This is a genomic window from Micromonospora sp. ATLC16, assembly GCF_057196645.1.
This window is the reverse complement of the sequence record NZ_JBXUOW010000043.1, coordinates 1-43895: the sequence shown is the minus strand read 5'-3', so window position 1 is coordinate 43895 and position 43895 is coordinate 1. Positions and strand designations below refer to the sequence as shown.

Annotated in this window: 40 protein-coding genes, 2 pseudogenes and 1 riboswitch; of the genes and pseudogenes, 16 read left to right on the top strand and 26 right to left on the bottom strand. The window is 72.6% G+C overall.

Annotated elements, in window-relative coordinates; all coding sequences use genetic code 11:
• Nucleotides 1-139: 139 nt before the first annotated feature.
• Together AC2CHE_RS18415 and AC2CHE_RS18410 are read right to left on the bottom strand one after the other, a co-directional pair.
• Nucleotides 140-1387, bottom strand: coding sequence for a hypothetical protein (locus tag AC2CHE_RS18415; RefSeq protein ID WP_484506131.1), 1248 nt, complete (start codon nucleotides 1385-1387; stop codon nucleotides 140-142).
• A gap of 297 nt (nucleotides 1388-1684) precedes the next feature.
• Nucleotides 1685-2557, bottom strand: coding sequence for a PDDEXK family nuclease (locus AC2CHE_RS18410; protein WP_484506130.1), 873 nt, complete (start codon nucleotides 2555-2557; stop codon nucleotides 1685-1687).
• Nucleotides 2558-2761: 204 nt separating this feature from the next.
• Between AC2CHE_RS18410 and AC2CHE_RS18405 the strand changes: the two genes are divergently transcribed.
• The 3 genes from AC2CHE_RS18405 (at nucleotide 2762) to AC2CHE_RS18395 (ending at nucleotide 4768) form a co-directional block, all read left to right on the top strand.
• A complete protein-coding gene (locus AC2CHE_RS18405) occupies nucleotides 2762-3487 on the top strand; it encodes a helical backbone metal receptor (protein ID WP_484506129.1) in 726 nt (241 codons plus the stop codon).
• Between the two features lie 175 nt (nucleotides 3488-3662).
• Nucleotides 3663-4223 carry a hypothetical protein gene (locus AC2CHE_RS18400; RefSeq protein ID WP_484506132.1) on the top strand — a complete coding sequence of 187 codons (561 nt, stop codon included), beginning with the start codon at nucleotides 3663-3665 and terminating at the stop codon, nucleotides 4221-4223.
• A gap of 164 nt (nucleotides 4224-4387) precedes the next feature.
• Nucleotides 4388-4768: an FKBP-type peptidyl-prolyl cis-trans isomerase gene (locus AC2CHE_RS18395; RefSeq protein WP_484506128.1), complete on the top strand. Its 381-nt coding sequence runs from the start codon at nucleotides 4388-4390 to the stop codon at nucleotides 4766-4768.
• A 96-nt stretch (nucleotides 4769-4864) separates the two neighbouring features.
• Here AC2CHE_RS18395 and AC2CHE_RS18390 read toward each other — a convergent pair whose 3' ends face one another.
• From AC2CHE_RS18390 to pdhA, 5 genes are all read right to left on the bottom strand, one after another.
• Nucleotides 4865-5215 carry an anti-sigma factor antagonist gene (locus AC2CHE_RS18390; protein ID WP_281562448.1) on the bottom strand — a complete coding sequence of 117 codons (351 nt, stop codon included), beginning with the start codon at nucleotides 5213-5215 and terminating at the stop codon, nucleotides 4865-4867.
• Between the two features lie 194 nt (nucleotides 5216-5409).
• Nucleotides 5410-6669 (bottom strand): L,D-transpeptidase, encoded by a 1260-nt coding sequence (locus AC2CHE_RS18385; RefSeq protein WP_484506127.1) that lies wholly within the window; start codon nucleotides 6667-6669, stop codon nucleotides 5410-5412.
• Nucleotides 6670-6964: 295 nt separating this feature from the next.
• Nucleotides 6965-8392: a dihydrolipoamide acetyltransferase family protein gene (locus tag AC2CHE_RS18380; protein WP_484506126.1), complete on the bottom strand. Its 1428-nt coding sequence runs from the start codon at nucleotides 8390-8392 to the stop codon at nucleotides 6965-6967.
• Nucleotides 8389-9405 (bottom strand): alpha-ketoacid dehydrogenase subunit beta, encoded by a 1017-nt coding sequence (locus AC2CHE_RS18375; protein WP_484506125.1) that lies wholly within the window; start codon nucleotides 9403-9405, stop codon nucleotides 8389-8391. Before AC2CHE_RS18375 ends, AC2CHE_RS18380 begins: the two co-directional genes overlap by 4 nt.
• The gene (pdhA, locus tag AC2CHE_RS18370) at nucleotides 9405-10571 is read right to left on the bottom strand and encodes a pyruvate dehydrogenase (acetyl-transferring) E1 component subunit alpha (protein WP_484506124.1); all 1167 of its coding nucleotides are present in this window, start codon (nucleotides 10569-10571) and stop codon (nucleotides 9405-9407) included. The genes AC2CHE_RS18375 and pdhA overlap by 1 nt, the downstream gene beginning before the upstream one ends.
• A 103-nt stretch (nucleotides 10572-10674) precedes the next feature.
• On the opposite strand from pdhA, the gene AC2CHE_RS18365 reads away from it, so the two are divergent.
• Nucleotides 10675-11181 (top strand): Lrp/AsnC family transcriptional regulator, encoded by a 507-nt coding sequence (locus AC2CHE_RS18365; protein ID WP_484506123.1) that lies wholly within the window; start codon nucleotides 10675-10677, stop codon nucleotides 11179-11181.
• Nucleotides 11182-11186: 5 nt separating this feature from the next.
• Here the strand turns inward: AC2CHE_RS18365 and AC2CHE_RS18360 are convergent, their stop codons facing one another.
• A complete protein-coding gene (locus AC2CHE_RS18360) occupies nucleotides 11187-12158 on the bottom strand; it encodes a DNA polymerase domain-containing protein (protein WP_484506122.1) in 972 nt (323 codons plus the stop codon).
• An 84-nt stretch (nucleotides 12159-12242) separates the two neighbouring features.
• A complete protein-coding gene (locus AC2CHE_RS18355) occupies nucleotides 12243-13112 on the bottom strand; it encodes a metallophosphoesterase family protein (RefSeq protein ID WP_484506121.1) in 870 nt (289 codons plus the stop codon).
• A 90-nt stretch (nucleotides 13113-13202) separates the two neighbouring features.
• Nucleotides 13203-13292: riboswitch (ZMP/ZTP riboswitch) on the top strand.
• Nucleotides 13293-13310: 18 nt separating this feature from the next.
• On the opposite strand from AC2CHE_RS18355, the gene AC2CHE_RS18350 reads away from it, so the two are divergent.
• Nucleotides 13311-14747 carry a glycine hydroxymethyltransferase gene (locus AC2CHE_RS18350; RefSeq protein ID WP_484506120.1) on the top strand — a complete coding sequence of 479 codons (1437 nt, stop codon included), beginning with the start codon at nucleotides 13311-13313 and terminating at the stop codon, nucleotides 14745-14747.
• A 49-nt stretch (nucleotides 14748-14796) separates the two neighbouring features.
• Here AC2CHE_RS18350 and AC2CHE_RS18345 read toward each other — a convergent pair whose 3' ends face one another.
• Together AC2CHE_RS18345 and AC2CHE_RS18340 are read right to left on the bottom strand one after the other, a co-directional pair.
• Nucleotides 14797-15057, bottom strand: a complete 261-nt coding sequence (locus tag AC2CHE_RS18345) for a hypothetical protein (protein WP_484506119.1) — start codon at nucleotides 15055-15057, stop codon at nucleotides 14797-14799.
• 86 nt (nucleotides 15058-15143) lie between these two features.
• Nucleotides 15144-15983: an alpha-hydroxy acid oxidase gene (locus AC2CHE_RS18340; RefSeq protein WP_484506118.1), complete on the bottom strand. Its 840-nt coding sequence runs from the start codon at nucleotides 15981-15983 to the stop codon at nucleotides 15144-15146.
• A gap of 283 nt (nucleotides 15984-16266) precedes the next feature.
• Here AC2CHE_RS18340 and AC2CHE_RS18335 point away from each other — a divergent pair, with 283 nt between their 5' ends.
• A complete protein-coding gene (locus AC2CHE_RS18335) occupies nucleotides 16267-17196 on the top strand; it encodes a sialidase family protein (RefSeq protein WP_484506117.1) in 930 nt (309 codons plus the stop codon).
• A gap of 61 nt (nucleotides 17197-17257) precedes the next feature.
• On the opposite strand, the gene AC2CHE_RS18330 is transcribed toward AC2CHE_RS18335, so the two are convergent.
• From AC2CHE_RS18330 to AC2CHE_RS18290, 9 genes are read right to left on the bottom strand one after another with little or no spacing between them, the layout of a single operon-like run.
• On the bottom strand, nucleotides 17258-17581 hold the full coding sequence (locus AC2CHE_RS18330; RefSeq protein WP_484506116.1) for an antibiotic biosynthesis monooxygenase family protein: 324 nt from the start codon (nucleotides 17579-17581) through the stop codon (nucleotides 17258-17260).
• Entirely contained in the window at nucleotides 17581-18828 is a 1248-nt protein-coding gene (locus tag AC2CHE_RS18325) for a beta-ketoacyl synthase N-terminal-like domain-containing protein (protein WP_484506115.1), read from the bottom strand. Before AC2CHE_RS18325 ends, AC2CHE_RS18330 begins: the two co-directional genes overlap by 1 nt.
• Before the next feature lie 37 nt (nucleotides 18829-18865).
• A complete protein-coding gene (locus AC2CHE_RS18320; RefSeq protein ID WP_484506114.1) occupies nucleotides 18866-20140 on the bottom strand; it encodes a beta-ketoacyl-[acyl-carrier-protein] synthase family protein in 1275 nt (424 codons plus the stop codon).
• Complete coding sequence (locus tag AC2CHE_RS18315) at nucleotides 20137-20535, bottom strand: cupin domain-containing protein (RefSeq protein WP_093402661.1); 399 nt, start codon at nucleotides 20533-20535, stop codon at nucleotides 20137-20139. The genes AC2CHE_RS18320 and AC2CHE_RS18315 overlap by 4 nt, the downstream gene beginning before the upstream one ends.
• Nucleotides 20528-21304 carry an SRPBCC family protein gene (locus tag AC2CHE_RS18310; RefSeq protein ID WP_484506113.1) on the bottom strand — a complete coding sequence of 259 codons (777 nt, stop codon included), beginning with the start codon at nucleotides 21302-21304 and terminating at the stop codon, nucleotides 20528-20530. Before AC2CHE_RS18310 ends, AC2CHE_RS18315 begins: the two co-directional genes overlap by 8 nt.
• A 23-nt stretch (nucleotides 21305-21327) precedes the next feature.
• Nucleotides 21328-22680 (bottom strand): acetyl-CoA carboxylase biotin carboxylase subunit, encoded by a 1353-nt coding sequence (locus AC2CHE_RS18305; protein ID WP_484506112.1) that lies wholly within the window; start codon nucleotides 22678-22680, stop codon nucleotides 21328-21330.
• Nucleotides 22681-22693: 13 nt separating this feature from the next.
• A complete protein-coding gene (accB, locus tag AC2CHE_RS18300) occupies nucleotides 22694-23365 on the bottom strand; it encodes an acetyl-CoA carboxylase biotin carboxyl carrier protein (protein WP_484506111.1) in 672 nt (223 codons plus the stop codon).
• Nucleotides 23362-25056 carry an acetyl-CoA carboxylase carboxyltransferase subunit alpha gene (locus AC2CHE_RS18295; protein ID WP_484506110.1) on the bottom strand — a complete coding sequence of 565 codons (1695 nt, stop codon included), beginning with the start codon at nucleotides 25054-25056 and terminating at the stop codon, nucleotides 23362-23364. The genes accB and AC2CHE_RS18295 overlap by 4 nt, the downstream gene beginning before the upstream one ends.
• On the bottom strand, nucleotides 25053-25379 hold the full coding sequence (locus AC2CHE_RS18290; RefSeq protein ID WP_484506109.1) for a TcmI family type II polyketide cyclase: 327 nt from the start codon (nucleotides 25377-25379) through the stop codon (nucleotides 25053-25055). The genes AC2CHE_RS18295 and AC2CHE_RS18290 overlap by 4 nt, the downstream gene beginning before the upstream one ends.
• A 398-nt stretch (nucleotides 25380-25777) precedes the next feature.
• On the opposite strand from AC2CHE_RS18290, the gene AC2CHE_RS18285 reads away from it, so the two are divergent.
• The 6 genes from AC2CHE_RS18285 to AC2CHE_RS18260 all read left to right on the top strand — a co-directional run bounded on the left by AC2CHE_RS18285 (nucleotide 25778) and on the right by AC2CHE_RS18260 (nucleotide 31112).
• Nucleotides 25778-26620 (top strand): AfsR/SARP family transcriptional regulator, encoded by an 843-nt coding sequence (locus tag AC2CHE_RS18285; RefSeq protein WP_484506108.1) that lies wholly within the window; start codon nucleotides 25778-25780, stop codon nucleotides 26618-26620.
• Nucleotides 26621-26711: 91 nt separating this feature from the next.
• Entirely contained in the window at nucleotides 26712-27059 is a 348-nt protein-coding gene (locus tag AC2CHE_RS18280) for a TcmI family type II polyketide cyclase (RefSeq protein ID WP_484506107.1), read from the top strand.
• Nucleotides 27060-27071: 12 nt separating this feature from the next.
• Nucleotides 27072-28421: an FAD-dependent oxidoreductase gene (locus AC2CHE_RS18275; protein ID WP_484506106.1), complete on the top strand. Its 1350-nt coding sequence runs from the start codon at nucleotides 27072-27074 to the stop codon at nucleotides 28419-28421.
• A 220-nt stretch (nucleotides 28422-28641) separates the two neighbouring features.
• Complete coding sequence (locus tag AC2CHE_RS18270; RefSeq protein WP_484506105.1) at nucleotides 28642-29436, top strand: helix-hairpin-helix domain-containing protein; 795 nt, start codon at nucleotides 28642-28644, stop codon at nucleotides 29434-29436.
• A 178-nt stretch (nucleotides 29437-29614) separates the two neighbouring features.
• Nucleotides 29615-30820: a low temperature requirement protein A gene (locus AC2CHE_RS18265; RefSeq protein WP_484506104.1), complete on the top strand. Its 1206-nt coding sequence runs from the start codon at nucleotides 29615-29617 to the stop codon at nucleotides 30818-30820.
• An 85-nt stretch (nucleotides 30821-30905) separates the two neighbouring features.
• Nucleotides 30906-31112: a hypothetical protein gene (locus tag AC2CHE_RS18260; RefSeq protein ID WP_484506103.1), complete on the top strand. Its 207-nt coding sequence runs from the start codon at nucleotides 30906-30908 to the stop codon at nucleotides 31110-31112.
• Nucleotides 31113-31191: 79 nt separating this feature from the next.
• Here AC2CHE_RS18260 and AC2CHE_RS18255 read toward each other — a convergent pair whose 3' ends face one another.
• The 5 genes from AC2CHE_RS18255 to AC2CHE_RS18235 form a co-directional block, all read right to left on the bottom strand.
• Nucleotides 31192-32763, bottom strand: coding sequence for a right-handed parallel beta-helix repeat-containing protein (locus AC2CHE_RS18255; protein WP_484506102.1), 1572 nt, complete (start codon nucleotides 32761-32763; stop codon nucleotides 31192-31194).
• 193 nt (nucleotides 32764-32956) lie between these two features.
• Nucleotides 32957-35047: an APC family permease gene (locus tag AC2CHE_RS18250; RefSeq protein ID WP_484506101.1), complete on the bottom strand. Its 2091-nt coding sequence runs from the start codon at nucleotides 35045-35047 to the stop codon at nucleotides 32957-32959.
• Between the two features lie 57 nt (nucleotides 35048-35104).
• Nucleotides 35105-35500, bottom strand: a complete 396-nt coding sequence (locus tag AC2CHE_RS18245) for a hypothetical protein (RefSeq protein ID WP_484506100.1) — start codon at nucleotides 35498-35500, stop codon at nucleotides 35105-35107.
• A 346-nt stretch (nucleotides 35501-35846) separates the two neighbouring features.
• Entirely contained in the window at nucleotides 35847-36635 is a 789-nt protein-coding gene (locus AC2CHE_RS18240) for a DUF5995 family protein (protein WP_484506099.1), read from the bottom strand.
• 108 nt (nucleotides 36636-36743) lie between these two features.
• On the bottom strand, nucleotides 36744-39617 hold the full coding sequence (locus AC2CHE_RS18235; RefSeq protein WP_484506098.1) for a helix-turn-helix transcriptional regulator: 2874 nt from the start codon (nucleotides 39615-39617) through the stop codon (nucleotides 36744-36746).
• Between the two features lie 191 nt (nucleotides 39618-39808).
• Here AC2CHE_RS18235 and AC2CHE_RS18230 point away from each other — a divergent pair.
• A pseudogene (locus tag AC2CHE_RS18230) lies at nucleotides 39809-40942 on the top strand (adenylate/guanylate cyclase domain-containing protein); the annotation flags it as partial.
• Between the two features lie 1053 nt (nucleotides 40943-41995).
• Here the strand turns inward: AC2CHE_RS18230 and paaI are convergent.
• A pseudogene (gene paaI, locus AC2CHE_RS18225) lies at nucleotides 41996-42358 on the bottom strand (hydroxyphenylacetyl-CoA thioesterase PaaI); the annotation flags it as partial.
• A 221-nt stretch (nucleotides 42359-42579) separates the two neighbouring features.
• Between paaI and AC2CHE_RS18220 the strand changes: the two are divergent.
• The 3 genes from AC2CHE_RS18220 (at nucleotide 42580) to AC2CHE_RS18210 (ending at nucleotide 43735) form a co-directional block, all read left to right on the top strand.
• Nucleotides 42580-42897, top strand: a complete 318-nt coding sequence (locus tag AC2CHE_RS18220; protein ID WP_484506097.1) for a hypothetical protein — start codon at nucleotides 42580-42582, stop codon at nucleotides 42895-42897.
• 130 nt (nucleotides 42898-43027) lie between these two features.
• Nucleotides 43028-43183: a hypothetical protein gene (locus AC2CHE_RS18215; protein WP_484506096.1), complete on the top strand. Its 156-nt coding sequence runs from the start codon at nucleotides 43028-43030 to the stop codon at nucleotides 43181-43183.
• Nucleotides 43184-43189: 6 nt separating this feature from the next.
• Nucleotides 43190-43735: an MBL fold metallo-hydrolase gene (locus tag AC2CHE_RS18210; protein WP_484506095.1), complete on the top strand. Its 546-nt coding sequence runs from the start codon at nucleotides 43190-43192 to the stop codon at nucleotides 43733-43735.
• The last annotated feature ends 160 nt before the right edge of the window (nucleotides 43736-43895 follow it).

The window sequence follows — 43895 nt, the reverse complement described above, 5'->3', positions numbered from 1 at the left end:
CCCGGCGACCCCCCGCGCCCCCCCCCCCCCCCCCCCCCCCCCCCCCCCCCCCCCCCCCCCCCCCCCCCCCCCCCCCCCCCCCCCCCCCCCCCCCCCCGCTGTTCGGGCTCGGCTCAGCCCACGACCGCAGCCATCGGCGTCAGTTGACCTCGATGCGCACGGCGTCGAAGGCGGGGGTCTGGTTGGCCCGCTCCGACATCGGGATGCGGTGCGAACCGTCGCCGGCCCAGACGGCGCACTGCGCGGTACCGGAGTCCGGCAGGCCCGGGATCTGGATGGTCACCTGGTCCGGCTGGCCGCCGCCGCCGCCGTCCTCGGTGGCGACGAAGAAGGCCGGCACCGGCTCGGGCGCGGGCGCCTCGTCCGTGTTGTTCAGCATCCGGCAGGCGGTGTGGAAGTGACCGCGGGTCAGGCCCTCATTGTTGAGCAGCGAGCTCTCCAGGTAGTAGCCGCCCTGGCCGGCCGGGAGGAACCGGTCCCGGATCAGGTTGCGGGTGCTGACCCGGATCGAGAAGCCCTCGTTGCGGTTGATCTGCTGCGGGAAGTCGGTGATCAGCAGCGACGGGTTGTTGGCCGCGGCACCAACCTCACCGAAGGCGGTGCTGATGCAGCGGTTGCCGTTCTGGAAACCGTCGTGCGCCTGGAGCTGGCTGTTGTCACAGTTGTTCGCCAGCACGTCGAGGCCGTTGTTGTTGCCGCCGTCGCTACCGCCGTTGTTGTCACCGCCGTTGTTGTCACCGCCGTCGGTGCCGCCGTTGTTGTTGTCGACCGGCTGCACCTGGCAGGTGGCGAGGTTGCCGAGGCGGCGCGGCCGGGGGCCGAAGCGGTCGATGGCGATCGTGATCCGGCCGAGAGTCGCTCGACGCTTGCTGGCCAGCGGATTGAGGATGGCGTTACGAATGAACGCCTGACCGCGGTCACCCTCCGCGGCGAGCCGCTCGTCCGCCTCGGTGATCTGGGTCTGCAAGGCGTTCAGGTTGCGGTCCACCTCGTCCCGGGCTCGGTCGGGCACCTGTGGGAGTCGGCTGACCACGTCCGGACAGGCCACCGCGAGAGCGCCGGTGGTCGCGCCGTCGGTGCCGTCCCTGGTCTCCTGACACTCCTCGACGGTCTGCTGCCCGTCGCCCCAGTGATTGACCACCCAGCGGCCGTTCTGCCAGGTGCGGGTCGTGGTGGCGCCCCGAGCGGCCGGCGCGGTGGCGCCGGGGCTGGGTGCGACACACTCGGCCGCCACCGGTCGCTTCTGCTGTGACCGTCGGTCACCGGCCGACGAGATCTGGGTCACGGCGACGACGCCGCCGAAGACAGCGAGCGTGGCGCCAACGGCCAGAAGTCGCTTGGTCCGCGCGTTACCGGTTGGTCGGCGCGACCGGGTTGACCTGCGCATCGAATTGCTCTCCTTCTCGATCCGGTTCCTGATTCGTGACTCGACGGACCGAACGGAATCTTGGTGGCGCGCCAGACGGGGACCGCCTGAACGCACCGGTGGCACGTCGACGAACGACGATGCCCTTTCCGCATCGTCTGCCGCACCTGCCGGTGCGGGTTGGGGAGATCCTGTCCATTCGCGGTGAGGTACGGGTGCGCTCCGACGGCGGTTCAAAGGCCGCCAACTTTTTTCCGACGTTTCTTTCCGCGCCCGGCCGATCACCGTCCGCCCGGTCGACGAACGCTCAGGATGCGGTCACCGCTGGCAGAGATGGTCGTAGGCGAAACCGCCGACGAGTTCGTCGCGTCGGTCCCGCAGCCGCCGAATGTCGGCCAGCAGATCCCCGAACGGCACCAGTGTCGGCGCGCCGGCCTCGATGGTCCGCAGTCGCTCGCCTATCGCGAGGACGGCCAGGTCCTCGGCGAGCCGGGCGGGTTCGACGCCACAGGAGAGGCCGTACGCCTGCACGGTCACCCGCTCCACCAGCACCTCGCCCGAACGCACCTCGGCCCAACTCCAACCCTCGGCCGGCCCCCGCGTCCAGCGCACGTGCAACCCGCGCAGGATCGGATCGGTCAGCCGACCTGCCACGTACGCCTGCACCGCTTCGGCGCGGGCGAGCACGCCGAGGTCGTTGACCGCACCCTCACGTCCGCCGGGTAACCGGCCGACGATGTCCCGGAACCCCACGTCCGCCACGTCAGAACCGGCGGCGCCGGCGGCGTACCGGCGGGCGTCGACGAGGTACCCGACGATCCGCGCACCCTGTCCGGCGCCAGGCAGGGTGGCGGAGACGACCCGTAGCAACGGCAGCCCGATCGCGGCGGCGACAGCCTCAGTGCTCCGCTCGGCCCGCCGGGCGGTGGCGTCGGTCGACGGCGACCGGAACTCGACGGCGAACTCGGGCCGTCCGGTCGCCGCCGTGCAGACCACATGGTCGAACAGCGTCCGGCTGGCCGTGTTCCACTGGCTTGCGGTCAGACCCGGCGGCCGACGCCGGACGATCTCGCCCAGGCGTAGCCCGACGTGTACCCGCTGCTCCGCCCGGATCAGCACGGCGCCCCGCCCGGCGTCCTCCGGCACCTGCGACAACGCGCGATCGTGGTCACCGGTCATCGTCGTACCCATGAGTCCTCGTCAACCTCTCCCTGCCGGCCGGCAGTGGCCCGCACGGCCAGCCAACGGAGCGTGAGCAGCTCGACAACGCTCCCCTGCCGTCGGCCGACCGAGTCTAGGATGACGATCATGCCGGCGGCTCCTCCGACGGGCTGGCGGTGAACGGACGGTGGTCCACGCCGGACCACTCGGCAGCCGGGTCGAGGAGGTAGACGGGTGCGGGTGGTGTCCCTGGTGCCGTCGCTGACCGAGGCGGTGGCGGCGACCCTGCCCGGTCTGCTGGTCGGGGCCACCGACTGGTGCACCCACCCGGCGGACCTGGACGTGCCACGGGTGGGTGGCACCAAGTACCCGGACCTGGACCGGATCCGCGCGCTCCGTCCCGATCTGGTGCTGCTCAACGTCGAGGAGAACCGACGGGCGGACGCCACCGCCCTGGCCGCGGCGGGGATACCGACCCGGGTGACCTATCCCCGCACAGTGGATGGTGCGCTGACCGAGCTGGCCGACCTGCTTCGTGAGCTGGGATCGGCGGCGGAACCGCGCTGGCTGACGGAGGCCCGTCGAGCCTGGGCCGCGCTACCGAGCACGCCGGTCCCCCGACGCGCGGTGGTGCCGGTCTGGCGGCGGCCCTGGGTGGTGCTCGGCGCCGACACCTTCGCCGGGGATCTGCTGCGCCGGCTCGGCATCGACAACCCGTACGGCGAGCAGCCGGAGCGCTATCCGCGACCGACCCTGCGGCAGCTGCGGGACCAGACGCCGGAGCTCGTCGTGCTGCCGGACGAGCCGTACCGTTTCACCCGCGACGACGGGCCGGAGGCGTTTCCCGGCATTCCCTGCGCCCTGGTGTCCGGTCGGCACCTGACCTGGTACGGCCCGTCGTTGGCGGAGGCTCCCGCACTGCTGTCCGCCCAGCTCGCCGATCCGTACGTCGCCCGCTGACCGCTGCGACGGTCGGATCGTCGCCGGCCGGCACCGGGCACGGGTCCCGGTGATGACGGGTCGAAGGTCCCGGCCGGCATCGGCCCGCCGGCCCTGATCGCCGCCCGTTTCCCGGGCGTCCAATGGAGATGCCACCGGAACACGCGGTGCGAAGCAGCGAAGGGACGTGGACATGATGGCCGCGATGATCGAGCGGAACACCGCCGCCAACACCCCGGTGGCCGAGACCAACCAGGAGCAGAACCTCCGCACCCGGGCCACCCGCTACCTGCTCGCCGGGCTCCGCCTGGCGCTCGGTTGGGTCTTCCTCTGGGCCTTCCTGGACAAGGTGTTCGGCCTGGGGTTCGCCACCGAGGCGAAGAACGCCTGGATCAACGGGGGCAGCCCGACCAAGGGCTTCCTCAGCTTCGGTGCCGCCGGGCCGTTCCAGGGCTTCTACAACGGCATCGCCGGCGCCGTCTGGGCCGACTGGCTCTTCATGATCGGCTTGGCCGCCATCGGTACCGCACTGCTGCTCGGCATCGGGGTGCGCGTCGCCGCCGCGACCGGCGGTCTGCTGCTGGTGCTGATGTGGACGGCCGTGCTGCCTCCGGAGAACAACCCCTTCATGGACGACCACCTCGTCTACGCCGGCGTGCTGGCCCTGCTCGCGGTGACCAACGCCGGTGACACCTGGGGCCTCGGCCGCACCTGGGCCCGGCTGCCGATCGTCAAGCGGTTCGGCTGGCTCCGCTGACTCTGATCACCTCCCCCACGGCGGGCGTCACCTGACGGTGGCGTCCGCCGCACCGTGTCCCGCCCGGCTCGGCCGCAGGTGGCCCGCATCGGTCCACGGGGCGTCGGGCCGTAGCATCCGGCAGGATTGTGCTGAGACGGAACCGACGCACCAGGAGAAGCCGCATGAACCAGGCAGCGAGCAAGCCCGAGATCGGCCCGATCGAGGGCGCCCCGCCGGCCGACCTCGTGATCGAGGACATCACCGTGGGCGAGGGCCCGGAGGCCCAGGCCGGGCAGGTGGCCCGCGTGCACTACGTCGGGGTGTCCCACTCCACCGGCGCGGAGTTCGACGCCTCCTGGAACCGGGGCGAGCCGTTCGACTTCCCGCTCGGCGGTGGACGGGTCATCGCCGGCTGGGACCAGGGCGTGGTGGGGATGCGCGTCGGCGGCCGACGCCGGCTGACCATCCCGCCGCACCTCGGGTACGGCAGCCGGGGCGCCGGTGGCGTCATCAAGCCCAACGAGACCCTGGTCTTCGTGGTCGACCTGCTCGGCGTCCGCTGACCGCACGCGTCCGGCGCCGGCCCCCGTGCCCGGCGCCGGACGCGCCGTCCGGACCGCGCACCGGTTGCGCCGCCTGACGGGTGGCACGCCGACCGGTCACGCCGCGGCGAGCACCCGCTCCGGTGTCGTGCCGACCACCGGGATGACCCGACCCAGACCGGTGGCCCGCAGCACCCGCTCCACCAGCGGCGGCGGGTCGAGCAGCACCAGGTTGCCGCCCTGCGACCGCACCCAGAGCCGAGCCGCGACCAGGGTGCGGACCCCGGCAGCGGAGAGCAGCCGGACCCCGGACAGATCCACCCGCAACTCGGTGCGGGTGGGGGCCGCCCAGAGCGCGGCGCGGAACGCCGCGACCGTGGCGATGTCGATCACACCGACCACGCGAACGCACACCGCGTCGTCGGACACGACGGTCTCGACGTGGAACCGTTCCTCGCGCTCTCGCATACGACGAACCTATCCCCCGCCACCGACACTTCCGCCCTGCTCGAAGGCGGTTCCGGGTAAGCCCAGGGCATGACGCGCAGGCCAGCCGGGTCCACCCTAGGGACGATCCCCGGCCCCTCGGTGACCATCCTTCGGAAAACCACCACGACGCGCCGGGCCGACCCGCGAGCGGGTGGCCCGGCGCTTACCTTCGGTCAGCCGCCGCTCGCCGACGGCTGCGGTTCGGGCGAGCCTCCGGCGACCGCCCCCGGGTCCGGGGCCTGGGTCGGCGAGGGCCGCAGGCCGGCCGGCACCGGCAGTGCGCTGCCCCTGGCGAACTGCTCCCAGCTGACGTTCCACGCCGTCCAGCCGTTGCCCTCGTTGAGCTCGACCTCGGTGCCCTTGACGGTCACCAGGTCACCGACCTGGGTGATGCCCATCAGCCAGTCCGCGTTGGCCGCCGACAGGTTGGTGCACCCGTGGGACACGTTGGCGTACCCCTGGTCCCCCTCCGACCAGGGTGCGCCGTGGATGAACTCACCGCCCCAGGTGAGTCGCTGCGCATCCTCGACGTCGACCACGTACGGATCGGCCGAGCCCCGCGTGTCGAACGTGGTGAACTCGTGCTTCTCCATGATCACCATCTTGCCGCTGGAGGTGGGCGTGCTCGGCTTGCCGAGACTGACCGGCAGCCTGCGCAGCAACTTGCCGTCCCGGATCACCGACATCTGCTTGCTCGCGTTGTCGATCTCCAACTCGACCTGCCGGCCGATCTTCGAGGTGGCCCGCCGGTCGGCGTCACCGACGTGCTCCTTGCCGATCGGCAGGCCCTCCAGCGCGGAGCGAATCTTGATCGACGTACCCGGTCGCCAGAAATCGGGCGATCGGTAATATGCCTGACTACCGTCGGACACCCAGGACCAGGTGCCCGGTTGCGGCGGATCCGTTTTCACGAACAATCGGCGTTGCACATCCGCCCGCGCCTCTTTGGGAATAGGCGGGTCGAAGGCGACGGTTACCGGCATGGCCGTTCCGTACGTCCGATCACCGGCGAAATACAATGTACTCACAACGGCTGGTTTGGATGATTTGGGCTGCGTGGTGAAGGTCGTCCTGCGAGTGACCGTTTTCCCGGAGTCGCCGGTCGCGGTGACCTCCGCGGTGTACGTCCGCTTCGGCGCCAGTGTCCGGCTCGGTACCCACCCGGTGCCGTCCTCACGCGGCTCGGCCGCGACCGTCGTGCCCTTGTCGTCGGTGATCCGCACGGCGGTGACCCGCCCGTGCTTGACCACGGTGCCGATCTCCCCGCTGACCGGCACGTCGCGGGTTCCCTCGACCGGTGTCACGGACAGTTCCGGATTGGCTCGCGCCTCGGCGGGCTGCCCGGAGCTGCGGTCGCCGGTGCACGCGCCCAGCGCCAGCGGTGTCGCTGCGACACCCACCGCCAACAGCGTCAGTCGCCGCCTCAACATCATGATGCGTCCCCCCGTTTATCGCCGCTTCCTCCGCCACATTCTCCCCAGCTCGGCGTCGACGTTTTCGCGGTTTCGAGCAAGAGCACGGGCAATGCACGGAGAACCTTTTTCGTAATCGCACCGGGCGAACGGAAAATGCCGGCGACGACGATTCGGGCGATCCTCGGTCGACTGTCGCGCTATGTCCGGCGCCGTACCACTGATCCGGTCCGCGGCACCGGCGGGCGCTCGCTCGCGGGTTCGCCGTCCCGGCTGCGGACGGAACGGCGAACCCGCCCCTGATTCACCTGGGCCGTCAGACCGTGGCGATCAGCAACGCGGGCTGCTCGACACAGTCCGCCACATGCCGCAGGAACCCGCCGGCCACACCGCCGTCACAGACCCGGTGGTCAAAGGTGAGACTCAACTGCGTCACCTTCCGGACCGCGAGCTGGCCGTCGACGGCCCACGGCTTGTCCACGATGCGGCCGATGCCGAGCAACGCCGCCTCCGGGTGATTGATGATCGGGGTCGAGCCGTCGACGCCGAACACCCCGTAGTTGTTCAGCGTGAAGGTCCCCCCGGTCAGCCGCGCCGGGGGCAGTTCGCCGGCCCGGGCCGCGGTGGTGGTGGCCGCGAGTTCGGCCGCGAGTTCGGTGGTGGTGAGCCGCTCGGCGTCCCGCAGCACCGGCACCACCAGCCCCCGGTCGGTCTGGGCGGCGATGCCCAGGTGCACCCCGGCCGACTGGACGATCCGCTGGCCCTCGGTGTCGACCCGCGCATTGAGCTGCGGGTAACGGCGCAGCCCGGACAGGCAGATCCGCGCGAGCAGGGCCAGGATGCTCACCGGGCGGTCCGGGCGGGCGGAGTTGATCGCGGCCCGGGTCGCCAGCAGGGCGGTGGCGTCGGCGTCCACCCAGATGGTCACCTCGGGGATCTCCCGTCGGCTGCGGGACAGCTTGTCCGCGATGGTCCGGCGGATACCGGTCAACGGGATGACCAGATCCTGGACACCGGCCGTGCCCGGGTCTCCCTGCGCCGGGTGTTGTCCCTTTCTCGCCGGCCGGTCGGGAACTGCCGCGAGCCGGGCACCCACGTCGGCCGACGCCCCGCTGACGTCGCGGGCCGCCGCCTCCACATCGGCCCGGCGGACCACACCGCCGGGACCGCTGCCGCGCACCGTCGTCAGGTCCACCCCACGCTCCCGCGCCAACCGCCGCACGATGGGCGAGATGACCAGCGGCTGGGCCGGTTCGGGCGGGCCGGGCTCCCGCTCGGCCACCGGCCGGCCGGCGCCGGACGGAGTCACTGCCACACCCGAGGCCGTCGGTGCGCCGCTGGCACCCGACGCGTCCCCGGCTGCGGCGAGCCGCGGTCGCCTACGGCGGCGGGAACCGCCGTGCCCGGTGCCGTACCCGATCAGGACGTTGCCGGAGCCGGCCCGCTCCTCCTCGCGGTATACCGCGTGCCCGGTCGGCTCGCTGCCGGCGGCCTGCCCACCGACCGGCTCGGCGACGGTGATCAGGGGTTGGCCCACCGGACGCACCTCGCCCTCGACGCCGTGCAGGGCGACGACCCGGCCGGCGTACGGGCAGGGCACGTCGACGACCGCCTTGGCGGTCTCGACCTCGACCACGGTCTGGTCCACGGCGACCGTGTCGCCGACCGCGACCCGCCACTGCACGATCTCCGCCTCGGCGAGGCCCTCACCGAGGTCGGGCAGGAGGAAAACCTTCTCGGTCATGCCGCACTGCTCTCGGTCAGCCAACGCCGGTCGGGCTGGTCGTCCCACTGCAACCGGGCCACCGCGTCCAGTACCCGGTCGACCGACGGCAGGTGGGTGTGCTCCAGCATCGGCGCCGGGTACGGGATGTCCAGCCCGGAGACCCGCAGCACCGGGGCGTGCAGCGCGTGGAAGCACCGCTCCTGCACCCGGGCGGCGATTTCCGCGCCGACCCCGGCGAAACCCTGCGCCTCCTGCACCACCACGCACCGCCCGGTACGGCGCACCGAGGCGGCGATGGTGGCGTCGTCGAACGGCACGATGGTGCGTACGTCGATCACCTCCAGGTCCCACCCCTCGTCCCGGGCGGCCTCGGCGGCCTCCAGCGCGACCGGAACCGCCGGCCCGTACGCGACAAGCGTGGCGTCGTGTCCGGGCCGGCGCACGACCGCCCGGCCGAACGGCTCGGTCCGGGTCGGCAGCGCGGTCTCGGCGCCGGCGAAGTAGAGCTTCTTCGGCTCCATGAACACCACCGGGTCGGGGTCGTCGATCGCCTCCCGCAGCAGCGAGTACGCGTCGTCGACGGTCGACGGGGTGACCACCTTCAGGCCCGGGGTGTGCGCGTAGTACGCCTCCGAGGAGTCGCAGTGGTGTTCCACGCCGCCGATCCCGCCGGCGTAGGGCACCCGGATCACCATCGGCACGCTCAACGCGCCCCGGGTGCGGTTGCGCAGCTTCGCCACGTGCGAGGCGATCTGTTCGAACGCCGGGTACGCGAACGCGTCGAACTGCATCTCGACCACCGGCCGCAGCCCGGACATGGCCAGCCCGACCGCGAACCCGACGATGCCGGCCTCGGCCAGCGGGGTGTCGAAACAGCGCTTGTCGCCGAAGCGGGCCTGGAGCCCGTCGGTGATCCGGAAGACCCCGCCGAGTTGACCGACGTCCTCGCCGAAGACGAGCACCCGCTCGTCGTCGAGCATCGCGTCGGCGAGCGCGGCGTTGAGCGCCTTCGCCATAGTCATGGTGGCCATCAGGCGTCCTCCTCCGCTGCCGCGGCCAGTTCGGCGCGCACCTGCTCCCGCTGCTCCACCAGTTGCGCGGTGGGTTCGGCGTAGACGTGGTCGAAGAGGCTCAGCGGGTCGACCGTGGGTTGGCTGTTCATCCGGCCCCGCAGGTCAGCCGCGTACGTCTCGGCCTGCTCGGCGATCTCGGCGACGGCCGCGTCGTCGAGCACGTCCCGACCGCGCAGGTAGGTCTCCAGCCGGACCAGCGGATCGCGGTCACGCCACGCCTCGACCTCGTCGGCGTCGCGGTAGCGCGAGGCGTCGTCGGCGTTGGTGTGCGGCTCCATCCGATAGGTGTGCGCCTCGACCAGGAACGGTCCCTTGCCGGCGCGGGCGTGCGCGACCGCGCGGGTGAGCACGGCGAGCACGGCCACCGGGTCGTTGCCGTCGACCTGCTCGCTGGGGACGCCGTACCCGACACCCTTGTGGGCCAGCGTCGGGGCGGCGGTCTGCCGGGACAGTGGGACGCTGATGGCGTACCTGTTGTTCTGCACGAAGTACACGACCGGGGCCTTGAACACGGCGGCGAAGTTGACTCCCTCGTGGAAGTCGCCCTCGCTGGTGGCGCCGTCGCCGATATACACCAGGGCCACCGTGTCGCGCCCCTGGTACGACTCCCCGTAGGCCAGACCCGCGGCGTGCACGCACTGGGTGGCCAGCGGCGTGCACTGCGGTGCGGTCCGCCGCTGCGCCGGGTCGTAGCCGCAGTGCCAGTCGCCGCGCAGCAGCGTCAGCACCTCGACCGGGTCGATGCCGCGGGCGGTCAGCGCCATCGACTCCCGGTAGGTGGGGAAGACCCAGTCGTCGTCGCGCAACGCCAGGACACCGCCGACCTGGCAGGCCTCCTGGCCCCGGGAGGACGGGTAGACGGCCAGCCGGCCCTGCTTGGTCAGCGCGGTGGCCTGCACGTCGAAGCGCCGGCCGACGACCATCCGCCGGTACATCTCGCGCAGCGCCCCGACGGGCGGTTCGGGGTAGTCCGCGCGGGTCGGCAGCAGGGTGCCGTCCGGGTCGAGCAGCCGGACCGGTTCGGTCTGGGGCAGCAGGCCGACGGCGGGGTCGGGCGCGGTCGGGGTGGCCGGCCGCCGCTTGCGCGGAGATGCCCTGCGGGCCGCCTGGGGGATGGTGGTCACGGCGAACCTCCTGGACGTGTGGTGGCCCTATGCTCCTGCTGTCGGATGATTGACTCAAGATGGCCGGTGAACGCGGGATGGATGGCACCCGGAGGAGGGTTCGATGAGCCAGGAGACCGCCGACGAGGCGGACCGGCAGGGCAGAACGGGACGTTCGGCCGTCGCCCTCGACGAGGTCGACCGGCGCATCCTCGACGAGCTGACCCGGGACGGTCGGCTCTCCATCCGGACGCTCGGCGAGCGGGTGCACGTCTCGCGCACCAACGCGTACGCCCGGGTGGAGCGGCTGCTGCGCGACGGGGTGATCACCGGGTTCGCCGCCCGGGTCGCCCCGGAACCGGCCGGCCTGGGCACCTCGGCGTACATCGCGCTGACGATCAGGCAGAACACCTGGCGGGAGGTGTCGGCGGAACTGGCCCGGGTGCGCTACGTCGAACACGTGGCGCTGCTCAGCGGTGAACACGACGTGCTCGCCCTGGTCCGGGCACCGGACAACGCCACGCTGCGGGACGTGGTGCTGGACCGGGTGCAGCGCATCGCCGGGGTACTCGCCACCCGCAGCTGGCTGGTCTTCGAGGAGTACGACGGGACGCTCAGCCCCTGGGAGTGACCCGCTCAGCGTTCGGGCGGGGACTCCAGGCCCTCCCGGTCGGCCAACTCCAGCAGGGGTTCCAGCGAGAAGCACCGCTCGTCCAGGCCCGCGTGCGGGTCGCCGCGATCGGCGAACCGACCCGGCATCGTGGTCACGTCGAAGTCCTCCGGCCGAGCGTCGTCCAGCTCCGCCCAGTCCAGTGGCGCGGACACCAGCGCGGCCGGCGTGGGCCGGATCGAGTACGCCGAGGTCATGGTGTGGTCCCGGGCCATCTGGTTGTAGTCGACGAAGACCGGCCGGTCCCGCTGCTCCCGCCACCAGGTGGTGGTGACCAGATCCGGGCGGCGCCGCTGCATCTCCCGCCCGAGCGCCAGCACCGCCCGGCGGCACTCACCGAAGCTCCACCGCGGCTCGATCGGGACGTAGACATGCAGGCCCCGCCCACCGGTGGTCTTCGGATAGCCGGTCAGCCCCAGCTCGTCGAGGAAGGCGCGAACCTGCTGCGCCACGGGCACCACCTGGTCGAAGCCGACCCCGGGCAGCGGGTCGAGGTCGATCCGCAGCTGATCCGGCCGCTCCACGTCCGCCCTGGTCACCGGCCACGGATGGAAGCGCAGCGTGCCCAGGTTGACCGCCCAGATCACCACGGCCAGTTCGCCCGGGGCGACCTCGTCGGCGGTGCGTCCGCTCGGAAAGGTGATGTGGGCCGTGCCCACCCAGTCGGGCGCGCCGGCCGGCACCCTCTTCTGGTAGAACGCGTCACCCCGGTTGTCCTGCCGGGTGGCGATGGTCGCGCCCTCGAACACGCCCCGGGGCCACCGTTCCAGCATCGTCGGCCGGTCCCGCAGCGCGCGCAGAATGCCGTCGCCGACGGCGAGGAAGTAACGCACCACGTCGAGCTTGGTCAGCCCCCGCTCGGGGAAGTACGGCTTGTCCGGGCTGCTGACGCGGACCGTCCGCCGCCCCACCTGGATCTCCTCCGCCGCCGTCGCCACACCTGAGAGGGTACGACGCGGCGCGCGCCGATCAACCGTTCTCGCGCTGCCGCCGCACGGCCAGCATCTGCTTGCCCTGCCCGTTCACCACGCCGTCGGCGGCACCCCGTCCGGCGACGGCAGGATCTGCCGCAGCCGGCCCGGTGGTACGCCACGGGGCCGCCACTCCCGGGGGTAGCCCACCGACACCTCTTCGAACCGCACCCCGTCGTGCCAGGTGGTGCGCGGAATGTGCAGATGGCCGTAGACCACCGCGGCGGCGGCGAAGCGTACGTGCCAGTCGGCGGTGGCGTCGGTGCCGCACCACTGGGCGAAGACCGGGTACCGCAGGACCCGCGTCGGTTCCCGGACCAGCGGCCAGTGGTTCATCAGCACGGTCGGCAGCGCGGGATCGCGCTCGGCGAGCCGGCGGGCGGTCTCGGCCACCCGCGCCGCGCACCACGCCGACCGACTCTCGTACGGGTCGGGATGCAGCAGCACCTCGTCGGTGCAGACGATTCCGGTCCGGTACGCCTCGGCCAGCGCCGCCTCCGGCGTGTCGAAGCCGTCCGGCCGCCAACTGTGGTCGTACAGCAGCATCAGTGGCGCCACGGTCACCGGGCCGCCGGGCCCCTCCCACACCGGGTACGGATCCTCGGGTGTGACCACGCCCAGTTCGCGACACAGCTCGACCAGGTGGGCGTAGCGGGCCACGCCCCGCAACGTCACCGGGTCGGCGGGCGGCGTCCACAGCTCGTGGTTGCCCGGCGACCAGACGACCCGGGCGAACCGGCCGGCCAGCAGCCGCAGCGCCCACTCCACGTCGGCGACCGTGTCGCCCACATCACCGGCGACGAGCAGCCAGTCCTGCGGCGTCCGGGGACGCAGCCCCTCGACGACCTGCCGGTTGTCCGGGTGCCCGACGTGCAAGTCACTGATGGCCAGGAGACTGCCACCATCGTCCGTCGCCGCCATGCCTGCGATCGTAGTGAAGCGGCCAAGGGCGTCGATCCGCACCGCGCCCGGCGGCGCACAGCCCGCCGGGTGGGCGTACCCGGTAGGATCCCCTCGGGCCGTGACTGGCGCATGGAGATGGAGAACCATCGGGGAGCGGCCCCGTCACGAGGACGCATGCCGAGCGCCTGGGCCTTCCGCACGTCACCTGGAGGTCGCATGCCGCGCAACGCCGAGTCCACCGCCTTCCGCAGCGCTATCGAGGTGATCCGTGGTGTCGAGCCGCGGGTCGCCGACGCGATCGGAGCGGAACTGGCCGACCAGCGCGAGTCGCTCAAGCTGATCGCCAGTGAGAACTACGCCTCCCCGGCGACGCTGCTGGCGATGGGCAACTGGTTCAGCGACAAGTACGCCGAGGGCACCATCGGGCGCCGGTTCTACGCCGGCTGCCAGAACGTCGACACCATCGAGGCCCTCGCCGCCGAGCATGCCCGGGAGTTGTTCGGCGCGTCACACGCGTACGTGCAGCCGCACTCGGGCATCGACGCCAACCTGGTGGCGTTCTGGGCGATCCTGGCCGACCGGGTCGAGGCGCCGGCCCTGCAGCGGGCCCAGGCGCGGCACGTCAACGACCTCACCGAGGCGGACTGGTTCGCGCTGCGACGTGAGCTGGGCAACCAGCGGATGCTCGGCATGTCGCTGGATGCGGGCGGGCACCTCACCCACGGCTTCCGGCCGAACATCTCCGGCAAGATGTTCGACCAGCGCAGCTACGGCACCGACCCGGCCACCGGCCTGGTCGACTACGACCGGGTCGCCGAGGCGGCTCGGGAATTCCGCCCGTTGGTGCTGGTCGCCGGCTACTCGGCGTACCCCCGTAAGATCAATTTTCGGATCATGCGGGAGATCGCCGACTCGGTCGGCGCCACCTTCATGGTGGACATGGCGCACTTCGCGGGCCTGGTCGCCGGCAAGGTCTTCACCGGCGACTTCGATCCGGTGCCGCACGCGCACATCGTCACCAGCACCACGCACAAGTCGCTGCGCGGCCCGCGCGGCGGCCTGGTGCTGTGCGGCCCCGAGCTGGCCGACCAGGTCGACCGGGGTTGCCCGATGGTGCTCGGCGGCCCGCTGCCGCACGTGATGGCCGCCAAGGCGGTGGCCCTGGCCGAGGCCCGCCGGCCCGACTTCGCCGGCTACGCCCGCCAGATCGTCGACAACGCGCAGGCGCTGGCCGAGGGCCTGCTGCGCCGGGGCGCCAAGTTGGTCACCGGCGGTACCGACAACCACCTGGTGCTGATCGACGTCACCGGCTACGGGCTGACCGGCCGGCAGGCCGAGCAGGCGCTGCTGGACTCGGGCATCGTCACCAACCGCAACGCGGTGCCGCAGGACCCCAACGGCGCCTGGTACACCTCCGGCATCCGGATCGGCACCCCGGCGCTGACCACCCGGGGGCTCGGCACCGCGGAGATGGACAGCACCGCCGAGCTGATCCACACCGTGCTCGGCCAGACCAGCGCCGGGGTCGGCCCGGACGGCACCGCATCCAAGGCGAAGTACGTCCTCGACCCGGCCCTCGCGGACAAGGTCAGCCGCCAGGCCAGTGAACTGCTCAGCGGTTTTCCGCTCTACCCCGACGTCGAGCTGGGCTGACGACGGTCGCTCCGGGCCGGGGACGTCCCGGCCCGGAGCGGTTCCGGCCTCAGGCGATCTGACGTTTGAGGTGGTAGCGGTGGACCTCGGTGCTGCCCTGCACGTTGTTCACGTCCTCGGCGGCGGAGACGAGTTCCCACCCGTCGCGTCCGGCGCGGTTGAGATGCGCGATGGCGGTGTCGCCGTACGCCGTGATGTCCTTGCGGGACCCGTCCGGGCCGTACCAGACGAACGAGACATGAAAATTGCGGCCCTGCCCCTGGTAGCGGCGGACCAGCAGGGCGTACTCCCAGGCAACCATGTCGCCCATTATGACCGTCCACCCAGGACGACGGCAGGGGCGGCGGTCGCAGGTTGCAAACGGGTGAACACGATGAGTCGACGCCCCGGTGCCGGTCAGTCCACCGGCACCGTGCGCAGATCGCGGGCGGTCGTCGGATCGGCGCAGCCGGCCAGAGCCAGCGCGTCCCGTAACTCGTCAGCGAGCAGGGCCAGCGCGGTGCCGGCCGCCGAGCGCCCACCGACCGCCAGGGCCCAGAGCATCGGCCGACCGACCAGGACCGCGTCGGCACCCATCGCCAACGCGCGCAGCACGTCGACGCCGCCCCGGATGCCACTGTCCAGCAGCACCTCGCACCGGTCACCGACGGCCGTCACCACCTCGGGCAGCATGGTGGCGCTGGCCGGGACCCCGTCGAGTTGCCGGCCACCGTGGTTGGACACGACCACCGCCTGCGCCCCCGCCGCGACCGCCCGCACGGCGTCGGCCGGATCCAGGATGCCCTTGACGACCAGCGGCAGGTCGCACCTCTCCCCCAGCCAGCGCAGATCCGCCCAACTCAGCGCCGGAGCGAAGGGCGCATCGTGCGGTGCGGACAGCGGGGTGACGCCCGGCGTACCGCCGTGGGCCAGGTCGTCGCGACCACCCGGCAGATTCACCGGGACCAGTTCCGGCGGCAGCCGGAAGGTGTTGCGCAGGTCCCGCAGACGGCGGCCCAGCACCGGCACGTCCACCGTGACGACCAGTGCCCGGCAGCCGGCGGCGCGGACCCGCGCCAGCAGGTCGGCCACCAGCGACCGGTCCCGCAGCCAGTACAGCTGGAACCAGACCTCGGCGCCGCTGCCGCCGTCCACGTAGTCCCAGACGTGCGCCGGCAGCACCGTCCGGGCCAGGACGGCGAAGTCGGCCAGGCAGACCGGCGGTGGCCCGGGCATGATCTCCATGCGGTCCACCATCGCCGACACCCGCCAGCCGTGCCAGCACGTCCGGGCCGCGCTGCCGCGACCCACCGGGTGGGCGGTGTTCCGTGCTCTCGCGAGCGGTCGGAGCCCGAGCAGGTCCGTCCTGGCGGAGCTGCGCGTCGCGGCGCGGCGCACCCGGACGACCAGGTGAGCGCGCCGGCCCGGCGGCGACGTGGTGCCGCGTCGGCACCGGCGCGGTCGCCCCGGGCAGCGTGTTCGTCCGCTGTTCGTCCCACCGCCACACCGGCGTCGCCCGCTCCGCGTACCGTCGACGCACGTGACCATCCGTCCGGCGACCACCGAGGTGCGCGCGTTACGCCGTATCGGTGACACCGCCCCGCACAGCGCCTTTACCGACCTGGTCCGGTACGCGGGAAACTGGTTCTGCGCGTTCCGCGAGGGCCGGTCGCACCTCTCCGACGACGGCGTCCTGCGGATACTGACCTCCTCGGACGGTCGGTCCTGGCAGACCGCCGCCGTCCTCGCCCAGGCCGGGGTCGACCTGCGCGACCCACGCTTCGTGCTGCGCCCCGACGGACGGTTGCAGTTGCTCGCCGCCGCGGCGACCGGCACGCCGAAGCGGTTCCGGACCGTCAACGCGGTCAGCGACGACGGTCAGCGGTGGGACGAACCACGACCGGTCGGCGAACCGGACGTCTGGGTCTGGCAGGCAGCCTGGTGCGGCGACGCGATGTACGGCATCGGCTACGCCACCCGGGAGCCACGGTTCGTCCGGCTCTACCGCAGCGAGGACGGCCTCGACCTGCGACCGGTGGTACGGACGTTGTTCTCCGGCGGGTATCCGAACGAATCCGGGCTGGTCTTCGACCCCGACGGCACCGCCACCTGCCTGCTGCGGCGCGACGCCGGCACGGCAACCGCCCAGCTGGGCCGCGCCCGTCCGCCCTATCGGGAGTGGGCCTGGACGGACCTCGGGGTACGCGTGGGCGGGCCGGCGCTGTGCCGGCTGCCCGACGGCACCCTGGTGGCCGGCGTACGCCTGCACGACGGCGCGGTGCGCACCGCGATCTGCGCCGTCGACGTGGCACGGGGCCGACTGCGGGAGCTGGTGACGCTGCCCTCCGGCGGCGACTCCAGCTATCCCGGCCTGGTCTGGCACGACGAGCTGCTGCACGTCAGCTACTACTCGTCCCACGAGGGGCGCAGCTGCGTCTACCTGGCCGAGGTCGACCTGGGGTCGCGCTGAGGGTCCGGCGGCCACCTCCGCAGCCGGGGCGCGGCGCGGATCGGCCGGAAAGACGCCTTACTCATCCCGGCGTTCCGGCCGGTACCGGGGTCTGCGCGTGGATGTGGAAACGCAGGGACCGGGCGTCACTGAAGCACTCCCGCATCGGCCGGACCAGTTCGCGATGCTCCGGGCTGCGCTCCCACGCCTCGAAGTCGGCCAGGCTGGTCCACTCGCTGGTGATCAGCCACTGCTCCGGGTCGGTCGACGAACGGCACACCTGGTCGACCAGGTGACCGGGCACACCGTCGGCGACCAGGTGCCGGACCGCCTCGTAGGCCCGCAGGAAGTCCTCGGTGCGCTCGTCGGGCACCCGGACCAGGAACACCACCCGTGCTCGCGTCATCACCCCTCCGCTCCGGCCGGTGGCGCACCGCGCAACACCAGCGCACTGTTGAATCCGTCGAAACCTCGGGCGCAGACCAGCGCCAACCGGGTACGCGGGCGGCGGGGGGCCCGCAGGAAATCCAGCTCGCAGCCCTCGGCGACCATCTCCGGACCGGCCGAGGCGGGCAGTGTGTCGTGCGCGAAGGCGAGCAGTGCGGTGGCCACGTCCAGCGCCGACCCGCCCTGATGCGCCCGCCCGGTCAACTCCTTGTGGGTACTGACCGGCGGCGTGCGGGCGCCGAAGACGGCACGCAGGGCGCTCGCCTCGGCGCGGTCGTAGCGGGGCACCCCGAGCGCGTCGGGTACCACCACGTCCACCTCGTCCGGCTCGACGCCGGCCCGGCCCAGGGCCAGCCGCATCGCGCGGGCGTACTGGCGCGGATCACCGGCGCTGTCCGAGGTGGTGTGCGCCGCGTCGTGGGTGGCGCCCCAACCGGTCACCTCGCCGTAGCTGCGCGCCCCCCTCGCCTGGGCGTGGTCCAGCGCCTCCACCACGAACACCGCGCCGCCCTCGGCGGGCAGGTAGCCGCTGGCGGTGGCGTCGAACGGCCGGTAGGCGTGTTCCGGATCGGTCTCCTCGCTGAGCAGACCGGACCGCAACTGACAGGCCAGCGCGTACGGGCTCAGCGGGCACTCGGTCGCCCCGGCGAGCACCACCGAGGCACCGCGCCGCACGGTGCGCACCGCGTGCGCCAGACTGTCCAAGCCACCGGCCGACTCCGCCACCAGCACCCCGCACGGCCCCTTCGCCTGATGCCGGATGGAGAGCTGTCCGACGCTGGCCGCGTAGAACCAGGCGATCGACTGGTACGCGCCGACGGTGCGCGACGGCGACGACCAGAGGCGTTGCAGTTCCCGCTGGCCGAACAAGTTGCCGCCGGAGGCGCTGGCCAGGGTCACCGCCCAGCCGTACGGGTCGGTGGCCCGCTCCGGCAGGCCGGCGTCGGCCAGCGCCAGCGCGGTGGCGGCGAACCCGAGGTGCGTCCACCGGTCGGTCTGCACCAGAGCGCGGTTGTCGGCGTACCGGGCCGGGTCGAAGTCCGCCACCTCACCACCGAGGCGGGTCGGGTACCCGGAGGCGTCGAACAGGGAGATCGGCCCGGTACGGCGGCGGCCGGTCAGGACCGTACGCCAGTGCGCGTCCGCGCCGACGCCGCTGGGCGCGACCACTCCGACGCCGGTGATCACGGCCCGCCCGCCGGTCACGCCGTCACCCCGACGACCGTCCGGACCCGACGGGTGCTCACGGCGTCACGTCCCGGGCCAACCGGCGGAACAGCATGGCCGACTGGAAACCGCCGAAGCCGCTGCCCACCGACAGCGCCACGTCCACCGGCACCTCCCGCGCCTCGTTGGGCACGTAGTCCAGGTCGCACTCCGGATCCCGGGTGGCCCAGTTGGCGGTGGGCGGCACCACCCCGAACTCGATGGCCAGCGCGCAGGCGGCCATCTCGATGGCACCGATGGCGCCCAGCGAGTGCCCGACCATCGACTTGATCGAGCTGATCGGCACCCGGTAGGCCGCCGCGCCGAGCGACCGTTTGAACGCCGCCGTCTCGTGCCTGTCGTTCTGCCGGGTGCCGGAGCCGTGGGCGCTGATGTAGGAGACGTCCTCGGGCGTCGATCGGGCCTGCCGCAGCGCGTCGGTGATGGCCAGCCCCATCTCCAGGCCGTCGGGGCGCAGCCCGGTCATGTGGAAGCCGTTGCTCCGGCTGGCGTAGCCGGCCACCTCGCAGTAGACGTGCGCGCCGCGCCGCGCGGCGTGCCCGGCCTCCTCCAGCACCAGCACCGCCGCCCCCTCGGCCAGCACGAAACCGTGCCGGTCGGCGTCGAAGGGACGGGAGGCGTGCGCCGGGTCGTCGTTGTCCGGGCTGGTGGCCTTGATGGCGTCGAACGAGGCGACGGTCACCGGGGAGATGGGCGAGTCGGCGGCCCCGGCGAGCACGATGTCGGCCTCGCCGTCGACCACGAGTTGGTGGGCGTACCCGATGGCGTCGATGCCGGAGGTGCAGCCGGTGGAGACCACCTGCGCCGGACCGTGCAGGCCGTGGCGGCAGGCCACGTCGGCGGCCAGGCTGCTGGGCATCAGCGCCGGGTAGAGGTACGGGCCGCCGAGCGCCGCGTCGACCAACCAGCGTCGGCCGCTGTCGCTGACCGTCACGTACTCCTGCTCCAGCGCCATGGTGCCGCCGACCGCGGTGCCGAGCACCACACCGGTCCGGTCGCGTTCGGCATCGGTGAGGTCCAACCCGCTGTCGGCGACCGCCTCAGCGGCACAGGCCAGCGCGAACTGCACGTACCGGTCGGCGCGCTGCCGCTGGGCGGGGGTCAGTCCGGCGGCGTCCGGGTCGAAGTCGCACTCGGCGGCGATCTGCGACCGGAACGGCGACGGGTCGAAGAAACTGATCCGCCGGGTCGCCGTACGGCCCTCGGTGATGCTCTTCCAGAACCGGTCCCGGGTCACCCCTCCGGGTGCCACCACCCCGACGCCGGTGACCACGGTGCGCCGGCTGGTCACGACCGGTCCCGCTGTTCGACCAGTTCGGTGTCGACGTGGCCGAGTTCCGGACGCGGAGCCAGCGGTCCGAGGTGGAAGACCACCTCGGCGGGGAGATGGCCGGTGTTGCGCAGCCGGTGCCGGACGTTGCGGGCCACGAACAACGCCTCGCCGGCCGCCAACGGCACCGGCTCGTCGTCCAGGTCGACGGTGATGGCGCCCCGGGCGACGTAGAGGAACTCCTCGCTGTAGGGGTGGTAGTGCTCGGCGATCCGCTCCCCGGGCGCCATGGTGGCCACGCCCATGAAACCGGAGGTGCTGCCGACGGTACGCGGACCGAGCAGGACCCGCAGCTCGCCGCCGCGTCGGCGGTCGGCGGGCACGTCCCGGGCGGCCACCAGGGCGAGGTCACTCATCGTCGGCTCCGGTCGCGTTCGCACCGGTCGAGACGGCCGTCGGGGTGACGCTCGTCGGCGGCGTGGTCGTCCGGTCCCCGGCGAGCCGCTCGACGCGTTCCTTGATCACGGCCAGCTGCACCGCGCTGTTGGTGTTGATCCGTTCGGTCATTCCGGCGTCGTCCACCGGCGCGGTCGGCTTCATGGCGAAGTCCTGCGCCCAGGTCATCCGGACACCGTCGGGTTCCTCGGTGTAGGTCCAGCGGATCCGCATGTACTCGAACGGCCCGGTTTCCACCCGGCGGGCGTGCACCTGGCGGGTGGCCGGGTCCGCGGTGCGTTCGCTGACCCAGCTCCAGGCCACGCCGTTCTCGTCGGGGTGCATGGTGAGCCGGAACCGGACCGTCTCGCCGTCCCGGTCGAGGATCTCCGCCCGCGCGTACTCGGTGAACAGGTCCGGCCAGCCGGCCACGTCGTTCGTCACCGACCAGACCAGCTCCAGCGGCGCGGCGATGACGATGCTGTTCTCGGTGTGCCCGGGTGGGTCGGCCCGCCGGGTGACCAGGTCGGCCACGGCCGGGATGCTCAACTGCGCGGCCTGCTCCGGGATGCTCACCCGCCACCGGTCGGCGACCACTGCCGAGAGTTCGAGCAGGGCGAGCGAGTCCATGCCCAGCTCCTCCAGGGAGGCGGCCGGCGCGCGGGCGGCGGCATCCGGGTCGAGGCCGCAGTTGGTCACCAGGATGTCGGTTATCTCCGCGGTCAGCGAATCGGCGTCGGTGACGGTCATCGTTTCCTCCTCGGGGTTGCGGATCAAGGTGCGGCGATCAGGCGGTCCACCAGCCCGGTGGAGTGACGCCCCTTGCGGAACTCGGCGTCGTCGAGCACCCGCCGGACGAACGGGATGGTGGTCCGCATCCCCGGTCCGGAGATGTCGAACTCGCCGAGCGCCCGATCCAGCCGGTTCAACGCCAGGTCCCGGTCCGGGGCCCAGACCGCGACCTTCGCCAGCAGCGAGTCGTAGTGCGGACCCACCAGGTAACCGGCGTGGCCGTGGGTGTCGACCCGGGTGAACGGGCCGCCGGGCGGCACGAAGCGGTCCAGCCGGCCGGGCGTGGGCGCGAAGTCCCGGTCCGGATCCTCCACGTTGACCCGGCACTCGACGCTTACTCCGGTGAACCGGATGTCGTCCTGACGCCAGCGCAGCGGGGTGCCGGCGGCGACGTGGAACTGCTCGTGCACCAGATCGATCCCGGTGATCATCTCGGTCACCGGGTGCTCCACCTGGATGCGACAGTTGATCTCCAGAAAGTGGAACCGTTCGTCGGCGTCGACCAGGAACTCCACCGTCCCGGCACCGGTGAACCCGACGTCGAGCGCACCGCGCAGGGCGGTGCCGGCGATGGCGTCCAACGTCGCCGGGGACAGCGCCGGAGCGGGTGCCTCCTCGACCAGCTTCTGATGGCGGCGCTGCACCGAGCAGTCCCGGGTGCCCAGGTGCACACCGTTGCCGGTGGAGTCGCAGAGCAACTGCACCTCGACGTGCCGGGCGTCGGTCAGGTAGCGCTCGACGTACACCCGGTCGTCGCCGAAGGCGGCCTGGGCGGCGGCCCGGGTGCGCGCGTACGCCCGGGGCAGGTCCGCCGGGGCGCGGACCACGGCCATCCCGCGGCCCCCTCCCCCGGCGGCGGCCTTGATGATGACCGGATAGCCCACCTCGGCGGCGACGGCCGCGGCCTCGGCGGCCGTCGGCACCGGCTGCACGGCACCCGGCGCCAGCGGGAGCCCGGCCCGGCTCATCAGCGCCCGGGCGGAGGACTTGTCGGCCAGCACGGACATCACGTGTGGCGGCGGGCCGACGAAGGTCAGCCCGTTGTCCGCGCAGATCTCCGCGAAATCGGCGTCCTCGGAGAGAAAGCCGTATCCCGGGTGCACCGCCTGGGCGCCGACCTTACGGGCAGCCTCCACCACCGCCGCGGCGTTGAGGTAACTGCGCCGGCTGGCCGAGGGACCGATCCGGACCGCCTCGTCGGCCAGCCGCACGGCCGCCGAGTCGGCGTCCGCGGTGGAGTAGACCACGGCGGTACGGATGCCCAGCTCCCTGCACGCGCGCAGGATGCGTAACGCGATCTCGCCCCGGTTCGCGATCAGCACCTTGGAGAACATCGACGCACCACCCTCACGCCGAATCCAGGGCGACCAGTGGCTGGTCGTACTCCACCGGCTGTCCATCGGTCACCAGGACCTCGACAACCCGGCCGGGCCGATCCGCGACGATCTCGTTCATCAGCTTCATCGCCTCGACGATGCCGACTACCTGGCCGGGTCGGACCAGGTCACCGACGGCCACGAAGGGCGCCGCGCCCGGCTGCGGCGACCGGTAGAAGGTGCCGACCATCGGCGAGTGGACGCTCACGCGGGTCGCGGGGCTCGTCGCCGGCGGGGCCGCGGACGGTTCGACCGCCGTCGTGGGCGGAGGCGCTGGCGCGGCACGAGGGCGGGTGGCGGGGGCGGCTACGCCGGAATCGGTGGGGCCGGACGGTACGCCCGGGCCGACCGGCCGATCCCACTCCACCTCCAGCTCGGCGTCGCCGAGGCGCAGCCGCAGCCGGCGCACCGGGTCGGCCAGTTCGGCGACGACCTGCTGGGCGTGTCGGCGTAGTTCGGCCAGGGCAGCGTCGGCCGTCGCAGGCCGGGCGGGTGCCGGGGCGGCGACGCCGCCGGCCGGGGTCGTCGGTGCGGTGCGGGGTGTGCCAACCGGCCCGGCCGCCGCCGCGTTTGCGCCGGCCGGGGACGCGGCGGACGAGGGGGGGTAGACCGCGACATCGGCGGCCGTGGGCACCGTGCTCATCGGGTACCCGCCCGGGCACCGGCACGGGCGGCGCCGAAGCGGCGGAAGCGCCGTCGACGTCGTTGGACGAGGGTCACCGTCGGGACCTCCAACAGCGGCAGCAGGTTCGCCAGCAGCGCCTGCCGGACGGTTCGCGCCGTCGCCTCGGCGTCGTCGGCGGCGGAGCCGTCCGGCTCGGCAACGACCTCGTCGACGATCCCGAGCCGACACAGATCCGGCGCGGTCAACCGCAGGGCCCGGGCCGCCTGCGGAGCGGCGGTACGACCGGGCCAGAGGATCGCGGCGCAACCCTCCGGGCTGATCACCGAGTAGACCGCGTGCTGGAGCATCAGGACCCGGTCGGCCACCGCCAGGGCGAGGGCGCCGCCGCTGCCGCCCTCGCCGGTCACCAGGGTCACCACCGGCGTGGGCAGCGCGCTGAGGGTCAGGATGTTCTCCGCGATGGCCGCCGCCTGACCGTGCTCCTCCGCCTCGACGCCCGGATCGGCTCCCGGGGTGTCGACCAGGGTCACCACGGGCAGTCCGAGTCGGGCCGCCAGCCGCATCAGCCGCAACGCCTTGCGATGCCCCGCCGGGGTGGCCATGCCGAAGTTGCGGGCGGCCAGTTCGGCAGTGGTGTGTCCCTTCTGGTGGCCGATCACCATCAGGTGCCGGCCATCGAGCCGCGCCAACCCACCGACCACCGCCGCACAGTCGCCGCCGAGCCGGTCGCCGTGCAGCTCGGTGAAGCCGTCGAAGGTGGTCTCCAGGTAGTCCAGGGTGGTGGGGCGGCCGGGGTGCCGGGCCAGGCGTACCGTCTCCCAGGCGTCGCGGACCGGCGTCCGGGACGTCGGGATCGGGCGGGCCGCCTCGGGCGGCGGGGCAGTTACGCAGGGCCGGTTCGTGGCCCGGCGGCCGGTGGCGGCGAGCAGGGTGGCCACTCGGGCACGCAGCGCGTGCCGGGGCACCACCATGTCGACCTGGCCGTGTCGCAGCAGGAACTCGGCGGTCTGGAAGCCCTCCGGGAGCTTGCGGCCGGTCACCTGGCGGATCACCCGGGGGCCGGCGAAGCCCATCCGGGCGCCGCTCTCGGCGAGTACCAGGTCGGCGCTGGTGGCGAAGGAGGCCGCCACTCCGCCGTAGGTGGGATCGGTCAGCACGCTGATGGTGGGCAGCCCGACCTCGCGCAGCGCGGCCATCGCCTGGCTGACCGTGGCCATCTGCATCAGCGACAGCGCGCCCTCCTGCATCCGGGCGCCGCCGGAGGCGGTGACCAGGACCAGTGGGACGGCCAACTCCAACGCCTGCTCGGCGGTACGGGTGATCAGCTCGCCGACGGCGCAGCCGAGGCTGCCGCCGAGAAACCGGAAGTCCATCACCGCGAGCGCACAGCTCGACCCGCCGATCGTGGCGGTGCCGCAGAGCACCGCCTCCGACAGGCCGGTTTCGGCGCGGGCGGCGGCGAGCCGGTGCGGGTACGGCAGGACGTCGACGAAGCCGATCGGGTCCACCTCGACCGCCCGGTCCGGCAGCGGCCGGAACGATCCCGGGTCGACCAGTTGGCTGAGCCGCTCGGGTGCGGCGAGTCGGGCGTGCAGCCCGCACTCCGGGCAGACGTCGAGATTGCGGCGCAGCCGCTTGCGGTAGAGCAGGGCGGCACAGCCGCCGCATCGGGACCACAGGGACTCGCCCGAGGGTGCGGTGGCGGTCACGGCCGACGCCCGTCGAAACGGTAGAAGCAGCGTGCCATGGCGTCCCGGGGTGAGCGCCAGTCCGGCCGGTACGGCGAGACGTAGGCGCTCAACCGGCTGCTCACCCGGACGAACTCCGGGTGCTCCCGCACGGCCTCGACGGCGCCGTCGCCGGCCGACTCGGTCTCGATGAGATGCACGTACAGGTCGTGCAAGCGGTACAGCGAGCGATGCCGGACCCCCACCAGGCGGGGCAGTTCGGTCGTGTCGGACTCGGCGAAGATCTCGGCGACCGCCGACTCCGCGGTCGGAGCCACCTTCGCGACGATCAGCGTTCGGTCCATGCTGGTCCTCCCCCGGTGGGCTGTGGGACGCCACCGGGTGTGCCCGGACGGCTGCCGCCACGATGCGCAGCACCGCGTCACCCAGGCGTCACAGAAACTCCCGAGATGAATGGGGAGTGGTGACGCTGAGTTGACGTAAGCTGTGGTTCAGCTGAGCAGCACCAGTTGCAATGATCGGCAATATTTACCAGTTCAGAGGCGGTTTCACAGAAGCCGCTGAGTTGCATCGCCGACAACATCGTTGACTCAGAGTAATTGCGATTGATAATCTTCACGACGGTCGTACCCGGCACCGCACCACCCGTGCGACGGCCCGACGAGTCGACAGTGGCGTCACGGCGGCCACACCGGGACCCGGCCGAGACCCGCAACCGACGCGTTCCGCAGGGGGTGCCGCCGTGGCCGCCGTTTCGCCCACGCCCACCGCCGGCCAACCCCACGACGCCGACATCCGGCTGCATCTGCTCGGCGGCTTCCGCCTGACCCACGGCGACATCCCGGTGGTGGTGCCCCGCGGCCTGCAACGGATCATCGCGCTGATCGGGCTGCGACCCGGGGCCACCCGCACCCACCTCGCCGGCCTGCTCTGGCCGGAAGCCACCGAGGAACGGGCGCTGTCGTCACTGCGGACCGCACTGTGGCGACTGCGTCAGGATCCGTACTGCCCGCTGAGCACCGCCGCCGACACCGTCCGCCTCGACCCGCTGGTCCGGGTCGACGTCGACCTGCTCGTCGACACCGCCGGCCGGGTACGCGACGGCCACGCACCGGGCGACGCCCCGGAGGCCCTCGCCGCCGGCCGGCACGACCTGCTGCCCGGCTGGTACGACGACTGGGTGCTGGCCGACCGGGAACGGCTGCGCCAACTCCGACTGCACATGCTGGAACAGGTCGCCGGCCAACACCTGGCCGCCGGGCGGCACGGCGAGGCGTTGGAGGCGGCGCTGGAGGCGATGGCCGCCGAGCCGTTACGCGAGACGCCGCACCGGCTGGTCGTGCGCATTCACCTCGCCGAGGGCAACGCCTTCGAGGCGGTGCACGCCTATTACGTCTACCGGGATCTGCTACTGCGGGAACTGCGCCTGGAGCCGTCACCGGCGATGAGCGCGCTGCTCGCGGAGACCCTCGACCCCATCCGACGCGCCAGCCGGCCGACCAGCGGACCCCGCCAGCACGTGGTCACCCGCAACGCCGCTCCGGGCCCGTTGACCATGCGTCACCGCACCGATCCCGAACGTTGACGGGCAGGTGACTGCGCGGGCGACAGGGTGGGACGACAGCGGCCCGGCACCCCGTGTCCGTCCGGGCCGAACCACCGGTGAGAGGGATCCGATGAGCCGTCTAGTGATCGTCAGCAGAGTCATCCCGGGCGCGGAGGGTCGCGTGGCGCAGATCTTCGCCGAGTCCGACGAAACCGAACTGCCCAGCCTGACCGGGGTCCGCCACCGGTCCCTGTACTGCCTGCACGACCTGTGCGTCCACCTGATGGAGACCGACGACGTCGGCGCGGACGCCCTCGCGGCGGCCCGCAACCATCCGTTGTACCAGCAGGTCAACCAGCGGCTGTCCGCACACACCTCGCCGTACCTGCCCACCTGGCGCTCGCCGCGCGACGCGATCGCCAACTGCTTCTACCGCTGGGACGCCGCGGACGTTCCGGCACCGCGTGTGGCCGGCTGACCGGGCGGAAACATGACGACCCGGGCACCGCACGTCCTGGTCATCGGCGCCGGCACCGGCGGCCTCTGCCTGGCCCACGGGCTGCGCCGGGCCGGAATCGGCGTGGCGGTCTACGAACGACACCGGGCCAGGGGCGAGGGACTGCTCGGCTATCGGGTGGGCATCGGTCCCACCGGCAGTCGGGCCCTGCGTGACTGCCTACCGCCGGAGCTGTTCGAGATCTACCTGGCCACCTGCGCCCGCTCCCCCCGCTATTTCAACGTGCTCAGCGAGAAGATGCGCCACACCGCGTCCTTTCCGCTGCGACCGGACACCCACCCGGTCGACACGGAACGGTCCGTGGCCCGGATGACGCTGCGCCAGGTGCTGCTCACCGGATTGGAGGACGTGGTGCACTTCGACCGCACCTTCACCCGGTACGAGCAGCACGACGACGGGACGGTCACCGCCCACTTCGCCGACGGTGGCACCGCCACCGGCGACCTGCTCGTGGCGGCGGACGGCACACACTCGGCGGTTCGCCGGCAGTACCTGCCGCACGCGGTCATCCGGGACGCTGGCACGGTCAACATCGCCACCCGGGTACCACTCACCGCGCACACCCGGTCCCTACTGCCGGAGAGCGTGCAGCGGGGCATCTCGTTGGTCTTCGGCACCGGCGGGGTGATGGGCGTACTGCACGTGATGGAGTTCAAGTGGGACCGCGACGGCTGCCTGAAACCGGAGACCAGCTCGGCGGACGCGAAACTGCTCACCGACTGGCCCGGGCTGCGACACGACCCCACCCGCGACAACATCAACCTGGTGGTGTGGAGCACGGCCCGCCGCTTCCCGTCCGACGTGCTGCGTCGCCGGGGCAGGGAGCTGATCGACGTGGCTCTGGAGCTGACCACCAACTGGCACCCTCACCTGCGGGAGCTGCTCAGCCTGGCGGACCCGGAGAGCGCCCTGCCGATCCGGGTGTCCACCTCGGAGCCGGTGCCGCCCTGGAGAAGCAGCACCGTCACCCTGCTCGGTGACGCGATCCACACCATGACGCCGGGGCGCGGCGTGGGGGCCAACACCGCACTGCGCGACGCGAACCTGCTGCGGCGACAGCTGATCCTCGCCGCCGCCGGCAAGAAGAACCTGGTGCAGGCGGTGGCCGACTACGAGGCGGCAATGGCGCCGTACGGCTTCGCCCGGGTCGCCGACTCGCTGGGGCGCAGCGGCACCAACGGTGACGATCGCATGTACCAGCCGGTGTTCGGACGGCTCGCGCTGCTCGGCGCCCGGGGCTACTTCCGGGTCACCAGCCGGGTTCCCCGGTTGCGGCGCAAGTTCATCGACGACTTCTACACCTACCGAGGTGAGCAGGACTGATTCTCATCGTGGCCCCGGCACCCGACCTGGTGCCGGGGCCACGGTATGTCCACACCCGGCGACCGCCGTACCGTCCGTCCCGAACCGGACACCTGCCGTAGCCTCCGCCAGTCCGGTACGGACTGTTACCTGACCTGCCTGTCGTCCCGGCCGCGCGTGTGCGAAGCTGCGGCGAGTTTTTCTCGCGACGATCCGGACGTGAACCTCAGGGAGGGATACCGTGGGCGAGTCCTTCGGGAGCTGGCTGATACTGCTCGTGGCGCTGCTGGCGGGGCTGGCGGTGGGCTGGGTACTGCTGCGCGGTCGGCGGGCGGAACCGCCCGCGCCGACGGCCGGTACGGCGAGCGACGACACCACCGAAACCACTACTCCGGCGCGGCCCGAGCCAACCGAGGTTGAGCCCACCCCGACCGTCGCGGAGCCGACCGGCGGCACCACCGAGGCGCCGGCGACCGATGCGCCCGCCGAGGCGACGCGGGCCAGCGAACCGCTCACCGGCGAGGTCGATCCGACGTCCGTCCCCGAGGGACCGACGGTGGACGCGACCGCGGAACCGCGATCGACGGTCGCCACCCCGCCGGTCCGGCCAAAGGACACCACCGGATCCGCAGCGGCATCCGGCGCAGCCGACCCGGTCACCACCGAGCCGACCGTCGCGGCCGAGCCGACCGTCACCACCGAGCCGACCGTCGCGGCCGAGCCGACCGTCGCGGCCGAGCCGACCGTCACCACCGAGCCGACCGTCGCGGCCGAGCCGGCCGGGGTAGTCGATCCGGTCGCGGCGGAACCGGTAGCCGCCCAGACCGACGACTTCCGGCGCATCCAGGGGGTCGGGCCGAAGATGGCGGCGGCGCTGCACGGCGCGGGCATCCGGACCTACCGGCAGCTGGCCGAGCTGGACGAGGCCGCGCTGCGGGAGACCGTCAAGAGCGCCGGGTTGCGCGCCACCGCCAGCCTGGCCACCTGGCCTCAGCAGGCGAAGGTGCTGGCCGCACCGGCCGACAGCGAGTCCTGACGACCCCCGGGCCGCCGGTCACGGAGCCGCCGGTCGCGGGGCCCGCGACCGGCGGCTCCGGTGTACGCCGTTCCGGTGACCGAGTTCGATCAGGACGCGCTCCGGCCGGAACGCCGCTACGGTCGGTACGCCGGCCAAGCCGGCAAGCCGCACTGTCGCCGGTTGCCGGGAGTCGTCCGTGCCGTCCGCCCAGCAACAGCCCGAGAATCCACGGCGACCTCTCACCCGCAGCGCCTCCACCACCCGCCGGGTCACCCTCCTGGAACTCTTCTTCGACCTGGTCTACGTCGTCGCGTTGGCGCTCATCTCGCGCGGGCTGGCCGAGGAGATCAACTGGCACCAGGCCGGCCAGGCGCTGATCCTGCTGGCCGCGGTGTGGTGGACCTGGACGATCACCAGCCTGGTCACCGACCTGTACGACCCGGAGCGCACCGAGATCAAGGCCCTGGTGCTCGCGGTGATGTTCGGGGTGCTGCTGATGGCCAGCGCGATCCCCAAGGCGTTCGGCGATCGGGGGCTCACCTTCGCCGGTGCGTACGTCGCCATCCACCTCGGGCGCGGGTTGTTCATCATTCCCGCGGTGCGCAACGACCCGCAGGTCCAACGACGGGCGGCCAGGATCTTCTGCTGGTTCGCGTTGTCGGCGGTGCCGTGGATCGGCGGCGCGTTCGTCTCCGGGGACGCCCGAATGGCGCTGTGGCTACTCGCCCTCGGCCTCGACTACCTCGGGCTGCGGCTGTCCTACCCGGTGCCCGGGCTGGGCAGCGTCCCCGCCGCCCTGTTCAGACTGACCGCCGAGCATCTGGCCGAGCGGTATCAGCAGTTCTACACCATCGCCCTGGGCGACGCGATCCTCGTCATCGGCATGGCCTACACCAGGAATCACTCGGAGTTCGAAGACGGCGTGGCGCTGCTGCTGGCCTACGCCACCACCCTGCTGCTCTGGCGCATCTACGTGCACAAGGCCGGAGAGCTGCTGCCCGTCGCCATCAAGGCCACGAGGGTGCCGACCCGCTTCCTGAACACCTCCCCCTACACCCACCTGTTGATGGTCGCCGGGGTGGTCGCCACGGCGGCCGGCTTCGAGCTGGTGCTGCACACTCACACCCTGCCCGCGCGGACCCCGCCCGAATGGGCGGCGATCATGCTCGGCGGCCCGGCGCTGTTCCTGGTCGGTCGGGCCCTCTTCGAACGCGAGGTGTTCAACCGGGTGTCGTGGTCGCGGCCCGGCGGCGTGGTGGCGCTGCTGGCCGTGGCACCCGCGATACTGTTTCTGCCGGCACTCAGTGCCTCGCTGGCCGCGCTGCTGGTGCTCGCCGGGGTGGCGCTTGTCGACCTGCGGCACAGCCGCGGTCATCCGCCCGAGACGCCCATGCCGCCGTAGGTCGCTGCGACCTCCGTTAGCCGCTCGGCGCGTCTGGGTACAAGGCCCACACCTTGCAACCCGACCACCGACTCGTGGAGGAAACATGCGCGGCACGTCGATATTCGGAGTCCTCGTGGTGATCTGGCTCGTCATCGGCGCCATCGCCGCCGGTCAGCGCGGCTACTACAGCGACGAGGAAACCAACTGCGCCGAGGTCGGCACGATCCTGGTGACCATCGCCGCCGGGCCGCTCAACTACATCGGCGCCAACCCGAAGATCGACTGCGAACTGCCCCAGCCCTCTGAGTGAGCCCGGTGACGCACGACCAGGGCCCGTGCCGGCTTCGGACACGGGCCCTGGTCGTCGTCGCGGATACCGGCCGTACGGCTCAGCGGAAGCAGTGCGCCACCGGCACCTTGCTGCCCGCGCAGTTGGTCGGACTGTTCTCGATGACGACGCTGTCGTCATCGATCTTGACCTGGGCCCGCTCGGCCTGGATCCCGCCCGCCTTGACGGTGGACTGGTTGCCGATCACGTGGCTGCGGTAGAACGAGGTCGAGCCCGCCGTCACGAACAGCCCCGCCCCCTGCGACCGCTTGCCGACCGCGGCGTTGCGCTTGACGTCGCTGCCCCGCACGAGCAGATTCGACTTCTCGGCGTAAATGCCGCCGCCGTTGCCGCGGGTGGTGTTGTCGCTGACCACACTGTCGTCCAGTGGCAGCAAACCCTGGACGGTGGAGATGCCGCCGCCGGAGACGGTGGCGACGTTGTCGCGGACCGTCAGCTGCCGCAGCACCAGCACCGCGTCGGAGTTGGCCAGGCCACCGCCGATCTCGGCGCTGTTCTGCGCCACCAGCGTGTCGAAGACCTTGGTACGGGCGGAGAAGCTGGCCACACCGCCGCCCTGACCGGCGTTGTTCTGCACGAAGGTGGAGGAGTAGACGTCCCCCGCAGCCCGGAAGTTGGCCAGGCCACCGCCGTAGCTGACCGCGCTGTTGTGCCGGAACTCGGTGCGGTGCATGGTCATGACGCCGCCGTTGAGCAGGCCCCCGCCCTTGCCCTGGGTGCCGGCGGCCCGGTTGCCGATCAGTTTGCTGTCGCTGATCCGGAGGTTGCCGTCGTTGAAGATGGCGCCGCCACCGCCCTCCGCCGACAGCGAGGTGCTGCCGACGACGGTGACCCCTTCGACGACCGCCGTGGCGCCGTGCACGATGTGGATGCTGCCACCCTCCGCCGCCGAGCGGCCGTTGTGCAGGGTGACATTCCGGAGGGTCAGTTCGCCGCCGTCGCGGACGGTGAAGAAGCGGAAGTCGGGGGTGTCAACCCCCCGGGCGATGGTCGCGCCGGAGCCTTCGATGGTGATCCCGTGGTAGATCACCGGCAGGCCGGACTTGTCGTCGGCGGGGTTGCGCGGTGGCGCCTCGGCGTCGCCAGGGTTCTCGGCGGCGTCCGCGGCCTCCCGCGCGTCGCGGATGCCGCCGTCGTATTCGTCGGGCTGCTGGAACGCGTGGGTCAACGTGTAGGTGCACTTCTCCGCCAGTCGCAGCGTGGCACCACCCTCGGCGTTCGCCCGCACCAGCGCCACGACGAGCCGGGCGGAGTCGCAGGGCACGGGCACCACCGTGCCGTCCGGTGCGCGCCCGTGGTGACCGCTCGACCGGCCGGTCGCACCTCCCTGGTCGGGCGGGGTAGCGTCCGGCTCGTGTCGCCACTCCGGCCGTTGCCGGTCCTGCCCCCGGCGTTGCGGCGACTCGTCGGCTCCGGGTACGTCATCCTGAAACATCGCGGCGGGCTGGCCCGGGCTCGGTGCCGCCGGGCCACGGTCGGCGGTCGAGGCGGTGACGGCGGTCAGGCCCGCCGCTCCGGCCACCAGGCTGCCCGCCACCAGGCCACCGGCCAGCAACCACCGGGACCGCCGACCGGGTCGGGCGGACCCACGGCTCCCTTGGTACGTGGACATCAGCGCTCCTGCCTCTCGTGCATGCGCGAACACGGCCGCACCGAATCGGGCGCGGGGTGGCTGACATCGCCTCAGCCACCAGAGGCCACCGTACGGCTACACATGACACAAATCAGGCATAAGTGAATGAGTAGTCCATTCGGCTTCACATTTACCCGGAGCCGGCACCGCGGACATCGGTAGCGCCGCTCGCTCAACCCCCGACGTGAATGCCGGGACGGCGGGCGGGATCCGGCTCGGACTTGCGCAGAATCTCGCGTACCACCGGTGGGGTGTCCCCCCGCCCGAGAATGAGATAGCGCAACAGGTGAGCGATCGGGTTCCCCTCCGACCACTCGAAGTGGGCGTGCGGCCGTACGCCGGTGGCGTCCCGCAGCGCCAGCAGGATCGCCGCGATGGCGTTCGGTGCCGCCGGGCTGCTGGCCCGCAGCACCCGGTAGCCCCCCACCTCGACGCCGCACACCCGCAGCACGTGACGGAACCCGGACGGATCCACCACGTCGATCTCCAGGAAGAGCACGTCGGTCGCCCCCGGCACCGGGTTCAGACCCCGCTGCGCGCGCTCCTTGATGGTGTACTCCTTGATCGCCCCGCTGCGCCGCTTGTGGGCGATCACGTGCAGCCGCCCGTCATGGGCCACCGAGTCGGCGATGAACCGCCGCGCCGTCTCGTCGAACTCGACCCGCTCCGCCCGCAGCTCGGTGGTGCGGGTCACCCGGGACACCAGCGAGACGGCGATGATGCCGAGGATGAACAGTCCGGAGATGGCGATCCCGTCCGGCTTCTCGATCACGTTCTCGACCAGCGCGTACAGCAGCACCAGGGTGAGCACCGTGAAGCCGGCGGCGACGCCGCGTTGCCGGCGGCCGGCGGCGGCGATGGCCACCGCCACGGCCGCCGACACCATCATCGCCAGGATCCCGGTGGCGTACGCCCCAGCCTGCGCGTCGACATCGGCGCGGAACACGAGGGTCAGCGCGATGCAGACCAGCGTGTAGACGATCACCACCGGGCGCACCGCGCGCGCCCACTCCGGCGCCATGCCGTAGGAGGGCAGGTAGCGCGGCACGATGTTGATCAGCCCGGCCATCGCCGACGCACCGGCGAACCAGAGGATCAGCACGCTGCTCACGTCGTAGACCGTTCCGAACGCCTCACCCACCTGCTCGTGGGCGAGATAGGCCAGCGCCCGTCCGTTGGCGGCCCCGCCCGGCGCGAACGCCTCTGGCGGGATGAGCACCGCGGTGACGAAGGTGGTCGAGAGCAGGTAGACCGACATGATGGCCGCGGCGACGGTGAGCAGCCGCCGGGTGTTGCGGATCCGGGCGGCCAGGCGGGCCGGCGCGTCGGGCCCCTTCCCCGCCACCAGCGGCATCATGCTGACCCCGGTCTCGAACCCGGACAGGCCCAACACCAGCAGCGGAAACGCCAGCGCCGCGGTCACCGCCACCTGGCCCGGACCGCCGCCCGCGGTCAGCGCCGCCGTCCAGTCTCCCAGCGGACGGGGATCGCCGGCCAGTTCGACGAGCGACACCCCCACGATCACCGCGTTCAGGCCGAGGAAGGCGGCCACCAGCGGGACGGCCACCGCCACGGCTTCCCGAAAGCCGAGCAGGAACACCGCGCCGAGAATCAGCAGCAGGCCCACGGTCACCCCGACGGCGACGCCGGTGCCGCCGAACCACTCCGGCAGGTACGGGTTCTGCAGCACGTGCACGGTGGCGTCCGCCGAGGAGAGCGTGATCGTGACGATCCACGAGGTGGCGACGAAACCGAGCAGCACCAGCACGAAAATCTTGCCGCGCCAGAACGGCAGCAGGCGTTCCAGCATCGCCACCGACCCCTGGCCATGCGGGCTGTCTCCGGCCACCCGACGGTACATCGGCAGCATTCCGAAAAGGGTCAGTGCCACGATCAGCAGGGTTGCCACGGGCGACAGCGCACCGGCGGCCAAGGCGGCGATGCCGGGCAGGTAGGACAGGGTGGAGAAGTAGTCGACGCCGGTCAGGCACATCACCCGCCACCAGGCGTGCGAACGGGCCTGCCCCTCGGCGGTCTCCGGTCCGACCGGCTGCACCTGGTGGACGAACAACCACCGACGCAGCCGACTCTCCGATCTCGCCGGGCCGGTCGGGACGGCCACCCGCTCGGGCACGGTGACCCTCCGCCCCGCCCGTTCCCCCTTGCGCGTCGGGTCCCGCGCGGCACGCAACTCCGGTTCCGGTGTACCGGCCGCCGGGCGGCGGCGTTCCCGGCCCCGTCGCGCTCTCGTCTGGTCCCCCAATGTCCCCGCCTCACCGTTGTCGGACAGACCGTAGGTGGTGGTTCGGTCCGCTACCGGTCAGCCGCCGTCCGGTGCGGTCAGCGCCCGGGCCAGGTCGGCGGGGTCGGTCACGGTGACCGTCATCCCGGGATGCCGGGGCCACCGGCCGGGCAGCAGGGCGGGCACCGGTCGCACGAATCGGACGCAGAGCCCAGCGGTCGTGGTGGTGCCGAAGGTGACGCCGGTGTCGGTGCCGGACAGGTGCGGGCCGACCACCCGCCACCAGCGGTACGGGCCGCCGATCTCCACGCCCGCGACGTTCTCCCGCCCGGTACGCAGCTGCCAGGGGCCGAACCGGACCAGCAGTTGGGCGGAGTCCACCCGCACCCAGGCGGTGCCGGGCCGGACACCGATCAGCGCCAGCAGCCAGCGGAACCGCGGCTCGAAGCGGAACTGGAAAACCCGAACTGTCATCCCCGGGCTCCGCGGCCGGCGCGGTCTCCCGGCCGCGCTGGGCGGGGTGGGGCGGCGGGGCGCGGTCGCGGCCGGGCGGCAGGACGGTGCCGGGACACAGCGGTCATGGTCGCGGCGTACCCCGCAGGGGCCGGCCGACACCCCCCGGGCCGGCCGGCCCCTGTTTCCCCGTGGTCCCCCGTGGTCCCCCCGTGCTCCCCCCGTGCTTCCCCCGTGCTCCCCCCCGTGGTCCCCCGTGCTTCCCCCTGGTCCCCCGTGACCACCTCCGGACGTCGCTCGTCCGGATCTCGGGCCGGATGCCCCCGCGCCCCTCAGCTGGACGAGGCGCGGGGACCCCCCGTCCCGGTCACTGCAGGAACGCCCCGAGGGGCGACAGCAGCAACCGACCGAGCGCGGCGGCCGTGTCGTCGAGCCGCCTGCGCTCGCGCTCGTGCTGGTGCGGGTCGTGCCGGCACCGCCAGATCCGCTGCGCGTTGCGCCAGGCGACATCGCGCGTGTAGTGGATCAGCTCGCCCTGATACCAGTCGTCGATCTCGCCGTTGAGCATGTCGATGAGCAGTTGCCACTGCTCGAGGTACCCCCGGCGCAGGCCGGGGATCTTGTCAGCGAAGATCTTGTTGATTTCCAGATAGTCATGGTGCTGGTCGCTGCCGTCGACCGGTTCGGACTCCAGGTGGTCGAAGGTGGTGACGAGCGCGAACGGCAGGTCGAAGTTGATGTGCGCGTTGACGCCGGCCGCCGCCGAGGGCAACGGTCGGGCGTCCGGCCCGCGCATCCGCTCGAACAGGCACGCCCAGGCCCGGGGCGTGCTCGGGCTGGCGTCGCTCCACATCCGTAACGAATCGAAATAGCGGGCCGCGAACTCGACGTCCAGCCGGGACAGGAAGACCGGATCGACGAACCGATCGGCGTACAGCCCGTCCAGGACGCTGGAGGTGATGGTGAGGTACAGCTTGTTGAAGTCCGCCAGCGGGCAGCTGTGCAGCAGCGGAGGCAGCCGGACCAGCATGTCCTGCAGCTTGGTCAGATGGTCGACGACGGCGGGCACGTCGGTCGGATGATCGGCCAGCAGGTCGACGATGTCCCGGTGCACCGGCCCCCACGCCGGCTCACCACACCCACCACGCTCACTCATGTCCCCTCCAGGCTGCTGCTCGCCGACGTCGTCGTGCCCGTTGCGACGCCGGGCCCAGCCTTTCAGGCGTCCGCCGCGCGGACATCAGTAGAACGACGTATCCGACACCTACGCCCGACTACGCAGGAAGATGGCGCTCGCCTGCACCCGGGTACGTACCTGGAGTTTGTCGAAGATGTGTGACACGTGGACGCCGATGGTCCGCTCGCTGATGAACAGCCGCTGGCCGATCTCCCTGTTGGTCAGCCCTTCGGCCACCGCGGCCAGCACCTCACGCTCCCGCGCGGTCAGGGCGGCCAACTCCTCACCGACCGCCCCGCCGGACATCGCGGACTCGGCAGCGCCGCGCTCCTCCAACGCGACCCGGGCCCGCCCGGCGAGCGTACGGATCTCGTCGGTCAACGGCACCGCCCCCAGCGCCTGCGCCATCTGGTACGCCTGGCGCAGCAGCTTCCCGGCGGTGGCGGCCTTGCGGCGGCTGGCCAGCAGCGCCTCGGCCTGCCGCAGGCGGGAGTACGCCGCCGGGTACGGGTGGTTACGGTGATCCCACTCGGCCGCCGCCCGCGCCCAATGCTCTGGATCGGCCCCATCGAGCCGGCTCACCTCGGCGGCGCACAACACCAGGTAGCCGTCGATCACATAGCGCACCGGCCGGGCCGCCCGCTCGCTGCGTACCGCCACCCGGTCGGCGATTCCCCGCAGCCGGCGTACCGCCTTGTCATCGACGGCCACGGTGCGGCTGGCGTGCGCCTCCGCCTCGGCGCGCAGCCCGTGCCAGACCAGCACCGCGAGGATGACCAGGTCGTCGGAGCGGGTCTCGGTCAGACCTCGCTGCACCGCGTGCCGGGCCACATCGTGCCGCCCCTGCCACATGGCCAGCCCGGCTCGCAGGGTGAGCAACGGGATGACGTGCCGGGCGCCGCCGCCGGCCAGGATGGTCGCCACGGCGTCCAGATCCCGGTCGGCCGCCTCGACGTCGCCGTAGCCGACCGACAGCCGGCACCGGGCCAGCAGCAACTCGACGGCGTCCGCGCCGGAGGGACGGTGCCGCAGAGCCGAGGCGACCACCTTCTCCGCTTCGGCCCACTGCCCCACCCGGAACAGTCCGTTGGTGGCGATGGCCAGCAGCCGGGTCTCGTAGGACCGGCCCAGCCCCAGCTCGGCGACTCGTTCGGCACCCCGCCGGGCGACCACCACACCCTCCTCAAGGATGTTGAGCGGGCCGGTCAGCAGCTCAGCCAGGTGCAGGTAGGCCAACGCGACGTCCTCCGGACGACCGGCCCGCTCGGCGGTGGCCAGTGCCCGCCGCAGCACCGCCAGGCCCGTGTCCGGATCCTGGCGGTACGCCTCGGAGAAGCCCAGCGCGGCGCTGGCCAGCACCACCTCGGTGGTCGCCCCGTCCACCTGCTCGGCCAGGACCAGCGCCTCCCGCGCCCGCTGGCCCGCCTCGGCGTACCGGCCGAGTTGCAGCAGCAGCTCCGCCAGCCGGGCGGCGACGGTGGCCCGCTGCCGGGGTGTGCAGTCGGCGACGGCGAGCGCCTGCTCATACTCCGCCTCGGCCAACGCGGAACGGCCGGCGGCGGCCAGGTAACGGGCCCGCCGGATGTGCAGCTCGCAGGCCGGAAGGTCGGTGTCGGCGCCGGCCAGCTCCTCCAGCAGGGTCAACGCGCGGGCGTACTCACCACAGTGGTGGGCCGCCTCGGCCGCCCGCCCGAGCAGCGTGGCCCGGTCGACACCGGGCAGCCCCTCGGCCGACTGCACCGCCACCGACCAGTGCCGATGCGCCTCGGCGTAGCCGTACAGCCGCTCCGCCTCCTCGGCGGCGGCCACCGCCGCCGGCAGCGCCCGCTCCGGCTCACCGGCCAGCCGCCAGTGATGGGCCAACCGGGCCTGGTGCAACTCGGCCGGTACCGAGGTCAACGCCTCGGCGTAGCGGCGGTGCAGCAGCGCCCGCTCGGCGGGGAGCAGCTCGTCCTCCAACACCTCGGCGACGAGCCGATGGCGTAGCCGGTAGCCGTCGGCCGAGCCGACCAGCAGCCGATGGGACACTGCTGCCCGGACCGCGTCGAGCAGCTCGTGCTCCGGCAGCCCGACCACCCGGGCGAGCAGCCAGTGCTCCACCGGTTCCACTCCGGCGGCGACGGCGTGCACGGCACGGTGGGCCGGTCGGGGCAGCGCGTCCACCCGGGCCAGAAAGACCTCGCGGAGGGTGTCGGAGAGCCCGTCGCGGCCGTCGCGCAGCTCCCGGGAGAGCTCCTCGACGACGAAGGGATTGCCACCGCTACGTTGCCACAGTTGCTCGGCCGCCTCCGGTGCCGGTGATCGACGCATCACGGCGGTGGCCAACTCCTCGGTGCCGGCCCGATCCAGCGGGGCCAGATCGAGCACCCGCACCGAGCGCAGCCGGCGCAGCTCGGTGAGCACCCGACGCAGCGGATGCGCTCCCTGCAACGACTCCGACCGCACCGCCGCCAGCACCGACAGTTGCAGGTCACCGAGGCCGGCGAGCAGGTAGAGCAGGAGTTGGCGGGTCGTCCGGTCGACCCACTGGAGGTCGTCGAGCACGAGCACCAGCGGGCGGCCACCGGCGATCACGTTCAGTCCGCGGGACACCCGCTCCAGCAACGCGCCCGCGCCGTCGGGGCCAGCCCGGTCCTCGGCGAACACCCCGAGCAGCGCGCGGACGGACGCCGCGGCCGGCGGGGCGAGGTCGGCGTCGAGGCGGCGCAGCGCCTGTCGTAGGGGATGCAGCGGCGAGGCGTCGCCGATGTCCAGACAGGACCCGGTGAGCACAAGGGCACCATCGTGGCCCAACTGCTCGCCGACCTCGTACAGCAGGCGGGTCTTACCCACGCCGCTCTCACCGGTCAGGAACACCGCCGCCGTCTGCCCCGGCGTGACGTGGTCGAGCAGCGCGGATCGTACCGTCGTCATCAGGTTGTCCCGACCCACGAGCGGTGTGGTGTCCACGTCGCTGGCCATGGATCGCAGCCTAGTCACAGGTTCCGTCCCCGTTCTACAGGTGCATCCCGTCAGTCCTACTCATCGCGTCGACATTGCCACCAAAGGTTGCGTTCGGCCGACATACGTCGTTCTGCCGATCCGCCGTCAGACCAGTGGTGACAGGCTCCGGACATCGTCGGCGTACGGGGGGAGAGGCAGGTGCGATCTCCATGCCCATTTCTGTTGTCGCTGGTCAGCCCCCTGTTGAGCGGGTGCGTTGGCCCGTGGTGGAGGAGCGGCGGACCGTCACGGTCCTCTTCGTCGACATTGTCGGGTCGACCCGGTTGGTCGACCGGCTCGACCCGGAGGACGTCCGCGCCCTGCAACGGGCCTACTTCGGCACCGTCGCCCGGGTGCTGCGGCGGTGGAACGGCGCGGTGGAGAAGTACGTCGGCGACGCCGTGATGGCACTGTTCGGCGCGCGCCGCGCTGACGGCTGGGACGCGTACCGGGCGGTGCGGGCCGGGCTGGAGATCCAGCGGGCGCTGGACCGCCGGCCGCTGGCCTCGGCACCGGGTCTGCGGGTCCGGGTCGGCGTCGCCACCGGTGAGGCCGTGGTCGACATGGCCGTCGACCACGACGGCGGGCACGGCGTGGCCAGCGGTGCGGTCATCACCCTCGCCGCCCGGTTGCAGGAGCACGCCCCACCCGGCGGGGTGGCGCTCTGCCCGGCCACACATCGGGCCGTCGTCGGCCTGATCGCCCAGCGCCCGGTCCCGGCGGTGGCCGTCACCGGCAAGGCGCTGCCGGTCGGCGTCTGGCACGCCGTCGGCACCGAGCGTCCCCGACCGCCACGGCACGACATCCCGCTGCTCGGCCGGCGACGGGAGCTGGCCGTCGCCCGGGAGCACCTCGCGGCGGCGGTGCGCGGGCGTGGCGACCGCCGGGTGCTGCTGCTCGGTCCGCCCGGCAGCGGGCGCAGCCGCCTGTTGCGCGAACTCGCGCAGCGCACCCGCACGCTGGGCGGCGTCCCGGTGCGGTGGTGCTCGACGACCTGCCCGCCCTACCCGGAGGGGCCGCTGACGCCCGTCGCGGACCTGGTCCGCGGGCTGGCCCAGGCCGGCGGCGGCGACGGCCCCGAGACGGTACGCCGCCGGCTCGTCGCCGCCCTGACGGGTCTGGTTCCGGCCGACCTGCTGGCGTCCGCCCTGGACACGGTCGAGGACCTGCTCGGGGCGACGGTCACGCAGACCCGCACGGTGACGTACTGGCGGGAGGTGCTGCTGAGCCTGGCGCGGCGGCAACCGGTAGTGGTCGCCGTCGACGATCTCGATCGTGCCGCACCAGCGCTGCGCCGCCAGATGGCCGCGCTGGTGGAGCTGGCCGACCAGCGTGACCTTCCACTGGTGCTGGTGGCTACCGGCACCCAGGAGCCGAGGCTGGACGCCCCCGATTCAGGGATGGCCAAGGTGCGCCTGTCTCCGCTCGACACCATCACCACCGGCCGGCTCCTGCGCCGACTGCTGCGTCGAGCCGGCCGACCGGCCGGGCTGGCGGCCCGGCTGGTCCCCGTGGCCGGTGGCAACCCCGGGCGGGCCGTGGCCTACGTCCGTACGCCCGCCGGAGGCGACAGCAGGACCCTGCCCGTACCGGAGGGTGTCCGTCGGGTGGTCGAGGCCCGGCTGGATCGTCTCGACGCCGGTGCGCGGGCGGCCCTGACGGCTGCCGCGCTCGCGCCGGGCCGCACCGGGGCGGAGCTGGCCGATGTGCTCGACTGGCCGCGGACCCAGGCGGCGGCGGAGCTGGCCGCCCTGACCGGCGACGGCCTGCTGGTGCTCCGGCCGACCGGCGGGTACGACGTCGCCGATCCGGTCCTGCGGCAGGTCGCCGGCGCCCGGCTGCCCCGGGCGGTGCGCACCGTGCTCGCCCGGCGGATCGACCGGGTCACCTCGACGACCGGGACGAGCGCGAGCCGGGTGGGGCGGCGGGCCTGCCCCGCAGTCCCCCGGTCGGGGGCCTGGTCAGCGGCGCTCCAAGAAGGCCAGCACCCGATCTCAGGTCAGCCGGGCAGCGAGCGGGTCGTGGTCGGCAACGGTCGGGTCGGTGAAGAGGTGGCCCGCCCCTGGACAGCGGTGCACCTGATGGCCGGCGGCGCGCAGCCGGTCGGCGGCTGCCGGCACCGCCGGCCGCAGCCCGTACACGGAGTGGAGGAGCACGACGTGTCCCATCGGGACATCGTGCCCGACACCGCGGCCATCACGCAGCAGCGCGCACGGGATCCGTCCCGGGCGGCTAGTGGACCCGGGCCGGCGGGAGCGGCGGCACCAAACCCCGGGTCAGCGTCCCTTGCCGGCTGTTGGCGCCCGGTCGTGCTTCCCCTGTTCCGGTCCGCCAACGTCGGGGGAGGCTGCCGCGCGCAGGGTCCGGCTCTGTCCACGGAACTCCGCGACCACCTCCCCGTCCTCGCGGCTCACGGTGACGTCGTAGATGCCGCTGCGGCCGTACCGGGTGCGTTCGCTGGCCCGGGCGACCAGCACGTCCCCCTGCCGGGCCGGGCGGACGAAGGTGATGTTTGCTCCGGCGGCGACGGTGGCCGGACCGTGGCTGTTGCAGGCCAGCGCGAACGCGGTGTCGGCCAGGAGGAACACCAAACCGCCGTGCGCTATTCGGTGTCCGTTGACCATGCCGTCGGTGATCCGCATCCGGGCCACCGCGCTGCCGTCGGCGGCGCTGATCAGCTCGATGCCGAGCCGGTTCGAGGCCACGTCGGCGTCGAACATCTCGTGCGCGGCGGTGCGCTGGTGGTCCACCTTGCTTCCAATCCGTTCCGGCCGGGCACCTCGCCCTCGCCACGGGACATCATGGCATCGCCGGTCGGCGGGCGTTCGCGGAGGCTGACCACGGGCGCGCGGGTGCTGCGCAGATACGATCGGGCCGGACCGGGGGCTCCCGGTCCGGCCCGATCCCGACCTTGCCGGCGGCACCGGCACCATCTCGCTGCGTGCCCTGCGGCGTTTCCCCCGACGACGAGCTGCCGGAGTTGACCAGGCGGCTGCTCGCCCGGGCCGAGGAGCACCGGGCTGCCCGGCATGCCGCAGGTGCCGTACTGTCCTGGTCACAGTGGTGGCAGCAGGCCGGGCAGGAGCCGACGCTGGCTCCGTCCGTGCGGCAACGCCACGCCATCTACCCGTCCGGGCACAGCCCCGAATGGATGCCCCCGGCCTCCTGGCACCGCACCGCCCTCAGAGATGCGGGATTCACCGAGGTCGGCACCCTCTGGCGTGGCGCCGCCGACGCCGCCGTCGTCGCCGTCCACTGACCCGGTCCCCCGCCCTTCGCGATCATGCAGCTGTGGTCGTTGCTTGCTCCGCATTCGCCCCACTCGTCCGGCGCCACAACTGCATGATCGCCGGGGCTCGTGGGGCGAAAAGTGGGGGTAGGGTGCGGTGGTGGTGGCGTTCGAGCATCTTGCGGGGCGGGTCTGGCTCTGTCCGGGGGACCCCGATCCGGAGTTGGTGCGGGCCGGCGTTGCGGTGATCGCCGACGAGCGGGGCAGCGTGCTGGTGGACGCGGGGCAGAGCCCGTCGCATGCGCGGGAGATCTAGGCCGCGTTGCGCGCCGCCGGCCTACCGGCACCCCGCTGGCTGGTCTACACCCACCACCACTGGGACCACGTCTGGGGCGCCTGCGCCTGGCCGGACGTCGAGATCGTCGGACATGTCAGCGGCGCGAAACTGCTGCGCGCGGAGGCGACCCGGCCGTGGAGCGTCCGGCACCTACGCGAGGAGGTGCTGCGCAATCGCCGGCTCGGGCCGAGCTTCCGGGCCCGCGCGCTGGCCGTCGACTCCTGGGACGAGCTGCGGGTGCTGCCGCCCACCCGTGTCTTCACCGACGAGGTGGAGCTGCCCACCGGAGTGCTGGTACGCCACGTCGGCGGCCAGCACGCCCCGGACTCCGCAATCGTGGTGGTGCCCGACTCGGGGGTCATGCTGCTCGGTGACAGCTGGTATCCCCCACCGGCGCACCTGCGGACGCCGGCGGACGAGCCGGACCTCGCGCTGGTCGGGCGGCTGCTGCACGACGACATCCGCTGGTACGTCTCCAGCCACAGCCCGCCACTGACCCTCGACGAGGCCCGGGCGACGATCGGCCAGTGAGCGGGGCGGCCCGTTCGACTCAGCGGGCGCGACGCTCCGGATGGGCCCGGTTCCATGTGAGCCGGGTGGGAATCCCCCGTCGCGGCAAGCCGGCCGACGGCGACCCGGCCACCGGCCCGCTACGCGTCTGGCTGCGCCGAGCCCGCCCGCGCCGGCGCCC

Coding starts and splice junctions, on each gene's coding strand:
- accB (WP_484506111.1), bottom strand. CDS start 23,365: ATGAGCACGGTGCCCACGGCCGCCGATGTCGCGGTCTACCCCCCCTCG.
- AC2CHE_RS18255 (WP_484506102.1), bottom strand. CDS start 32,763: ATGTCCACGTACCAAGGGAGCCGTGGGTCCGCCCGACCCGGTCGGCGG.
- AC2CHE_RS18375 (WP_484506125.1), bottom strand. CDS start 9,405: ATGGCCACCATGACTATGGCGAAGGCGCTCAACGCCGCGCTCGCCGAC.
- AC2CHE_RS18365 (WP_484506123.1), top strand. CDS start 10,675: ATGAGCCAGGAGACCGCCGACGAGGCGGACCGGCAGGGCAGAACGGGA.
- AC2CHE_RS18380 (WP_484506126.1), bottom strand. CDS start 8,392: ATGACCGAGAAGGTTTTCCTCCTGCCCGACCTCGGTGAGGGCCTCGCC.
- AC2CHE_RS18245 (WP_484506100.1), bottom strand. CDS start 35,500: ATGACAGTTCGGGTTTTCCAGTTCCGCTTCGAGCCGCGGTTCCGCTGG.
- AC2CHE_RS18310 (WP_484506113.1), bottom strand. CDS start 21,304: ATGACCGTCACCGACGCCGATTCGCTGACCGCGGAGATAACCGACATC.
- AC2CHE_RS18385 (WP_484506127.1), bottom strand. CDS start 6,669: ATGATGTTGAGGCGGCGACTGACGCTGTTGGCGGTGGGTGTCGCAGCG.
- AC2CHE_RS18280 (WP_484506107.1), top strand. CDS start 26,712: ATGAGCCGTCTAGTGATCGTCAGCAGAGTCATCCCGGGCGCGGAGGGT.
- AC2CHE_RS18395 (WP_484506128.1), top strand. CDS start 4,388: ATGAACCAGGCAGCGAGCAAGCCCGAGATCGGCCCGATCGAGGGCGCC.
- AC2CHE_RS18345 (WP_484506119.1), bottom strand. CDS start 15,057: ATGGGCGACATGGTTGCCTGGGAGTACGCCCTGCTGGTCCGCCGCTAC.
- AC2CHE_RS18330 (WP_484506116.1), bottom strand. CDS start 17,581: ATGACGCGAGCACGGGTGGTGTTCCTGGTCCGGGTGCCCGACGAGCGC.
- AC2CHE_RS18305 (WP_484506112.1), bottom strand. CDS start 22,680: ATGTTCTCCAAGGTGCTGATCGCGAACCGGGGCGAGATCGCGTTACGC.
- AC2CHE_RS18350 (WP_484506120.1), top strand. CDS start 13,311: ATGCCGCGCAACGCCGAGTCCACCGCCTTCCGCAGCGCTATCGAGGTG.
- AC2CHE_RS18260 (WP_484506103.1), top strand. CDS start 30,906: ATGCGCGGCACGTCGATATTCGGAGTCCTCGTGGTGATCTGGCTCGTC.
- AC2CHE_RS18410 (WP_484506130.1), bottom strand. CDS start 2,557: ATGGGTACGACGATGACCGGTGACCACGATCGCGCGTTGTCGCAGGTG.
- AC2CHE_RS18390 (WP_281562448.1), bottom strand. CDS start 5,215: ATGCGAGAGCGCGAGGAACGGTTCCACGTCGAGACCGTCGTGTCCGAC.
- AC2CHE_RS18290 (WP_484506109.1), bottom strand. CDS start 25,379: ATGGACCGAACGCTGATCGTCGCGAAGGTGGCTCCGACCGCGGAGTCG.
- AC2CHE_RS18275 (WP_484506106.1), top strand. CDS start 27,072: ATGACGACCCGGGCACCGCACGTCCTGGTCATCGGCGCCGGCACCGGC.
- AC2CHE_RS18235 (WP_484506098.1), bottom strand. CDS start 39,617: ATGGCCAGCGACGTGGACACCACACCGCTCGTGGGTCGGGACAACCTG.
- AC2CHE_RS18355 (WP_484506121.1), bottom strand. CDS start 13,112: ATGGCGGCGACGGACGATGGTGGCAGTCTCCTGGCCATCAGTGACTTG.
- AC2CHE_RS18340 (WP_484506118.1), bottom strand. CDS start 15,983: ATGGTGGACCGCATGGAGATCATGCCCGGGCCACCGCCGGTCTGCCTG.
- AC2CHE_RS18400 (WP_484506132.1), top strand. CDS start 3,663: ATGGCCGCGATGATCGAGCGGAACACCGCCGCCAACACCCCGGTGGCC.
- AC2CHE_RS18240 (WP_484506099.1), bottom strand. CDS start 36,635: ATGAGTGAGCGTGGTGGGTGTGGTGAGCCGGCGTGGGGGCCGGTGCAC.
- AC2CHE_RS18415 (WP_484506131.1), bottom strand. CDS start 1,387: ATGCGCAGGTCAACCCGGTCGCGCCGACCAACCGGTAACGCGCGGACC.
- AC2CHE_RS18315 (WP_093402661.1), bottom strand. CDS start 20,535: ATGAGTGACCTCGCCCTGGTGGCCGCCCGGGACGTGCCCGCCGACCGC.